Genomic DNA, 51,167 nt, shown 5'->3' with positions numbered 1-51,167 from the left:
TTTGATCTGCATGAGCTGATCAGTAATCTTTTGCTCCGATCGCCCATAGGCGACCCTCGCAAATTTGTTTGTCGCGCCAAGGCGCTCCAAACAAATTCATTGACGTTTTGCTGTTCAGTTTTCAAGGTTCAGTTTAAAATTAATTGCCGCGCTCATTGGCGACTTTATTAATATATCCTGTTTACGTTTCGAAGTCAATACTATTTCAAAATATTTTTTCGTTGCGTCTTAAGGACATGTATTAATATAAACCGTATCCCAAAAAAAATCAAGCAAAACTCTTAAAAAACATTTTCTTTATTTTTTTATAATCAATTATAAAGAATAGAAGCCCTATAATCACAATGCTTCCACCGACGATCTGGCTGATCTCCAAGTGCTCTCCGAGTATATAGAAAGCCAATATCGCCGCTCCTACAGGTTCAAATAGGATGGCTATGGAAATTACATTCGTACTCACCCACTTCAATGCCCAATTAAATAATGTGTGGCCAAATAAGTTCGGAATGAGTGCCAGAAGCAAAAACCACATCCATTCCTGAGCAGTATAAGGACCAAAAGATTCGCCCTTGATAATTATATAGAAGAATAATGTTATTGTACTCACACTATATACTACAAATGTATAAGTCATAAGAGATAAGCGTTTACGAACGTCTTGGCCGAATAGAAGATACGCCGTGATCAACGCACATGCTATCAAAGCTAAAATATCACCGAACAATGCTTGGCCACTTATTTTGAAATCACCATAAGCAATTACAATACTGCCTGTGATCGCAATTAAAGCTGAAACAACTGTTTTTAAAGATAATTTCTCTTTGAAAAAGAAATAAGTACCCGCGAATGCAAATAATGGCTGCAAGGTGACCAAGACAGTTGAACTGGCCACTGATGTATAATTTAATGATTCAAACCATAAAATAAAATGAAATGCTAAGAAAAAACCTGCTATGGCTGTAAACGTCCAGTCGCGTTTGCTTAACTTCTTCAATTCATGGGTATATTTCAGTAAGAACACCGGACTCATGATCAATATGGAAAACAGCATTCTGTAAAAAGCGGTTACACCTGAATCTGCTGTAGTCATTTTAACGAAGATTGCAGACATGGCCACAGAGATAACCCCGATTATAATTGGAATGTATGGATGGATAGCTGGTTTCTCCAAGATGGCACCTCATTTATATGTATTATGCATTACTGTTTAGTTTGCCATTTCATCTTAATAGAAGCAACCAGAAATATGGATTGGGGGAATTAGTATGGAATTCTTCAGTGCACTGCAGATTTCTTCAGTGGAAACATTCTTAAAGCTTTTGATTGCAGCGGCACTCAGTTTAGTGATCGGGTTGGAAAGGGAATTAAAACGAAAACCGGTAGGATTGAAAACAAGTGTCGTCATCTCTACATTCAGCTGCCTGCTAACAATCATTTCGATAGAGTCGGCATACATTGCACAAGGAAGCTCCTACGAAAATGTAAATATAACAATGGATCCTTTGCGTTTAGCGGCTCAAATTGTTTCCGGCATCGGTTTTCTTGGCGCCGGCGTTATTCTGAAGAGAGGCAATGATTCCATTTCGGGATTAACCACAGCTGCGATGATCTGGGGTGCTGGCGGAATCGGCATTGCTGTTGCAGCCGGCTTTTATCTTGAGGCCGCACTGGCAGTACTTATCGTTCTATTGTCCATAGAATTATTGCCGCCACTTATGACTAAGATCGGCCCTTCTCGCCTTCGCCAGGATGAAGCCGACTTGAAGATTTATATTATTGACCGGGAATCCATCAAGCCAGTGATGCTCGAGTTAAAGAAAACGGGATTCACTGTCGAAAATCTTTCCATAACACATCCAAAAAGTGAATCCAGCGATCAGGATGTATATCATGAGCTTGATATCAAAGTATCTTATCTTCAGGAAAAAGATATATTGGATCTGTATCAGGAAATCTACTCCATAAAAAATGTCGAACAGGTTGATATTAATATCACAAATTGAAAACTGCCTGAGCTGCGTGAGCTCAGGCAGTTTTATTATTTTGAAGCTTGAAGTATTTCACGGACGTCCTGCCCGTTCAGTTTATTGAAATTACCGAACTCTCCGTACACCAAAGTCTTCTCGATGATCGAATCAAAATTGGCGTCGTCAATCTTGTAATCTTCAAGACGGGACGGTGCACCCAAAGAGGTCCAGAATGCCGAAAGACGATCGATCCCTTCCAATGCAACCTCTTCGTCAGACTTGCCTTCGGAGTCGACTCCGAAAACACGGGCCGCCATCTGAGCAAAACGTGCGGGATTCACTTTCACATTATGGCGCATCCAATGCGGGAACAGGATCGCAAGACCACCGGCATGCGGAATATCATAGACCGCGGAAACAGCATGCTCGATATTATGAGTCGCCCAGTCTCCGTTGTAACCCATCTGCAGGAAGTTGTTCAGCCCCATAGTCCCTGCGAATAAAATCGTTTCCCTATGCTCATAGCTTTGCAGGTCTTCCATCAGCTTCGGTGCCGTTTCGATCACTGCGCGCAGAACACCTTCGATCATCTGATCTTGAACCGGTGTATTGGTCGCATTATGGAAATATTGTTCGAACATATGGGACATCATATCGACAATCCCGTAAACCGTTTGATCTTCCGGCACTGTCATTGTATATGTAGCATCCAAAATCGAGAACTTTGGAAATGACAATGGGCTCCCCCAACCGAATTTCTCCTGCGTCTCTTCATTCGTGATGACAGAGCCGGCATTCATTTCTGACCCGGTTGCAGCCAGCGTCAAAACAGTTCCGAACGGCAGCGCTTCTGTCGGCTGCGCTTTACGGGAAACGAAATCCCAAGCATCACCATCATACTTAGCACCGGATGCAATGAGTTTAGTACAGTCAATTACAGATCCTCCGCCAACTGCCAGCAAAACATCGATATTTTCTTTTTTGCAGATTTCAATCCCTTTTTTAGCTGTGGATAAGCGCGGGTTGGGTTCTACACCTGCAAGTTCGAATACTTCAAGTCCCGCTTGTGACAATGTCTCCATCACTTCATCGTAAAGGCCATTTCTCTTAATGCTTCCCCCACCGTATACAACAAGAACCTTTTTACCGTATTTAGGAAGTTCTGTTTTAATGGCTTCTATTTGGCCCTTTCCGAAAATCAATTTAACCGGATTGTAAAATGCGAATTTATTCATTAATAGATCAGCCTCCTCTTCTTCAACTATTATGGAGTTTTCTTTTTTTAATTGCAAAAATTTGAATCAGAAAAACCGCCCGGAAATTGGAATCCGGACGGTTTAAAGGTTGAATTATACCCAACCGCGGAAGCGAGCGGCTTCAGCAGTTCTGCGGGCACCTACCATATAAGCGGCAAGGCGCATATCGATATTGCGCGTTGAGGCAACATTATAGATATTTTCAAATGCATCAACTAATTTTTTGTTAAGTTTTTCATCGACTTCTTCCTGAGTCCAGTAATAGCCCTGGTTGTTCTGTACCCATTCAAAATAGGAAACAGTAACTCCACCGGCACTGGCAAGAACATCAGGCACCAATAGGATTCCACGTTCAGTCAGAATTTTCGTAGCTTCAGCTGTAGTTGGTCCATTAGCAGCTTCGACTACGATCGAGGCCTTGATATTAGGGGCGTTTTCAGCTGTAATCTGGTTTGAGATGGCAGCTGGAACGATAATATCGCAATCCAGTTCGAAAAGCTCTTTGTTGGTGATTGTGTTGTCGAAAAGATTCGTAACTGTACCGAAACTGTCACGGCGGTCAAGAAGATAATCGATATCCAAACCGTTTGGATCGTGCAACGCTCCGTATGCATCAGAAATCCCGACTACTTTTGCGCCAGCATCATGAAGGAATTTGGCAAGGAAACTTCCGGCATTACCGAATCCTTGAATGACAACACGGGCACCCTGCATATCAAGTCCGCGTTTTTTGGCTGCTTCATTGATAACGATTGTTACACCCTGGGCAGTCGCTTTATCGCGGCCTTGTGAACCTCCGAGCACAATCGGTTTCCCTGTAATGAAACCAGGTGAATTGAACTCATCGATTTTGCTGTATTCATCGAACATCCAGGCCATGATCTGAGAATTCGTAAAGACGTCCGGAGCTGGAATATCTTTGTTCGGTCCAACTATCTGACTGATGGCACGGACATAGCCGCGGCTCAACTTTTCAATTTCGTGCATCGACATTTCACGCGGGTCACAGATGATCCCGCCTTTACCGCCACCATATGGAAGATCGACAATCCCGCATTTCAGCGTCATCCACATTGAAAGTGCAATAACTTCATCGCGGTTGACATCCGGGTGGAAACGGACGCCACCCTTAGTCGGTCCTACGGCGTCGTTATGCTGTGCACGAAATCCAGTAAACACCTTTGTAACCCCATCATCCATACGAACCGGAATACGGACTTCCATCATTCGCATAGGTTCTTTCAGTAGTTCGTACATCGATTCTTCGTATCCAAGTTTCTCCAAAGCAGTTTTAATAACTTCCTGCGTTGACGTCAACAAGTTCAAGTTTTCAGCCATTTTATCAGTTCGCCTCTTTGTATTTTAGTAATTACTCCGCATACAGTGTAACACAATTCCGAGTTGCTTTGCCAGACAGATATTATTTAGCGAATACTTTCCGGATCCGCTCCAGAGCCCAGTCAAGATCCTCTTTGGCAATAATAAGCGGAGGGGCAAAACGAATGACTGTATCATGCGTCTCTTTGCACAATAAACCAAGTTCCTTCAATTCTTCACAATACGGTCGGGCAGCTTCAGTCAATTCCATTCCGATGAATAGTCCGCGACCGCGAACTTCTTTAATGGAAGGATGTGAGATTCCTCTCAGACGGGACATGAAATACTCTCCCAGTTCCTGAGAACGGTCTGCCAATTTCTCCTCCTGCAGGACTTTCATCGAAGCAAGGGATACGGCACACGCAAGCGGATTTCCGCCGAATGTCGAACCATGTGATCCTGGATTGAAAACGCCAAGAACTTCACTGTCTGCCACCACACACGAAATCGGGAATACCCCGCCTCCAAGCGCTTTTCCAAGAATATACATGTCCGGATCGACATCTTCCCATTCACATGCAAACATTTTACCTGTACGGCCAAGACCGGCCTGAATTTCGTCTGCAATAAACAGGACGTTATTTTCACGGCAAAGTTCTCTTGCCGCTTTCAGGAACCCTTCAGGTGGAATGATGATCCCTGCTTCACCTTGGATCGGTTCAATGAGAAATGCGGCTGTATTAGGTGTAATCGCATTTTTCAATGCTTCCAAATCACCGAAAGGAACAATGTTGATGCCCGGGAGCATCGGTCCGAAACCTTTGCGGTAATCCGGATCTGATGACAATGAAACAGCTGTCATCGTACGGCCATGGAAGTTCCCTTCACAGGCGATGATTTCCGCTTTATTTTCTTCAACGCCTTTTACATCATATGCCCAGCGGCGTGCGGCTTTAATGGCTGTTTCGACCGCTTCTGCTCCGGTGTTCATCGGCAGAGCCATCTCTTTACCTGAAATTTCACAGATCATTTCATACCACGGGGCAAGCTGATCATTATGGAATGCACGTGATGTAAGTGTCACCCGGTCCGCCTGGTCTTTCAGCGCCTGGATGATCTTCGGATGTCTGTGGCCCTGGTTGACAGCTGAATACGCTGACAGCATATCCATGAATTTATTGCCTTCCGGATCTTTTACCCAAACACCTTCCGCTTCAGAGATGACAATCGGCAGCGGATGATAGTTCGGTGCACCGTATTTTTCCGTTTGCTGGATGATTTCCTGAGTTTTTGTCATTTGACTTCCTCCTTTTAAAAAAAGGCAGACCATGCAGTCCGCCTTTTTTTGTGATATGTGGATCCTTTAATGCTGATTAAAACATTTCAGATGTTGTTTTTGCTTGCATATGAAGAGCGATGTAATCCGGTCCGCCCGCTTTTGAGTCGGTACCGGACATATTGAATCCGCCGAATGACTGATAACCTACGATTGCGCCTGTGCATCCGCGGTTGAAGTAAAGGTTTCCTACGTGGAATTCTTTACGAGCGTATTCAAGGTGCTCACGGTTGTTCGTGATGACTCCGCCAGTCAAACCGTATTCTGTATTGTTCGCAATCGCGATCGCTTCTTTGAAGTCTTTCGCTTTCATCAAGCCGACAACCGGCCCGAAGATTTCTTCCTGCATGATGCGAGCTTTCGGATCAAGGTCAGCGAATACAGTCGGGTTCACGAAGAAACCTTTCGAATCGTCGCCGTCTCCACCGGCTACCAGACGGCCTTCGCCTTTGCCGATTTCGATGTAATCCATGATTTTCTGATAAGAGTTGCCGTCGATGACCGGCCCCATGTAATTGTTCTGCTCAGTCGGGTCACCGATCGTCAATTCTTTCGTCAATTCGATTACGCGCTCAAGTACTTCGTCATAAACGTCTTCTACGATAACCGCACGGGATCCTGCAGAACATTTCTGTCCACTGAAGCCGAATGCCGATTTGACGATCGATTGTGCTGCCAGTTCAAGATCCCCTTCTTTATCAACGACCATTGTGTTCTTGCCGCCCATTTCAGCAATCAGGCGCTTCATCCAGATCTGGCCTTCATTCACTTTGGCAGAACGTTCTGCAATGCGAAGTCCGACTTCCTTAGAACCTGTGAATGAAATGAAGCGTGTATTCGGGTGATCCACGAGGTAGTCGCCCACTTCAGAACCTGGTCCTGGAATGTAATTGACTACGCCAGCCGGCATGCCCGCTTCTTCAAGCACTTCGATGAATTTATAAGCCACTACCGGAGTAGTTGAAGCCGGTTTCAACAGGACCGTGTTCCCTGCCACCATCGCAGCAACAGTCGTGCCTGCCATGATCGCGAATGCAAAGTTCCAAGGTGAAATGACCACGCCTACACCCAACGGGATGTAATCATAGCGGTTGTATTCGCCTGGACGGCTTTCCATCGGCATGCCGTCTTTCATCTTGATCATCTGGCGTCCGTAATATTCCAGGAAATCAATTGCTTCAGCTGTGTCTGCATCCGCTTCATTCCACGGCTTGCCCGCTTCTTTCGTCAGCAATGCCGAAAATTCATGCTTGCGGCGGCGAATGATCGCAGCAGCTTTGAATAATACATCTGCGCGAACTTCAGGTTTTACTTTTTTCCATGTCTTAAAAGCTTCATCAGCGCTTTGCATCGCTTTTTCAGCCAATTCTTTATTGGATTTTGAAACGCGGCCGATCAGTTCTTCTTTATTGGCCGGGTTGAATGAAACGATTTTATCTTCAGTCGTAACTCGCTCTCCGCCAATGATCAATGGGTAGTCCTCGCCAAGGTATGCCTCGACGGTTTTCAGGCCTTCCAAGTAATCGTTGCGGTTTTTGTCGATCGAGAAATCTGTAAATGGTTCATGTTTGTAGGGAATCATAGATAAATCCTCCTTGATATCTGTTATAGCGCAAAAAAAATTTGCACTTTTAAAGCGTTTCCATCTATAATAATGCAAAAGATCTCTGCATAATTCAAGTGTTTTCGTTTAAAATATCAAATAATTTTAGAGGTGACTAATGTGAAGCAGACGGAGTTGGATCTGACCCCCTTCTATAAATTCGCTTCAGAGCATGCGGCAGTAGGTCTGCACGCTGTCGATCTCAAAGGGAAAACCATTTTATACAATAAAAAAATGAAAGCTATCGAAGGCTTTGACTTCGAGGAATTGGTGGATCGTTCATTGCTTGAGATGTTCCGGTTCGGCCAGGAAGAAAGCACTTTGCTGAAAGTTTTACAGCATGGGTCTCCTGTGCTGAATGCGAAACAGACTTACTGGAACCATAAAGGCCAGGAAATCACGACAATCAATGATACTTACCCCGTTTACGAAGGCGGCCAGCTGATCGGCGCCATCGAACTGGCGCGTGATGTTACGACGCTGGAGAAAGCTGTTTACCAGCCGCTGAAAAAATACGATGAACCTATCACCTTCTCAAGCATCACTGCCGTTTCCCCGAGCATGAAGAAAGTGATTGCGACTGCTGAAAAAGCGGCATTGGCAAAGCTGCCGGTTTTGCTTGTCGGAGAGTCCGGCACCGGTAAAGAACTGATTGCAGAAGCCATTCACCGTGCGCAAAATAATGCTTCGGAAGAAATGTCCGTTCTTTTTTCACACAGCACCACGAGTGAAGCGATCACCCAATTATCGGAAGAACTGAGAGGAAAATCCGTCGGCACTGTCTATTGTGAACGGATTGATATGCTGTCGATGCCCCTGCAGTCGAAATTGCTGGAAATGGTCGAGGAACATTCGGGAAGCGATATCTATTTCATCGCAAGTGTCGGTGAAGATCCGGTGGAGCTGATTTCGGAGAATAAGCTCATGAAGGAACTCTATTACTTCTTCTCTGCCATGGCGATCCCGATTCAGCCGATCAGAAGAAGGAAAGAAGATATCAAGCCGTTTATCGAAGATTACTTTTCAAGACACCGGATGAAATTCGGCTCCATGGTAAAATGGATGGATGATGTAGTTGAAAATATGCTGCTCACTTATGACTGGCCAGGCAATCTGAAAGAGCTCGAACTGCTCCTGGATGAAATCACTTCCATGCTGACGACCGAAGAAACGATCGGCGTTGATCTTTTGCCGTATCATTTTAAGTTGAAGACAGAAAAAGCGGGCACCGTTAAGCCGGAAGATTTTATCGTTCATTCCAATAAAGGGATGCTGCCACTGGAAGAATATCTTTTCGAAGCTGAGATTTATTATCTGCAAAAAGCGATGGATCTGCATAACGGCAATGTAACGAAAGCGGCTGCTGCGCTCGGCATGAGCCGGCAGAATCTGCAGTACCGATTACGGAAAATAAAAAAAAATGAAGCACAGACGTGATGTCTGTGCTTCATTTTTTGGTTTCAGCAGCTCCAGAGCCTGATCGGCGTTGGCGCTTTTCTATTGTCCAGACTCCGGCGACCCAGCTCTTCGGGTCATAAGCCAGCCTAACTGCGCGGTCAGGACCGCTACGTTATTTTGTCTTATGCCTTTCAGAGCTTGACGGGTGCCGTCGCTTTTCTAGTGTCCAGACTCCAACTGGCCAACTCCTCGGACTTAAGCTGCCCTTCCTGCGCGGCCGAAAAGACGCCGCTTCGGAAGTTCATCTTAAGCCTGTCGGAGCTGAACGGCCGTTGTCGCTTTTCTTACTTACTGGCCTGAACGCTTGATCCACTCTTGCATTTTGTCTTTCAGTGAGTTGAATCCTTCAGAATCATTTTCATTTACATGTGACTGAAGAGATTGTTTCGGTTTTTCAGTGCGCTGAGCTGCTGGTGGCTGCTCCTGCAACGCACGGATTGAAAGGCTGATTTTTTTAGATTTTTCATCAACTTCCAAAACTTTAACGTCAACTTCCTGTCCAACTGACAAATATTCGCTGACTTCTTTCACGTAACCGTGAGTGATTTCTGAGATGTGGACCAAGCCTTGAGTCTGCTCATCAAGTGCTACGAAAGCTCCGTACGGCTGGATTCCTGTTACTTTACCTGATACTGTGTCGCCTGTTTGATATGTTTTTGTCATGTTCTACCCGCTCCTAGTCTTATCTATATTATCCTATACACCTATTGGCATCTGTATATTATAGCACAGATTAGCGGGATACGTAAAATTAATAGCCGAACATATTGCCTATCCTCCAGGTTTCCCCTACTTTTTCCATTGGCAGGTAATGGCTTTGTTCCATCGTTTCGACATTTTTGAAAATATCCACACTGCCTGTCAGCCCTAGCATAGCAAGGTTATACGTATCCGCTCTGAAGGATATCCCTTCCATCTGCGAATAAACAGGAAACTGTCCGGACATCCAATTGTTTTTAAATTCCTCATCATCTGTCGGGGCACCGTCCTCGTTGACCAGCGACCGCATCGTATGGACATCTTCTTTTTCCAGGGCCAGCAGGAAGATACCAGCTGTTTCAGCTGGAGATGCAGACTGCAATGAATCCAATTCACCTGTCTGCGTGAATTCATTGTATAGATTTTTTACGTTCTGGTCGTACTCGGCAAAATCATCTGTGCTGGTATGGAGTTCGTCGATGTTATGCTGGATTTTCCATATCTGGTCCCGTTCGGTGATCATCATGAAGGGTTGGGTGTTATAGTAATTATCCATTTCACCCAGTTTAGTGCCCATCACCATCGTCAGAACTTTTCTGCCTTGGCGCTGGAAGTTCCCTGCATAAACTTCCAATACACGATATTCCTCGGTAAGATCTGGACGTTTTTCCCAGTTCATCAGGTAATCTTCCAGGGAAGGACGCATCCGATCATCTGCAGTGAGATGCCACATCATTTCACCGTCTTCGATCCGGTTGGCATAATAATAAAGCTTTATGATATCCAGCGGCTTGATCCCTGACAGGACCGCTTCATCGTATCCTTTGGAAAATTCTTCATAAAGAGGTTGAACATCACTGTAATCATAATCTTCCACTATAAATACATCATTACTGACTTGTACGTCAGCATTCGGCAATTTTGCAGCAAGTTCCCCGTTCTTCTCCATTTCGACGGCATCCAAAATCGTAGGCAAAGCCAATTTATCGAAATGGGCGGACTCTGTCCAGCCACTTTCCTCAAACTCTTCCAAAATAGGCAGCATGACATATGTGAGCGGATTGATGTCCAGCTGCAGCATGCTTTCCCAAACCATCCGATGCTCCTGATTGACGGCACCATTGCTGTCAAAGATTTCAAAATCCGTTCCGCCTTTCACCATCGCAAAGAAAACATTTGCCAGCTCAGGTTCCACTATACTTTGCAACGCCGGATCAGCTGTTGGTTCAATCAGGAACGAAGCCATTGTCATGATGGAATAGCCCAGTTGCTCGACCGGCCAAAGCAGGCCGGTTTCATCGTAATAAGGGGCAGTCCGAAGAATTTCCAGGTAATAACTTGATTGGAAGTCGGAATTGAACGGATGAACTGCATAAAAAGGATTGATGTCCCGTATCACCCGAAAACGGTTTTCATTTGGGTGCACTGAATACTCCAGCGTCATTTCCCTGAGAGAAGCTGTCAGGTTCTCAATAGCTTCCGGTTGATTTTCCCGGCTGTACATCAGCTTCTCATAAGCTGCTGGGTCATTCATATCCGCTGCTGGCAACTCATCTTTATATTCTTCGAGCAGCGAATCAGCGATGGTCATCAACTGATCCGTTTTATCCGTATAGATCAAAAGGAATCTACCCACTTCTGCAGAAAGCAGCGTGTCTTCTCCTTTTACCGCATCAAGCATGCCTTTCGGCGTCTCGATATTCAGCATCAGGATATCGACCTGCTCCTGCATCCGTTCCGGATCGTCCCGCAATTGTTTGGTGTTCTGGCGGCTGAACGTACGCTCCTTTAGGGCATCCGCTTTTTTGACATATTCCAGCTGCTCGAAGACGTCTGAAGAAATGCCGAGCCGCTCAGGAGCCGATTCCCGGATTTCTTCATATTCCGCTTCCCAGTTTTTGACCATCCCTCTCGTCACCGTTGTCGGGTCCTCTTCTTCAGCGGCTGACTGCCGGTCATTTTCCGGCTGTTCGTTGAACAGGAACGATGTACCGACGACCGCAGCAAGAAACAGGCTTGCCCCTGCCAGGACAGTGATCGTCCGCCGTTTCACGGGCGTTTTTTCTCTCTTTTCTGTTGCAGGAGCAGGTGCAATCATTTGAACTTCTTCTATTAATAAATCATCTTCTTCCGGGACCGTGATGCGATTATAGGATTTCCCCAACAAATCCATGCGTGCCTGCACATCTGCCGGAGATGCCAAATCCAGCTCGCCACGGAGCAAGATCATTGCATCTTCAACGGCGGTTTCGATGAGTTCTTCCGGTTTATTCAGAATGACTGCGGTTTCAGCGATGGGCTTGCCATGAAACTTGTTTAGGATGACGGCAAGTTTATCCCCGAAATCCAGCTTTTGCAACGCCCTATGTGTTTCCCGGTCTTCTTCGAATTTGATGCTGCCGTCTTCAGCTTCAGCACTTGGTGCATCTTCATCATTTTGAAGAACGCGGATCGTTGCTGCCATCACTGTATTTTCAGCGTTGCTGTCATCGATCGCTTCCAGTTTGTTGCTGATCGCAAGCAGCGTCTCATGTTGGAATTTGCCGAATCGTTCTATAGGTAAGCCGGCCTGATAGGCAAGCCGGAAAATCGTCGGTTTATATTGGCGGACCCAGTCTCCCAGCGCTTGGCTGTCTCCGGATCTCGCTTTATCCAATAAATCATCGTCTCTCATTACAAAATCCCCTTTAAAATTGAAATATTCAATCTCTTCCTTTATATGTTTATTATACGCTACCAAATCAATGAAGTTTCATCTTTCTCTATTTTTTTGCAAGTTGCTCGTGTAGAATTAAAAAATCTACTTAAAACAGGAGTGAGGACAATGGAGAAACGTGAGCAATGGGCATCAAAGCTTGGCTTTATCCTGGCGGCGGCGGGAAGCGCCATCGGGTTGGGTGCAATATGGAAATTCCCTTATGAAACAGGGGCAAATGGGGGCAGTGTCTTTATTCTTTTATTCATCATCAGTACTGTTTTCATCGGTTTGCCGATCCTGCTTGCGGAATTCGTGATCGGACGCCGCGGACAGGCCGATGCGGTCACAGGCCTTAAGAGGCAGGCACCGGGGAAACCCTGGTTCCTTATCGGTTGGTCAGGATTCTTCTTTTCATTTCTGATCCTGTCATTCTATAGTGTAGTCGGCGGCTGGATTCTGTCCTATCTGGTAAGGGCGATTTTCTTCCAGCTTTCCGGCTACAGCGACACCGGATTCAATAACCTGTTCACTGATATTATCGCAAATCCGCTTGAAGTGCTGATTGCTCAGGCGGCATTTATGCTGCTGACGGTCTGGATCGTACACGGCGGCATCAAGTCAGGGATTGAACGAGCCAGCAAAATCATGATGCCCGCCTTGCTGATTTTCTTTGTCATCCTGATGGTGCGTTCACTGACTCTGGACGGTGCGATGGAAGGCGTCCGGTTCATGTTCGTGCCGGACTGGGATTTCTTCACATTCGAAACGGCACTTACTGCGCTTGGCCAGGCCTTCTTTTCCCTTAGTGTCGGTGTAGCAGGGATGATCACCTATGCATCCTATCTGCCGAAGACTGAAAACCTTGGCCGTTCTGCAGTAAGCGTCGTGTCGCTGAATATCATCATTTCCATCATGGCGGGGCTGATCATCTTCCCTGCTGTCTTCGCACTTGATTATTTGCCGAATGAAGGACCTGGGCTTGTGTTCATCATCCTGCCGGCGATTTTCAATGAGATGTTCATGGGCCAGTTCCTGATCATCCTGTTTTTCATCCTGCTGCTGTTTGCCACATTGACTTCTTCGATCTCCATGCTGGAAATTACAGTGTCGATTGCAGTGAAGGATAAATATAATCGCCGCGGCAGACTTTCCTGGCTGCTCGGCCTGGCAATTTTCATCGTCGGGATTCCAAGTGCCCTGTCTTACGGAGTCTTCTCGGATGCCATTTTCTTCGGCTATACATTCTTTGACTTCATCGACATCCTGACCAGCAAAATAGGCTTGCCGATGGGCGCCCTGTTCATCTCGCTATTTGCCGGGTACGTGTTGACGAAAAAAGATGCGCATGCCGAAATGTCGGAACAGAAATTGCTTGTGGATATCTGGCGCGTGCTGCTCCGTTATGTAGCACCGGCTGCAATCATCATCGTCTTCATCCAGGGGATCATCGAAGTATTCTAATAAATGTTCAAAAACTGACATAATTCGGATAAACGCAGCGCCATGATTTATGGTATGGTTTATTTAGAAGAAACTACCATCTATCAAAGGAGTGTTGGATATGCGGAAAGATTTACACGCCCAACTAAAGTTTCTGCGTGAAGAACGCAATCTTTCATTGGATGATCTTGCTTTAAAAACCAGAGTAGGAGCAGCCCGGTTGCACGCATATGAAACAGGAGAAGAAATCCCTTCTGTGCAGACGATCATGAAGCTTTCAAATGCACTTGAAGTTCCTGCATCCAATCTGCTGGACGGAATGGAAACAGTAGGACAATAAATACCAAAAAAGAGTTTCCGGTGAAAAAACCGGAAACTCTTTTTTTATATGATGGATTTCGCTTCAAATTTCAACGCCAATAATTTATATGAGACTTCCACACATTTTTCCAGTGGAATCCATTGCGTGAAAGAGCTTTTGTAGATTCTTTGAATCTGTTTCGCCAGGCTGCTCGGATCGTCCAGCAGCTCCAATTGTGCCAATACTCCTGTGATTTCGATCTCATAATGGCCGCTGCCTACAGAAAATGGATCCCATTCATCCATTATGTATGCAGCTTGGCGATTCATTTCACCGGTTCCCATAAGTTTTCCACCTAACATTCTCTTGTGCTAAAGGCTATAATATCATAGAAACCAAAAAAGAAAAGAGGAGATTGTGTTGAGTTTATTCAAAGAGGTTCATGAACGAAGAAAAACCCGCTCAGTCAAATGGGATCTGATGGAGATGCTCTATGAGCTGGAAGATGCATCTGATGTATTGCCGCTCTGGGTAGCGGACATGGATTTCCCTGCTCCTCCGCCTGTTACTGCAGCTTTGAAAAAGCGGCTGGAGCACCCGATACTGGGCTATACGTATATAGATGAAGACGTTAAAAAAGCGATAGCCGGCTGGCAAGCCAGACGCAATGACTGGCACATCGAAGAACAGGAAATCATTTTTCAATCCGGTGTCATACCTGCAATGGCTGCAATTTTACAGGTCTTCACCAATCCAGGTGATGCAATCGTCGTCACTCCACCGGTCTATCCGCCATTCTTTTCAATTCCCCAGAACCAGGGAAGAAAAGTCCTGTTCAGTGAATTGATCGAAAACGACGGTGATTATACGCTCGATTTTGCAGATCTGGAAGATAAATTCTCTAAAGCCACTTTCTTTATCTTCTGCCATCCCCATAACCCGGGAGGAAGAGTATGGAAAGAAGAAGAAATGAAAGAAATACTGCGGCTGGCTGAAAAGCATGATGTGCTGATCATTTCGGATGAGATCCATTCCGATCTGGTATTAAAACCGCATAAGCATATACCGCTGGCCAAACTGGCAGGCAAACAGGCACACCGTATCTTCACTTGCATCGCACCGACAAAAACCTTTAACCTGGCAGGCATCCAGGCATCCATGATGGTCGTCAGCGATCCGAAAAAACGGCTGCGCCTTGAAAACCATGCGGCTGCACACGGGACGGGCATGATGAATGCGTTTGCTCCGGTCGCTTTAAAAGCGGCATATGAAGAAGGAGATGCCTGGCTCGACGAGTTATTGGATGTCCTTTCGTCCAATATGGATTATGTCATCGACAATCTGGGTGCTGAACTGCCGGCGATCAAAGTTCATAAACCACAGTCGACTTATCTGATGTGGCTCGATTGCCGCGGGCTTGGGCTTGAAGAGAAAGAATTGATGGAGAAATTGCTGCATGACGGGAAAGTCGCTTTGGAGCCGGGAACGAAATACGGCGAATCAGGCAATGGCTTTGTGCGCATGAACGTTGCGTGCCCGCGCCCCTTCCTGGAAGATGCCGTAGCCCGGATCATCAAAGCGCTCGGATGAGAAAATCAATTAATTATATAGAAGAAAAAGGAAGATCCGCAATGGATCTTCCTTTTTAGGCTCTAGTGAACTATTATCTGCTTCAATCATTCCGTTTCAGCTGGACGCTTTTCGGGTGGCGGTGAATGGAGCCTCCTCCTGCGCTTCGCACCGTGTGGGGTCTCCATTTACCGCTGATCACCCAGAAAAGATTTGACCGCAGGGAGTNGGCGGTGAATGGAGCCTCCTCCTGCGCTTCGCACCGTGTGGGGTCTCCATTTACCGCTGATCACCCAGAAAAGATTTGACCGCAGGGAGTGAGGGCAAGTCTTTGCGACGAAGCAGCGCAGCAATGCAGGAGCACATCTTTGCCCTTCGCCAGCTGCTACTCCATTCTGATTCTATTAGAAAATAAAAAAATTGCTTTCAACGCAAACATCACTTAATTTTTTCTGTATAAAAAGCAGTACTGAGTTATGTAGCCAATAGCCGATACTCCGTGGTAAGCAGGCGAATACCGAGTGGAGCAATAAAACGAGTGATCCACTCGGCTTATTGTGGAAACCAAGGTGCATTAAAAGTTGATGGCGTCGGCTTTGCGACGAGCGAAGCGGTGGAGCACAATCCTTGTACTGTCCAAAGCGACGAAGCTAAATATGACTGTCCTTTCTTCATTTCAATTTAAATAGAAGAAAAAGGAAGATCCGCCACGGATCTTCCTTTTTCCTGTTCATTTCTATTCCTGGATAATATCGATGGATTCGATGATTACATCTTCCACCGGGCGGTCTGCCTCGCCTACTTCGACTTCAGCGATGGCATCGACGATATCCATTCCTTCGACTACATGGCCGAAAACGGTATGTTTGCCGTCAAGCCAAGGAGTCCCTCCATTTTCCGCATATTCTTCACGGACTTGTTCGGGGACCTCTTCCCCTGGCATCCCTTCAGGCGGAAGTTCAGGCAATTGGACGATGAAGAATTGGCTGCCATTTGTTCCAGGACCTGCGTTGGCCATCGATAACGCACCGCGGAAATTATAGAGGTGATCGGAGAATTCGTCTTCGAACGCTTCACCGTATATGCTTTCGCCGCCGCGGCCAGTGCCTTCAGGATCTCCTCCCTGAATCATGAAATCCCGGATTACACGGTGGAATACAACCCCGTCGTAATAGCCGTCTTTTGCATGAGTCAAGAAGTTTTCCACTGTTTTAGGCGCAAGCTCCGGGAACAATTTTATCTGGATCGTCCCCATCGATGTGTTCATATCGACCAGTGCTTCATTTTCCGCCACTTCCGTCGACAATTGCGGGAAATCGGCAGCTGTTTCAGAGCCGGTAGCCGTTTCCTGCTCTGCCGGTGTATCCTGTTCAGTTATTGAATCTTCTGTTTCCGTATCGCCGCACGCAGCCAACAAGGCTGTCGCCAATAAAATCGGCATCCATAATTTTTTCATGTCGCATTCACCCCGCTTTATTTTAGCATATTAATATTTGGAATTCATCGGTAATTTGTCTTTCTTTCTTCGTGTATCGAAATAATATATAATAGAAACAGATGCACGTTTCAGAAAGAAGGTATCGGTTATGGATGTGCAAAAAAGAAATTTCATCATCATCATGGCCACAAACTTCCTGGTAGCAGGAAGCACCACAATGATCATGCCCTTTTTATCCCTTTATATCGATTCACTCGGCAACTATACGGATGAATATGTCCAGCGCTGGGCAGGACTGGTTTTCGGCGTCACATTCGTCGCCGCCCTGTTCATGTCTCCGATTTGGGGCAGGATAGCGGATCGGTACGGCTATAAGCCCATTTTGATCATCAACGGCTTCGGCATCGCGATCAGCATCTATTTGATGGGGACTGCGGGCTCCGTCCATGAGCTCTTTATGATCCGCCTCTTCATGGGGGTCGTCACAGGCTTCATCCCCACATCACTGGCATTTGTCAGTTCACAGACACCGAAAGAAACCGCAGGAAGAACACTTGGCACCTTGCAGATGGGCAGTGTCTCCGGCACCCTGTTTGGACCAGTGATCGGCGGGTTGATGGCCGACTCATTCGGCTTCGATTATACATTCCTGATCACGGCGGTTGTTATCGGCATCGCCGCGTCACTCGTTGCGTTCGGTATTAAGGAAATGAAAAAGGTTTCCAATAAAGATGCCCATGTCTATGCGCGGAAAACGATTATTCAGGGGATTCTTCATCACCGGCTGCTGATCAACGTCATGATCATCACCTCACTGATCCAAATCGGGAACTTCAGCATCCAGCCGCTGCTGTCCCTGTATGTCGCCGAATTATCACCCGACAGTTCACAGGTTGCATTTCTTGCAGGGGTTACGTTCAGTGCAGCCGGAGTCGGCAACCTGCTGTTTGCCCGCCGGTGGGGACGGCTCGGTGATTCCATCGGCTACGAAAAAGTACTCGGCTTCCTTCTGCTCCTGTCTTTCCTCTTCGTCGTGCCCCAGGCCTTCGTAACGGAACTCTGGCAATTGATGATCCTGCGGCTGCTGTTCGGTATCGCAGTCGGCGGAATGATTCCGACCACCACAGCATTGATGCGCCGGGAAGCGCCGATTGAAATCCAAGGTGAAGTCATGGGCTATAATACGAGTTTCCGTTTCCTCGGCAACATCGTCGGGCCGGTATTCGGAGGAATTGTCAGCGGTTTTATCGGGATTTCGTCCGTTTTCATCGTCACTGGCCTGCTGTTCGTAATGGCATTCACGTTTTTAAGATTCACGCTCAAGAAGCCCGAGCAGGATTTCGAAGATGTGCTGTTGGAGCAAGAGATGAAATCGATGTAATAAATCCCTGAATCAATTCGTCATTTAACAGAGGATTCCACTTTGGAATCCTCTTTTTTCGTTTCAAGGACGTTTCCAAAGAAAAATTATATTCTTTTCAAAACAGTTTCTTCCTATCTTAATAGTCCCGGAAATATGTGGCGAATTCAGTTCAATCAACAGCCCAACAATGCAAAGTGTCTTGAATTACGTTATAATTTTTTTAGCAACCCATCATGTTTATTCACGGAAGGAGGATTCTTTTGTCACTCGTATTATTAATTTTTCTGCCCATAATCGCAGCCTTCTTTATTCCGCTGCTTTACAAAAAACTCGGTCAGATCCATACGGGCTGGTTTGTTTTGCTGCTTCCAGCAGCCCTATTCATCTATTATTCTACTTTGCTTCCCTCAATTGCAGATGGTGGCAGCCGAATCTCTGAATTGCAATGGATTCCTTCGCTCGATATCGCATTCATCGCATATATCGACGGGTTAAGTCTGTTGTTCTCCTTGCTTATCACAGGCATCGGAGCTTTGGTTGTCCTGTATTCCATCTTCTATCTGGATAAGCACCGCGAACAATTACATAATTTCTATGTTTATCTTCTAATGTTCATGACTGCGATGCTGGGAGTTGTTCAATCGGATCATTTGATCTCCCTTTACCTGTTCTGGGAATTGACCTCCATTTCATCATTCCTGCTGATCGGCTACTGGTATACACGCGACCGTTCGAGATTCGGCGCGTTGAAGTCGATGATGATCACCGTTTTTGGCGGATTGATGATGCTCGGAGGTTTTGTGCTGCTCGGAATTATGGGCGGTACTTATTCCATTCGCGAATTGATTGCACAGGCACCTGAACTTGCCGGACACGATTTCTTTGTCTGGGCGCTGATTTTGATCCTTCTTGGCGCATTTACAAAATCGGCACAATTTCCATTCTACATCTGGCTTCCGGATGCAATGGAGGCGCCGACTCCCGTCTCGGCTTATCTGCACTCTGCGACGATGGTTAAAGCAGGGCTCTATCTGGTGGCACGGTTCACTCCAATTTTTGCGGTATCCAGTACATGGGTATGGCTTGTCACCGGCATCGGATTGTTCACGATGGTCTGGGCCTCATTCTGGGCTTTAAAGCAAAAGGACCTGAAAGGGATCCTCGCTTACTCGACCGTCTCTCAACTCGGCTTGATCATGTCGCTGCTCGGGGCTTCGGCGGCGGCATTCCATGTTGAAGATGTAATCGGAACCTATTTCGTTTATGCAGGATTTGCAGCCATCTTCCATCTGATCAACCATGCTGTTTTCAAAGGCAGCCTGTTCATGGTGGCTGGCATCATTGACCACGAAACCGGGACTCGTGACATCCGGAAACTCGGCGGACTGATGAGCCTGATGCCGATCAGTTTCACCATCGCCATGATCGGGGCATTCTCAATGGCAGGGCTTCCCCCGTTCGGCGGATTCCTGAGCAAGGAAATGTTCCTGACGGCCATGGTCACCTTAACCGATTTCAATCTGTTCCAGTTCGATACATGGGGTATTCTATTCCCGGTGATTGCCTGGATCGGTTCGGTATTTACATTCATTTACAGCTTCTATTTCGTATTCCATACATTTGCCGGTAAACATAAGCCGGAAGAATTGCCGAAGAAGGCACATGAAGCGCCGATCGGTATGCTACTGTCCCCTGCTTTCCTGGCAATTCTTGTCTTGATTATTTTCATCATCCCGAATGTCGTGGGTGACTGGCTCGTCAAACCTGCTGTAGCTGCGATCCAGCCGTTCATCTACAGTTCACCGCAGGAAGTTCCGGTGAATGTAGGCTATTGGCACGGCGCCAACACGGAATTCTTCATGACGCTCGGCATTTTCGCCGTCGGGTTCCTGATGTTCTGGACGCTGCGCAAATGGCAGAAGAGCTACGACCTCTATCCGGACGGCCTCACACTGAACCGTCTGTATGATAATTTGATGTTCCTGAGCGATGCAGGAGCAAACCGCTTCTCCAGACTTTATATGACCGGATTCATGCGTTCATATCTGGTCTATATGTTCAGTTTCGTCGTAATAATCGTTTTGGGTACATTTGTATTGAACGATGCATTTGCAATCGATATGAATAACCTGGCACCAGTCGGTCTATACGAAATTGTCATCATGCTGGTGCTGGTCGGGTCGACTTTGACGATCCTGTTTTCAAAATCACGCCTGACCGCCATCATCGCACTCGGTGCGGTGGGTTATACTGTCGCCTTGTTCTTTGTTATTTTCCGTGCGCCTGACCTTGCATTGACCCAATTGGTCATCGAGACCATTTCAGTCGCCCTATTCCTGCTAGCATTCTATTACTTGCCGCAGATCAGCAGGAAGGAAGAAAGAATGCGTTTCCGTTTAGGCAACGCTGTAATCGCCCTTGGCGTCGGGGTGACAATGACGCTTGTGGCACTAGCTGCCCATTCCGGCAAAGCCATCCCTTCAATATCCGAGTTCTATAAGGAGACTGTTTATACGGAAGCAGGCGGCGGTAATATCGTCAACGTCATTCTCGTCGACTATCGCGGCTTTGATACGCTTTTTGAAATTGCTGTTCTCGGAATCGCTGGAATCGGCATCATCACATTGATCAAGCTGCGGCTGACAAAAAAGGAGGGGCAGCATGAAAACAAATGATGTAATGCTTAAAACCGCTACAAAAGTTGTGACGTTCATCATCCTGATGTTCGCTGTCCACATCTTCTTCGCGGGACATTATACGCCGGGCGGCGGATTCATCGGCGGATTGCTGACAACCAGCGCCATCGTATTATTGATGCTGGCTTTCGGAATTGATACGGTGAAGAAGATCCTGCCGATCAATTATGTTGTTTTGTCTGCGGTCGGATTGCTGATAGCCATCGCTACAGCTTCGGCATCCATCGTATTTGACGTACCCTTCTTTACACATGCTTATGATTATTTCGATTTGCCGCTGTTCGGTGAAACTTCCCTGCATTCAGCTCTGCTGTTTGATGTAGGAGTCTATTTGGTTGTTGTCGGCGTTACGATGACCATTATTCAAACGATTGGAGAGGATGAATAATGGAAATTATCATGTCGGTTGTCATCGGCTTTTTATTCATGGCAGCTGTTTATCTTATGCTTTCGAAAAGTTTGATACGCATCATCATTGGTACTGGCCTGCTCAGCCACGGCGCACATTTGCTGCTGTTGACGATGGGCGGACTTGGTGGAAGCGCGCCTCCGGTCGTTGCCGAGGGCGTGGCAGTTTCGGATTACGCAGATCCCCTGCCACAAGCTTTGATCCTGACAGCAATTGTCATTTCATTTGCTGTTACATCTTTTTTTCTCGTTGTCGCATACCGGGCATATCAGGAACTCGGCACAGACAATATGGAATTATTGAAAGGAACTGAAGACCATGAGTAACTTATTATTGTTTCCGATCTTAATTCCCCTGATAGTTGCAACGGTTCTGATGCTGTTCCCGAATAAGATAAAAATGCAACGGATGATTGCACTGATCGGAACAATTGCCACACTGGCAGCTTCGTTTTTCCTGATATATAAAGTGTTCAATGATGGCATCCAAGTGGTTACGCTCGGCAGCTGGCCGGCACCGTTCGGCATTTCGATGGTGTCCGACCTATTTTCTGCCCTGCTGGTGGCCACCACATCTTTGATCGTGCTGTTTGTCATCCTATACAGCTTCCCAACAATCGGCCTGAAGCGTGAACAATCATTCTATTATCCGGCCGTATTGTTCCTGATGACCGGTGTAAACGGTGCATTCACGACTGGCGACATATTCAACTTATTCGTTTTTGTCGAAGTTCTGCTGATGGCTTCCTATATGTTGATATCCCACGGGGGCCAGCGCCAACAGCTTCGTGAATCCATAAAATACCTGCTGGTCAATATCATTTCATCCGCTCTATTCGTAGCGTCTGTCGCACTTCTCTATTCAGTGACCGGGACGCTGAACATGGCAGATCTTGCGGTTAAAATACCGCAGATTGAAGACACGGGCCTATTGACGGTTATTGCTGTGATGTTCCTGGTCGTATTCGGTTTTAAAGCAGCGATTTTTCCTCTGTATTTCTGGCTGCCAGGTTCGTACCACGCACCTCCAATGCCTATACTGGCCTTGTTCGGTGCTTTGCTTACGAAAGTCGGAGTATATGCCATCATGCGTACATACACGCTGTTCTTTACTATGAATATCGGTTTCACCCATGAGTTATTGGCTATAATCGCGATCCTGACCATACTGGCAGGATGTGTAGGCGCCCTTGCATACTTTGACGTCAAGAAAATCATCATTTACAACATCATCATTGCCGTCGGCGTCATTCTGTTCGGGGTCTCCCAGATGAACGAAGCCGGTGTGACCGGTTCGATTTTGTATCTGATCCATGACATGATGATCAAAGCGGCATTATTCTTCCTTGTCGGAATTGTCGCCGTCATTTTCGGTACATCGAACCTCCGTCAAATGGGCGGGCTGATGAAAACATATCCGCTTCTTGGATGGACTTATCTTGTAGCGGCATTCGGCATTGCCGGCATCCCGCCGCTAAGCGGGTTCCCTGGCAAACTGCTCATTGTCCAAGGCGGATTCGAAGGCCCTCAGTTCTGGGGAAGCATCGTCATCCTTGCGACAAGCCTCATTGTGCTATTAAGCGCGGTCCGCATATTCATCTATGCTTTCTGGGGTGAACCCGTTGAAACAAAACCACTTAAAAAATCAGCATACCGGGCTATGCTGATTCCTTCGATTATTCTGGTTGCCATAACAGTAGTATTCGGAGTCGGTGCGGAACTCTTCATGCCATTCATAATGGATGCCACTGAAGTGCTGCTGAATCCATCGCTTTATATCGAAGCGGTATTGAAGGAGTAGATGACAATGTCTTCACAAATCCTATTGAATTTCTTCCTGGCATTCATCTGGATGTTCATGACCGTTTCCTTTACTCCTGCAGGATTCGCCATCGGCTTTCTCGTGGGCTTGGCCATCATCATCCTGATGCGCCGGTTTTTTTCAGGAAGATTGTATCTTACCCGGGTCTGGGCGGTTCTGTCGTTGACGGCCCTGTTCCTGAAGGAATTGGTCTTATCAAGTGTTCAGGTCCTACGGATTGTCCTTCGGCCGAGAATGGATATCAAGCCTGCAATATTTGAAATGGAAACAGAGTTGAAGCGGGATTGGGAAATCACCCTGCTTGCAAGTTTAATCACTTTGACCCCAGGCACACTCGTCGTCGGAATCTCCGATGATCAAACCAGACTTTATATCCATGCATTAGACTTCAAGGATATAGATGAGGCTGTGTCTTCGATAAAAAATACATTTGAACGTGCCATATCGGAGGTGAGCCGGCCATGATGATGTTTTATTGGATTGCGCTGGCAATAGTCAGCCTCGCATTCGCAGGCTTGCTGTTCCGGCTGATTAAAGGGCCTACCGTTGCCGATCGGGTAGTGGCACTGGATGCTATTGGCATCAGCCTTGTGTCGATAGTCGCTCTTCTTTCATTGATCAGCGAAACTGAGTTCTTCCTTGAAATCATTTTGCTGCTGAGTATCCTTTCCTTCATAGGTACAGCAGCCTTTGCTAAATTCATCGAGAGAGGAGAGATTTTCGATCGTGACGACAATCGTTAATATCCTCATTATCGTTCTAATCAGCACAGGTGTCCTTTTCAGTGCCGTTACAGCCCTTGGGCTTGTGAGGCTGCCTGATGTCTATACCCGGACGCATGCTGCTTCAAAAAGTTCTACACTGGGTGTTTTGGCCATATTATTTGGAACCTTCCTTCACTTCTGGCTGGTTGAAGGCATATTCAACACACAAATGGTCATCGCAATCGTCTTCCTGTTCATAACTGCTCCTGTCGGAGGTCATCTGATCGGCCGCGCTGCCTATATTTCAGGCATTAAAGTCGCAGATGAAACAGTTCGTGACGATTTGGGACCTGCCGTGAAGAAAAAGAAAAAAAGATTCGCATCAAAAAAACCTGCAGACGAATAAGACTGCAGGTTTTTTCTATATTCTTTCTTTATTTTTCTTCAGATAAACTTTCCACCATCATCGCCAACGTTCTGACCATGGCACCAGTACCACCTTTTGGACCAAGATCATACGGCGCAGAAGTAAACGAAGTTCCTGCAATATCCAAGTGGATCCACGGCGTGTTCTCGACGAATTCACCGACGAAACCTCCGCCGAAAATCATATGGCCGTCGCGTCCCGGTGAGTTGTTAAGGTCCGCGACATCGCTTTTGCGAAGACGTTTTTTATCATTCTCTGTCAGCGGCAGGCGCCAGACAAATTCCCCGGTCTCTGCAGATGCTTCCAGAAATTCCTCAAAAAATGCTTCATCATTTGTCAATGCCCCCGTTTTATCCATACCTAGAGCGACGATGACGCCGCCAGTCAGCGTTGCCACATCAATAATGCGCGTTGCACCAAGCTGTTTGGCATAAGTGACGGAATCCGCAAGCACCAGACGCCCCTCGGCATCCGTGTTCAAGATCTCGATTGTCTTGCCGCTGAGTGAGGTTATGACATCATCCGGTTTGAACGCGTTGCCTGAAACCATGTTATCCGTCGATGCAATCACAGCAATGACGTTTTTCGCAGGTTTCATCTCACCGATGATTTTCATCGCGCCAAGGACTGCCGCAGCTCCTCCCATATCGCCTTTCATGCCGACAATGCCGTCTTTCGGCTTCAGTGAATAACCGCCTGTATCGAAAGTGATCCCTTTTCCGACAAGTGCCAGTGGATCTTCAAATCCTTCCGTCGCTTTGTATTTCATGACAATCAGACGCGGCTCTTCAACCGATCCCTGATTGACCGCCAGAATCGCGCCCATACCAAGCTCTTCCATTTGCGCTTTGTCGAGGATGTCCATCTCAAAGCCGTATTCTTTGCCCATCTCTGCCGCATAGTCAGCCAGCGCCGTCGCCGTCAGGATATTGCCCGGCATATTGACCAATGTACGGGCTTCGTTTACAGCATCTGCGAAGATGCCTCCGATTTTAGCAGCAGCTTCAATATCACCTTCGGTTTCATCACTCAAAAGTTCAAGATGCTCTAAACGGATATCCGCTTCATTCGATGAAGTTTTATAATCGTCAAAGCTGTAGAGCCCCATGCCAATGCCTTCTGCCGCAAGATAAGCCGCATCTTCCGCACTGATTTGCTCATTCTGGAACGACTCAAGATAGATTGCAGCGTGCTTGACCTTCTTCTTCGCCAATTCCTTCCCTGCCAATCCGAAAGCTGAACGCAAATCCTCTTCGTCCGTTTTTTTGCGGTCGTCCATGCCGATGAACATGACGCGCGGAATATCGCCTGACAGGCTCGGGTATGTAATGATCGCTTTCTTATCGAAAGACAAATCGTTTTTCGTCCATTCCTGCAATTTGCCGTCAAAACGCTGAGAGAATTCTTCCCATCCTTTCGTATTTTCAGGATGGCGCGTAAGGCCGACGATCAAGATTTCTGCGTTGCTCGACTGTCCATTGCTCTGTATTGAAATATTCATAAGTCTCCTCCTCTAAATAGGTTCTTTTTCAGTTTAGCATGTAATTCAGAGACATAGTAGTTCGACAGGCGAAATTGTTTGCTCTCGAAGAAAAAAGCAAATTTATGCTATACTGAAACATAAGATTTCATCTGAGAGGTTGATAGTTGAATGGAACTTTTCTCAAATGCCCCATTAATGATTGCCCTCTTTGCAATCGTCTTTGCCCAGTTTATAAAAATACCGATCCAATATGCCGTTACGAGGGAATTGAATTGGGGACTCTTTACTTCAACCGGTGGAATGCCGAGTTCACATTCCGCAGCAGTGACGTCGCTGACAACCGCTGTCGCTTATGAACACGGTGTCGGTTCAACGATTTTCGCTGTCTCCACCATGTTTGCCGTCATCACGATGTATGACGCCACTGGTGTGAGGTTCCAGGCTGGCCAGCAGGCTTTGACCATCAATAAGCTGCGGAGCGACCTGCAGCTATTCATGAATGAAACAAGAGACTGGTCCAATAAGAAAGAAGAAGAAAAAATCGAGGAATTAAAAACGCTTCTCGGCCATAAGCCGAGCGAAGTCTTTATGGGAGCCTTGACGGGAATTGCGATTTCTGTGCTTGTATACAATTTGATTCTATAAAAAATGTAAGATATGCCGCAAAACCGTTGGGCTTGCGCGGAGCTTGGTCCCCTGCGCGCCTTCGCTGTTTTGCTCCATATTTTAGGATGTTTTCCATAAAGGAATCGATGGTTAATTTTATATAATGAAACCCAATCATATCCTTTTTTGTACTAACCTGATTGATGCGGAAGGCGGCGACTTCTGAGACCCCGCAGGGAGCAAAGCGACTGAGGAGGCTCAGGCCGCTCCCTGCGGAATGCGTCCGCCTAGAGCGAAATGATTAAAGAAGTTAGATCTTGATAGACAACAGAAAAATCCGTACGGTCTGCATAGACCGTACGGATTTTTTGTTAAAACATCTGGTAACCGCTTTTCCGGAGTAATTTCATTACAATACCTGCCGTGATTGCTCCTGCAAATCCTGATAGCAGAACAGCGATATCCGTTCCGGTAAGAGATGTAATCGTATCACCGAGCATCGAGAATGATTCACCCGGATTGGTGAAATAATCAAATACCCCTACATCATCAATAACAAGTAAAATGACAACCGGGTAAACAATCGCCATAAGCCAAGTCATGCGAAGCAGCATATTCAGCAGAAAACCGATACCGAAAAACATTACATAAAATAAAAGCATTGAAATAATCAATTGGACAATAGTGAATGAACTGTTCATAGTATTTTAACCTCCGATATTCCCTACATCAGTTTAACCGAAATACCGAAGCCTTTCAATCCGGCAGGCCATAGTTCATGACATTGACACAAGCCTGCTCTCAGTCAGCGGCTTTAGTATTAGTTGAACTGCTGTTTTTTCCCACCTTGCGGATATCGGCCAAAATTAATGCACCGATCAGCAACAAGCCCAGATAACCGACTACTGGATAAAACCAGTTGACTAAAGTCGTAAAGCCGGCAAAGCTGAGTGCAAAAGCGATGATTCCTGCAATAATGACAAAAATCCGGTACTTCTTGGTGCCGATCTCCGTGAAACGGGCAGAGAACGATAACAGCAGGCTGACCGCTGTATTATAGATCATTGCGAAAATGATGAATGCCATGATAATGCCGATTAACGGTGAAATATTATCGCCGATTGCAAGCATCGGAAGATCTGCTCCTCCGACAACATCTACTTTGGCAAATATCGCCGCATAACTGAGCAGGATAATGAAGCCGAAACCAAGTCCGCCGATCAGTCCGCCACGGGCAGCCACTTTTTCATCTTTTTCCGCGCCGCCCATAACAAGCGACATCGATGCTCCAAGCGCTATTGCAAGCGATACATAGTTGACTGCCGATAATAGCCAGTTTGGCGTTGCAGACAGCTGCTCTTTCGCCACCGGGTCGAGAGAATTGAAACTGCTCTCCATCGTCAGCACACTGTAGATGGCGATGCCTATGACCATCAAGATTAAAAATGGCGTAATACTGGATATGATCGTAATGACTTTTTTCACATTCATCATGATCGTTAAGATGACCAGCACAATCATGATTCCACGCCCAAATGCTGGTGCAAGGCCGAACTGCTGGGAAAAAATTGAGCCGGCTCCGGCAATCATGACGACCAAAATACCGAATAAGGTCAAAATCAATGTATAGTCAATCACTTTGCCAAGCCATTTTCCACTGATGCGGTAGACGACATCTTCATGGGACGTCGTTTGCATACGGCTCCCAAGACGCGTCAGAATCATCCCAATATAACCGAATAGCGCGGTCGCTACAATAACACCGCCAAGCCCCCAATAACCGAAGCTTGTAAAGTACTGCAAAATCTCTTGTCCTGAAGCGAAGCCAGCGCCGACGACAATCCCGATAAAGGCACTGGCTATTTTTAAGCTTCTTTTCATAAAACCCTCTCCTTATTAATGCTGTTCCTTCACCTCGTTGATCCTTCTAGATGCTATTTTACAGACGATTTATTTTACCCTTCCCAGGCGTATACTCAAACAAGTTTTTACTCAGTTGTCCGCTTCCCCCACCTTCAAAATGAAAAACACGGCGCTGAGAGCGCCGTGTTTTTCAGAATGATCCGTATTATTTTTTTCCTGAGCCCGAGCAGCAAGAGCACGTTTCCGATCCGCCCAAACGCAATTGGAAATATCCTTTACCTGCGCAATAAGGGCATTGGTTCGCTGATTTAACCTGTTTGACATTCTTCATCCGAAACACCTCCTCCTGCTGATTGTTATAATATTCTGATAATATATCACGGCTATCAAACTATAGCAACAGTTAAAGCAGAGTGTAAGCGCATACATTTAAAATAATTTATAAAGTTCACAATTTAGACGAAATTTTCTGTCTTTTTCGGATTCCAAAAGAAAAAGCCCCCAACTGGAGGCTTTTATATGCGATCATAGTACGTTGAATTTACCTTTTTTCAAGACTAACTTTGGTCCGCCCATCAACAATAATGCACGGTTATCAATCATTTTCTTCATGAATGAAGCACGTTTACCCGTAACTTTTTTGCCGAAAACAACGCCGATTGCGTCATCTTCACCAAGTGAACATACAGTACCTTTAAGATCAGGAACAAATTCCTGTGTCGTCTGTCCCTGGATCAACGCTTTGATATTGCCTGCCGCAGTCACTGCCTGCTGCATAGCGATCTGAGCCGTTGGCGGGTATGGACGATTTGTTTCTTCATTGATCATCAATGCACAGTCTCCGACGATGAATACATCAGAGAATCCTGGCGCACGAAGATCTTTTTCGACTTTAACGCGAGCACGCATGTTTTCGATCGGCGTAGACTCGATCAGTCTGTTGCCGCGGACGCCTGCTGCCCAAACGACTGTGCCGGCTTTGATGAATTCGAATTCATCATCGCCTTTCTTGATGTTAACGCCTTCTGGAGTAGCTTCAACAACCGGGGTGCCGATTGAGAACTCGATTCCTTTCGACTCAAGATGCCCTACTGCATAGTTCACCAATTCAGGATCGAAACCTGGCAATACCATTGGTGCTGCTTCAACGCAGACAACGCGCACTTTTTCACGCGGAACATCAAATTCTTTGCAAAGTTCAGGTACACGGTTTGCAAGTTCGCCAAGGAACTCGATTCCAGTGAATCCTGCACCGCCTACAACGATCGTCAAACGGCTGTCATCTTTGACTTCCTCAGTCGACCATGTAGCGAATTGGAATTCGATATGTTCACGGATGTAACGGGCCGCTTTTACGTTTGCAATCGACAGCGCGTATTTATCAAGCCCTTCAATACCGAAAGTTTCACCTTCGAAACCAAGGCCAATGACGATGTAATCATATGTATATTCGCCATTATCCGTAAGGACTTTTTTGCCTTCGACATCGATTTTTTCGACAGTCGCCTGTACAAATGTAACTTTACCCGGATCGATCACTTCTTTAACATCATAACGCACCTGTTCCGGAGTCATTGTTCCGGCAGCAGCTTCATGAAGCCAAGTGCTTTCGTAATGGTATTCGTTCTTGTTGATCAACGTGATGTCGACTTCGTCTGTTCCCATGATTTTTTGCAGGTTTACTACAGTGGTCAATCCACCATACCCTGCTCCTAATACTAAAATTGACGGTCTTTTCAATCTAATCGCAACCACCTTCGAGTCATTTTTTAAATCGGAAAATCAGTAAAATCATCTATAGCGCTTTCCAATTTACTCCTACACTCTATATTAGCCCTTTTGCCATGTTATTTCAACTGGATAACACCGGATATTCACTGTCCCGGAGTAAACAGATTATTCCATTTAAAACACAAAAAACCTTCTGCCGCATTCAGAGCGAACAGAAGGTTTCAGAGTACGTATCCAGCTCAGCAGCTTTCCGGAGTCCCCACTTTTTTCGCAGTGCGGAACGAAGTCCCACAGCCGCATGAAGCGATGGCATTGGGATTTTCAATTGTAAATCCGCCGATAACCTTACGCAATATCAAACGTTGATATGACGATGTTTCTATAGAATTGTAGGGCGTTCTAATCGTAATATGGACTGTAAACCTACGACATTCACGGCGGTTAATTTCGCTAACTCGATTGTACCGAAAGTATTAGCGTTATACAAGCGTTATTTATGCGAGTTCCTTCTATATAATACAATTGTTTTCTCTGCACCTGACTACCCGCTTTAATTTCGAATAATATTATGTGTGTACGGTATCCTCGGCCTTCTCTGGCGCCCTAGCTTGGGGGAGCCGGCGCTAATCCAAAAGAACAGGCGTTCGTATAAATGAACCGAAGCGCGAAGCCTCGGCGTTTAATCTTCGATAGCGTTGGTCAAGTCGTCCATGCTCGGCGCGCTGTACCAGGCGATCATATCTGCGCTTGAATGGCCACTCATTGCTTGTATAGTGGCGGTTGGTACGCCTTTATCGACGAGTCGCTTAACGAATGTATGACGCAGCTGATGCGGATTGATACCATATACATTTAACATTGCTTGCACACTTCGCACGCTTAGACGCTTGCCTAATGACGATAAGAATAGCGCTGCATGGTCGTCAGCCCGCTGTGCTAGGTAGTCGCCTATCGCCTTACGTGCCTCGCTGTGCAACGGTATGACACGGGCGCTGCCGTTCTTGCTATTGCGCACCACCACCTGCCCGCCACGCTCGTTTAAGGTTACGTCGGTTCTGTCTAGCGCTACCAGCTCACTTACCCGCAGGCCAGCGTATAGCAGTACGCTCACTAGCGCATGATCCCGTTTGTTCGGCTTGCGATCAGTGCGGCGCAGTAGGTCATTGACGGCATTGCGCTCTAGCCATTCCGGGGCCAGCTGCGTAGCTTTAGGCGGCTTGGTCATACGTAAGCAATCGACAGCGGCCTGCTTGCCGGCATAACGGCTATATGCTTTAATGGCGGCAATATGACGATTCACACCACTGGCGGCACGTTTGGCGGCTTGCATTGTCGCGATGTATTGCTGAACGTCGATACGGCCATACGTTGATAGGTCGGCGTCGCTACCGTCCAAGTAAGCGGCAAACTGCTCTAATGAATAGCGGTACGATTTGACGGTATTGGCGGCCTTTCCTTGCATTGCCTGCGCTATAAACTGTTCGATTCTCCCTGCGTTATCCATACGTTAATACCCCCTAAATAATTATACGCAGGTATTTCCCCGCGTTATGGCCGGCGATTGGCTAATGAAACCGCGTTACTGCGTTTTGCTTATAAGGTAAGTATACGCATAATACTAATTATACGCAAGTATTATACGCAACTTTAGCAAGTTTATTTGCGGGTATGATAACGGATTGCGTGCAGGATTGTAGACGTTGTACAGCGGTTGGTTAAAAAACGTAACATCGTAACATTCCGTATTTATTTATATAGTAAAATAGGACACTTTTAAACGTTGATCCATTGAACGTAGTGAAATGGCGGTCTGCTCTTTAAAGATGTTGCTTCGCCTTACGGCTTGCAAACGAATCTAACTCAAGTTCAATCGCAACCAAGTGCAGGCGAAGAATTAATAAGGTAACGCGGTTCTCTTATAACGCAAGCCCTCGCTATACTATCGCCAGTAACGCCTGACCCCCCACTTTTAAACGCCGGTCGCCCCTGCGCCTTCCAACGGACGTATTCGCGTATTTGACGCAACTTAACGCACACCCTCACGCCTGTTCTAAGCGTGTTTTAAGCGTCGTAGCCAATAGGTAACACGAAGTCGCAACGCCAGCTAACCCGCCTCACACGCGCTCAAAACGGCATAAAAAAAGGACGCATACAGGCGTTAGCCCATACACGTCGGTTACTACTTATTAGCGTCAATAATTCGCTGCAACTCGGCATCACTAACTTGCACGGGCGCCGCATATTGGTGGCTGATTTCGTGCTTCTGCGATTTGCTATATACGCCGGTCATTTCGAGGATCATTTCGAGGGCCTTTATCGAAGGTGTGCCGAAGCTGCCGTCGGCTAATTGGTGTAGGCGGGTTATCGCCATTGGTACGCTACTGCTGACCGCCAGCTGCGCGCCGTCACGTATAAAGCGGCTGAACTCCGGCAATGCCCGGTAGCGCTGTAATGTGTCGTGGCTTATGCCGAGGTCGGCCGCCAGTTGAATGTATGTCTTGCGAGTCACACCGCGCTTTTTCAGCGTCATATCGTTAATTAGTACCGCCTGCGCTGCGTTGAGTTGAATCGGCGTGAGGTCGTAGTCGCGCACGTCGGGCATAGGCGCCTGTATATAATCCGCAACGTCCATCACCTCGGCCAGTTCGTAGTTAGTTTCGTCAATATTCGACAATTCGTTTGTCATAATAAAACCTCCGTTGTATTTGTTATAGCCACGCGGGCTTTTGTTGCAGTTGGATCACGCGTTTTCTGGACGTATTGAACGCCATTTCAATCGCATCGAGTACGTCGACTACGCCGTTTGGATAGTTGCGCAGCTCATTCGTAACCTCTTTATTGGCTTCGTTAAGGATCAGCGATTTGTTGGCAAGCGGTATTTCCAGCGCTTCGATACGGCTGGCTTTCGATTTCATGCCGTGAGTCTTCAGCGTTTCAAGCCGCGTATGGTAAATAGCATTATGACGCATATGCTCGCCTAATTGATCGGCGTAAGCACGATAGGCACCGATGCCCTCGACGACAATCTTATGCGGCTTGTATTCAATTAAGCGCGTCAAGATTTGCGGCATGAACTCGGAAGGTACTTCACGGCTTGCATAAACGTCGATTACAAAGACTAGGCCGCTATCTTTGTGCCGACCAAGCGTGACATAGGCATTTAATGCGCTGCGAGCTTTGCCGGCTAGTGCCGGATCCCAGCACCCGATTTTATCCATATCGCGCAGGTAATAGTACTTGCCCGCATAAACTAGCGCCTCGGCTCGTCCATTGCCGTCAAACACACGTCGAGCATAACCGTAATCGTCCGGCGAGAAATGCTGTTCATCGCTAGCAAACGATTGGTTCATGTATTCCGACGCAAACGCCCGGCCGCCGATTGACGCTTTAACTTCCATAAGCTCGCGGTATGTCCAACGCTTAGGCCACGCTAACTCAACGCCTGCTTCCAGCTGCTCGCGGTTGGTTTCGTAAAACTCATTGATCGTTTCGTCGTCGTTATCCGAGGTATATAAATGCAGATAGTCGCTCCACAGCGTAGGATTGTCCGGCTCGCGCAAGATAGCGCCATGCAGCACGCGCTTATAGGCTCGGCGCTTCATCAAGTCGGCTATCAGCCCGGTCGCTGTAACTTTTGTGCCGACGAACACAAGCGCGGCATCACCGGCAGGCATCGGCTCAATGACGGTATTCCACCAGTTAATTAACTTCTGCCGCTGTTCTTCCGTGGCCTCGTTTTGCAGCGACGATACATCATCGGCAATGACCAGCTGCGGGCGAATGTTATTATACGTTTTGCCTCGCAAAGACTTACCGGCACTCGATGCTTCGACTAGCGCCTTTGTCGTCGTGATAAAGCTATCTTCGTTATCGCGCTCGTTCTTGTTAGCCTGGTCATGTAATAGCTCGCCGAAGTCCTGGCGCAGTTTCTCGTTGTAACGTAGTTGCGTGGCAATTGACGCGAGCAAGCGTTTCGATAGCGTGTCGGTTTCGGAAATAATAATAACGTATTGGCGTTTCTGATAAACCAACTCATGTAGCGTTAAAATGACGCTCATGACGCTAGATTTTGCATGACCGCGCGGGCTACATACGCAGTACTTTCCTTTTCGCTTTGTAGTGATTTCTCCGCATATATCGTAGAAGTCCTGGTGAATGGCGCTTAGTTCGGTGATTGTTTCGTGTGGCGTGCCGTCTTCAGCATGGCGAATAACATTGCCGGCGCCGTTTGCGGGGTTGCGTTCGTCCGAGAAATACTCATAAGCGAACTGTGCTACGTCATGCTCGCACGTTAGTAGCGTTTGAATCTGCCGAGCTTCAGCGTCCATTGAAACTAATTGCTGCTGTTCGCGGTGACTTAATGTATCGCCTTTTTTAGTTTGTGCTGCCATGGCCTTCAGTGCCAGTGTTAAACCTTTTAGGCGCTTGGCCTGTTCTTTCATGTCCACAGATATGCCCCCTTTTTTAATTAGCCTGTCCTTACCCATTAATCAATAGTTAAATGCGCTACAATTGCCGTGAGCAACACGCGCTTACTCCTGCTTTTAGCTATTAAGCAGAAATTCTTTAAATAGAAAAAACCCCGGCAAGTTATCTGCCGAGGCTCAAGTCAGGGATATTATGTCGTGTCGCTCCTGCTGTCTACGGGTTTCCAATCCATTGCAGTTCCTCCGCGAGCTATCTAGTAATTAAACGGCTTCTTCGCTATCAGCTGCCGCTATTTTATCTTCATGCTTTTGCGCCAATTCGATTGAGTTAACCGCTGCGCCAATGTCACGCCCAAACAGCTCCGTTACCGCCTCGGAAGCAACTACACCAAACAGGCGCGTATTGCGGGCGTTGCTGGCACGTTCAAACGACTTGTTCGCCTCTTTGTATTCTTCCGTTTGTGCTGCCGATTGTAGATCGTTATAGGCATCGAATAGACGGTATTTGATTTCGAATAACTTGCGTTCATCGTTCGTCGTAGTCAAGATACTAGCGGCGAAAGTACTGAAGTTCTGAGCAAGATCAGCCGCAAAGGCTGGCTCGTTAGCGTATTTGCCGATAAAGGCTTTTAACGTCGTTTCGGCGTGTTCGTCATTCGTCGCAAGCATAAGTGCTGTTTGTAGCTGCGCTTTCTCGGCTTCGAATAGTTTCGCCTTAACCGGATCGGCTGGCGTTGGCTTAGAATCGGCGAGGGCAAATTCGGCTTTCACCTGCGTTTTAACGGCCAGCTCGGTATACTCGGTATTGAGCGCCTTTGTTTTGCACAAGAACTCCGCGCCTAGCTTATCGGCTTCAGCCTTGGCTTGCTTCTGCTGGCCTGCTGGCGATAGATCGGGGTCAGTGAGTGGCTTGTGTCGTGCCTCGGCAACCTTTTCTTTATATTCAAGGACTAGCTTGTCCGTTTGTGCCTCGATTTCCTGCATACGTGCTTCGTTCGCTTTAATTGCTGTTAGGTATTCGCTCATTGTTATAATCCCCTTTGATTGTTTTTTTTGTATAAAAAAAGCGCCCAATTTGGACGCTACATCTTAGTGATATTTAATTAATATACCGAGTTAGGGTATTCTAGTGTAACGTTTAATGATAGGCATAGCTTTTGATGCTTTGGCGACGACATTATTTCAGGTAAAATTACTGGCTCCGCCTCGATTATTACGCTAGTTTCAACGTTCAATACATTTGCCATCTCAAAAGAGTGAAGTATATTCCTTACAAGGAAAGCGCTACCTCCATCTTCTTCTTTAATCAATATATATTCTCCAACTCGCGGCATATATACAGTATTCTCGGCAAGTCCAATCATATAATTTGTTTCTCCACCGCCTGGTGGTACTACACAAACTTCTACTCTCATTCTATTAACTCCTCCCCTTTATACACCAATATTCTAGAAATAAGGAAAAACCCTTTATTTATTTATAAAGTATTTTAAACAGATGGCTTCTCGGCTGTATCGGTTTCAGATGTTCCAGCGTCCAGTTGTTTTTTCAATCCAGTCGCCCAACCTCGCCCGTCGCTAGGCCGTTTTCTTATTTCGTCAATTCGTGGAGTCCGTAATTTCTTACTAGATTTGCGAGCCATTTTTTCGCCTACTTTCGTGGATTATTGGGCCGATCGAATAAAGTTCCGATAGTACGCAGCAAAAGAATCGTCAAAATCAAACTTACTCGCTAACTTACCGCGTATGCGATTTGATACACGTAAGTCACCTGACTCAATTCGACCGACGGCTCCAGCTGATATAGATAGAAAATCAGCAAATTGACTTTGGCTCATACCGAGGTAATGGCGGCACGCAATGAATTTATCGGTTTCCATCGTTTACACTCCTTTCCTTACTTAATCCCTAAAATAATGCGGAGGGAATAAATTCCCTTTCTACTTTAATATGGAATAATTAAACCTCAACTAGCCTATTTTCTTCACCTTTTCGCGATAATATTCAGCGTTATATCGGCTCTTTAAAGTCAGCTCACAAGCGGATTCTTGCGATATTTCACCGCCAAGCAGTACCCCGATTTGCTGATCGCAGACCTGCCGGCGAACATCGCGCGGATAGAACGCCCCATCGCACACAACGCAGGTTTTAATACGTTCTAACCTCAACGATTTGATACGTCGCAGCACATCCGTTTTGTCGTGGCCATATTCCTCGTCAAAGGTTATCGCATAGAATTCGGCATACATTTTAACGCGGGCCAGTTCGGCGGTCAGCTGCTTTATTGTGACGGGCGCTCGCGGCGTATACATTTGCGCAATGGCTTCAGCGTCTGTCATGGTGCCGTATGGAGTACGCTCGCCAGCTTCAGTGTCGATGTCGTCGGAAAACAGTCCGATTTCACGGTCAGCGCGATTGTCAGCGTGAGCTAATTCGCCTTCTGCGTTTTGTATCGGATATTCTTCGTTGCGTTCGGCTACCATATCGGCGCGAAGTATGAAGTCGGCCAGCACTTCCTGAACGGTTACTTGCGGTTGATCGTAGCGACTCTTGAGGTGTAGCATGGGGTGGTAGATGAAGGGTTTGTCTATTTTTATTTGCGAAGTGTCGAGCCATTCGTCGGTAAAATCCCGCGTTAATTCGAGGCGTTTTTCCAACGTAATCGGCTTCGTGAAAAAATCGAACCATAATTTATACAAGGCTTCTTTTACGCGAATTTCAGCTGTCGTCATTTGGATGATCCCCTTTATTTTCGATTTTTAGATGCTGCCTACCCTTTGAAGATGCGTGTCTTTTCCTTGCGTATATTATTAGCGGCCATAAATTCCGTAGCTTCAGGCGACGTCATGAATATATGAAGCGTATTCCTAGCGATTTCCAAACGCTTATATATTTCCGCCTGCTTAATCGAGTCGCCAGGTTGCAACTCAAGTAGCAACGCCTTAATGTTGTCAGCTGCGGTCTTTTTGCCCGTCAGTTTTTCACCCGTCTTATATTCGACAGTTTTGCAGCCCGGATAAGAGTCCGTTATATGGCCGAGCATTTCGTCGTCTTTCGTAAATACATATAAATTGACTGGCGCCGTCTTCTTATTAGCACGAAGGCGGTTCGTTTCTTGGACGAGGTTCACGGCCATATCCAGTTTTTTATACGATTCGACAATGGCGTCTTTGAATATTAAGCCCGCTTTGGTGTTGACGCTTTCCGGCGACAGGATAAGGCCCTTTGCATCGCCGATGATCGCTTGAGCCGACGCCGGATAATACAGGCCGCCCTTATTCAAGTTGCCGATATAGATAGCCGTATCAAACGAAATATAATCGTTGCTGCCCCGTCCACCGTCGAAGTGCTTCAGGCGAATTTTACCGGCAGTCAACTCGTCTTCAAGCTCGCGGGCCAAGCCGTCAACGAACTCACGGTATGTCACGATTAGCGTTTGCCCTTCGTGTTTCGCGGCAATCAGTCGACATTCATCGGCAATATTCGACAATGCCGTTACATCGTTCCGCACGGCCGTTTTCGACAGTGTGAATTGCGAGCTGACGTTAAACGTGACGTTTGAATAGTCCGGCCTTGTTGGCGGCTCAATTAAGTAAAACTCGTCCGTATGATAGTCGGGGTCGATGCGGCCCGATCCGTCGAGTACAAACGTATTGTATTGCGTCCAGTCGTAGTGCAGCTTTAGCGCGCCTTGTAAGACCGACACGCCTTTATTAACGTATGCAAGGCCCCCGAACTTGATTAAGTGTTCAATGGCGCGCAGTTGGCCGAGTTTCGACACGTCATAAAGAGCGACAAACTGCGCCAGTAACTCGCGCGGCAAAATATAAGACGGGTCAATCGCTGGCAGCCGTTCGGCGTTATGTCCTTCGATTGCCTCGAATTGATCGCGCAATTTAATGATGGCTTTTGTAATGCGGGCATACGCGCGTTTTAGCGAGGCATTTGCATAGGTGTTTGCATAGCGAAGGGCTTCAATGATTTCGTTGACGTTCCGTGAGGTGATGCCATACTGAACGATTAGCGAAGGCTTTTCGTCAATGTAAAGATTTCGGCGCGGGCGCTTGCTGGCGTTATGTTCGCGGCCTTCTCGAAACGCTGAAAACGTGTGCAGGTTGTCTTTCAAGACTTGCAGCTCGAACTGCTTTGTCGTCATAAGCACGATATTAAACTGCGACTGCTTGGTAAATTGCTTTTCGTAGTCTTCGCGCGTGATTTCGTCACTATTGCCGCGAATGTAATAAGCGTATGGCTCAATGACGGTCAGCGGCTCGCCCGGCGTTTCTTCGTTGATGAATTTCGCCAGTTCAATCAAGTCGGCCACGCGTTCTTTAATTACGATGGCCCCGAACTTCGGATCAGCGCGCACCATACTGCGCAGGAACGTCGCCAGCATTGTCGATTTACCGAAGCCAGGCGGCGCGGCTACGATAGCTGGGCGGTCAAGTACGGCGGGATTAAGCCATGTGCCAAACGTTTGCTGCGTAAACATAATATCTTCGTAGGATAGGGACGCAGAACCACGTTGTAGCATTTCGTGTTCCCAGTCGGCGGTAAGTAAGTTTGCCTGCGTAATCGTTACACCGTGATTCTGCTGCGTGTAGATAGTTTTTGCCGGAATGATATTCGTCATTTTTAGTTCCTCCTCGGTTTTGCGTGGATGATGTTAGGTGTTTTATAATCGGTTACTGCGTAAAGATGGGCGATAATTACAATAGCGAAGCCGACCGCCTTTACTTGTATATTCTTCGCCTGCATTTGGTTGCGATTGAACTTGAGTTATACTCGTTTGCAAGCCGTAAGGCGAAGCAACATCTTTAAGAGCAGACCGCCATTTCACTACGTTCAATGGATCAACGTTAAAAGTGTCCTAATTTGCTATATAAATAAATACGGTATGTTACGATGTTACGTTTTTTAAACAACCGCCATAACAACGTCTATACTCCTCCACGCATTAATGTCGATGCTAGGCGCTCAAGTTCCGGCGAAGCAACGAAGTCCCAGACGATATAGCCGTTATCTTCGCAGGTATCTATCGCCGGATAACCTCGCGCCATCAGCTCACGTGCTACCCGCATAGATCGTATTCGCTTTTTGCGCATCATTTACAACGCCCCTTTCTCGTTTAATCTGCGATGAGCTGCGACAATATCGCTGATTTGTTCGTCAGTGACGGGATATGACCGTCTATTCTTTCTGATACAAAAAATCGAGAAGTATACGGTACTTTTAAATCGCAAAAGTTCGTATCTTCTTTAAGACCAACAATTCGGCACTTTTACCACCCCTTTATTATCTTTAAAACGATAAAATAGAAATACATTCCTTTAACAATTAATAAATTATGCTATAATTTAAATTGTAAGAATTTAATAGCAATAAATTTTTATTTGATGCCTGAAAAGGCTTAATAGGGAATCCGTTGAAATCCGGAGCTGTACCCGCAACTGTAAGTGTTGACGAACTATGTATGTATTCCACTGTCCAATGGACGGGAAGGACATAGTGTAGGATGACGCATGAGCCAGGAGACCTGTCAAATACTCATTTTAAGTTTGAGTATTTTTTAGGAAGGGGGATTTTTATGGCTGCGGGCGAACTATTTTTCCGAATTCTTGAACCGGTTTTTGTCATTCTAGCTGCTAATGTAGTTTGGCATATTACTACTAATTACAAGATTGTTAAAAAATAGCATGATTAACCTCGCTGATTATTTAGCGGGGTTTTATTATTGATTAAATAAAAAGCGCCAATCTATCTTAAAGAATGGCGCCGATACTAACGGTTGCCGCCGCAGTATGCAGTTGTATTGTATGTGCTGGACGCCCTTGTAAACTTTTGATGCCCGTTTGTGTTAAGACTTCCGACCGTTGCCGCGGTCATTTGGTTAACAACTCGAAGTATATGCTCACGCAATCGAATAACTGGGAAAATTGACAAAACAAACTTTTTGACGATTTCGTCAATTGCTAGTGATAGTGCATATTATTGTGGTACTAAATCACGCGTCAAACGTTTGATTGGACTACTCGGAGTATATATCGGATAAACTTCAAATCTTGAAAAAGTGACAAAATTCTTTTTTTACGAAAAGTTCACTTTATAATTCTTCAACGTTAGCCGCTAGGGTCGCCAACGCCGTCAAGGCCGCAGGATCGCGCAATAATGCCTCGGTCGCTTCGTTCCACGCCACCGAAATAACTTCCTTGCCGCCATTTTGGAACGCCAGGATTTGCGCGTCGTCGTACAATGCAACGGTAAAGTCGTCGCCTAAGTGAATTTGCGCATAAGTAGCAGACTCCCCGTCACCCATGTCGTGAGATAGCGATGACACGCGGCCAACATCCTTAAATTCGCTGCGGAAAGCGTTAAATACGTCCTGTTCCGTGATTACCTCAAGGTTGTAAATTGAATTTTTCTTCATGATTGATTGCCCCTTTTCGTTTTATAGGTTAAATAAAGTTACTGCTGCGATGATACCTGTTGCTGCCAGTGTTCCGAAGAAGTAAAGCCGATCAGTTACCGTGCCTTCGTCGGGTTCACCGATAAAGTAGGAATCAATCCGTCGAATCAGTTGCATTTGCGTTCGCTCCTTTACGTCTGTCGTAATACTTCTAAAATTATAGTATAACGACTGAAGTAATACGTCAAGCATTTTTACAAAATATTTTAAAATAAAAGTATTACGACTGCCGTTTACGTTGTATACTTGGATTAACGTTGATGTAAGGGGGAAATAGCAATGCCATTTGCGCACAATTTACCGCAGGTACTCGGCGAAATAAACGCGACACGTAACGAAATTGCCGTCGAATCGAAAACGCGACCGGCAACGCTGTTGGATATGCACAACGGCACTACGAAGCGCCTAGAACTCGGCACGATGGAACGCATACTCGACGCGATCAACGCCAAGGCAGCTAAAGAAGGCGTCAATAAGACGTACACGCTAAACGATTTATTTACGTATCAACTGAACGACAAGTAAACGACAAAGAACGCCCCTCGCTACGAAGATAGGGACGTTCTTTTTGTATCTAAAAGTATATTAGAACAGGTTTCAGAATTTTTTTACAAAATAAGATATAATATAGACTAATCATAGAAAGAAGGCGATTTAACTATGGCACGCAGTCAGCTATTAAAAGATATAGTGAGCGGAAAAGAACAATTAGAAAATATTCTAATGAGATTAAAAGTGATTTTATCAGATTTAGATAATGAGATTATAATGAATTGGGTTGACGGAGAGTTGCGAGGATATAAAGATCCCAAAGACATCCCTCCTTACAGAAAACTTAGAGGAATTCCATATGGCACATTCTTGGTAAACTTCCAAACAACGTATACAGAAGCACAGGTTCCGTTAGAGGTATTATTAGATAAAGAAACTATTACTAATTTATGTGTTTTAGAATTTAAAGACGGAATTAAGGCAATCGAAAACATGCTTAATGGTGATAATCGCAATAACATAGCAAAACCAATTTCTACAGCTTTCTGTCACAAAATTTCAGTAGACGAGTTACAAATTGCATCAATGAAAGTAAAGTTTTCGTCAAATCAAGTTGATGGCCTTGTTTCTAATGTGAAATCAAAACTTATTGAAGTGATTATGGAATTGGAAAAACAATTCGATAATATAGAAGACCTAGACATTAAAGAACAAATTGACGATGATAGCACTAAAAAAAGTTCTGTAATCTACAATATCGAAAATATAATTTATGAAGGTTCAATCGATATGGGAGACAAGAATAAGATTAAAGGCTCTCGTATCGGAAACTTGTTATCAAGAGGCGATAAAAATTGAGTATTAAACTAGGTGATAAAAATAAAATTAAGAATTCAAATATTGGACATCAGGTTAATTCGAATAATTATAGCCAATCAAGTCAAAAGAATTCTTTTGCCGCTAATCACCCTATACTCATTTCTGTAGCTGTCACATTCTTATTTGGATTTCTATTTCTTTTTAGCTTTTGGCAAGATATCGTTACTTGGATTGAAAGTATGTTCTGAAAATTAGATGTAGTAACTCTTTATTTCATCGAAGTATAATTTATCGAGCATCCGGTCGAGCGTGCCGTTATAGAACCCGGCTAGGTTGCGTATATCCTTACGCTTAGTCGCCTGCAATGTCACACGCAACGCAGCAATGCCCGTATGTAGCAGCATATCCGCATCGTAGACGTGCTTAATCTTCGACGTATGGGCTAACCACACGCCATACATACGGTTTATGAGTTTACGGCTGCCCGCACCTAATAACGCCTCTGCGGTGGTCAGAAACGTCTTAAACGGCTTGCTATACGTATTAGTACTTAATAATTCTTTTGAGCTTAAAAGAGTTATGGTTTCGTTTTCGATTTCCGGCTGCTCAACGCTTGCTGTCGTAGGCTCCACTGCTTGCTCACGCCCAACCACTGGCGGGCAACCATTAGTAGATTCCGGCGGCAGAATAACGATAATATTAGCGCCATTTCCCCCGCTAACTTTACGCATGAACGCGATCCGTTTTACGATGCCAAGACGCTCAAGCAACGCCAGTATGCGGCGAGTCGTTGTCGCAGATTTGCCGATTAGTCGCGCCAGGGAGTCGATTTTCAGCCAACTAGCGCCGGCGTACTTCACCGCGTGCCGACAGACAACTTCAAATACCTTGATAGCCGTCGCATTTAATTTATACTGATGTTCGCGCAGGTGTAGGCGGATCGCTTCGTTTAAGTCGGCGATTGAATCAAACGTTTTATAATTATCGAGTGTAAGCGTCATTGGATTAGCCCCTTTTCGGCGGCCCATATGTTAGAAGAAAAACGCATACTCAAATAAGCGTTGCAATTGGACGCTTTTTTCGATATACTATCGGTATTGTGAATGATCCGATAAACCGGTTGGCGCCGGTCGGAGTATGCGAGTGCTTCCCTTTATGGGCGGCGCTCTTTTTTATTTTCTATTTAATAGCGATGTAGCTGGCGAATGTAAATCGTGACTCTTGCGCATATCGGCCGTGTCCATTTGGATATAGCGGCGCATCGTGCGTATATCAGACCAGCCGCCAATCTTTTGCAAGGTGAACGGATCGCAACCGTTTAGAATCATGACGCGCGCCCAAGTATGGCGATATACGTGCGCCGTTACCTTCGCAGCTTCAACTCCGCCTTTGTCTGCGTAATACTTAAGACGCTTTGTAAACTGGCGGTCGCCTAAGTTAGCGCCGTAGCACGACAAGAAGATGCGATCAGTTTTGAAATGGCGGTTGTTTTCTTCGATTAATTGCAGTATCAAGCGTATTACATGGCTACTTACGGGCACCAGGCGCATTGTGCGGTTCTTACTGTTTCCGGCAGCTATCGTTATAAAGCGCGTCTTAAAATCAATGTCCGTTATGCGCAACGACAATAACTCGCCTATTCGCAGGCCTGTATCTAGCAGTACGTTCATTCCTACGTAATCGCGAAAGCCTACATAGTCGCGCAGGTTCGGCTGTTTAAATAATATCTTCACCTCGGCGTCCGTAAAACAGTTCGTCAAGTCTACGTCTTGCTTAATTAGCTTTAGCTTGGCAACGGGATTAACGAGCAAGTAATCTTCGCGGTCTAAGTAATTCAGCAACGCTTTCAAACAGCGCAGGTTTATATTCACGGTAGTGTCCGATAAGCCTACGCGCTGCTTCGTCGTGATATACGGGTGATTCCCATAGCGTTCTTTGTCGAAGCGCATATAATTAATGTAGTTACGGAATACGTCCACCGTTAAATCGTTAACGTAAGTAATATCTTCGTAGTTCTCCGCAAGCCAATCCGTGAAGTAGCGCCACATATTCGAATAATCTTCTAGCGTTCGCTCGCGCACCCCTTCGTTTCGCTTTCCCGATATAACGATGTCAACGGCCTGCTGCAACGTTAGTTTCGGCTTACTCAACGCCTCTTGCTCGACTGACATCGCCCGACGTTTCTTTATCCGCATAAAAATAGACCTCCTCAGCGGTTAGATTCCGCCAAGAAGGTCGTAGTTTACTGCCCATATTTGATTAAATCACGGTTCCTAATCTACAGAAACGATACCGCTAACCCGCAATATATGCGCGTGATTAACAGTCCTTGTGTCAATGTCAACGTTTGATATGCCGACTGTAAAACGTCAGCAGCTTTCCGGAGTCCCCACTTTTTTCGCAGTGCGGAACGAAGTCCCACAGCCGCATGAAGCGATGGCATTGGGATTTTCAATTGTAAATCCGCCGCCCATCAAAGACTGTTTATAGTCGACTACTGTGCCTTGTAAAATTGGTGCATCTTCTTTTGCAATCAAAATCGGAATCCCGAATTGCTCATAACGGTCATCTTCTGCAGCCTGTTCTTTTTCAAAGCCCATGCCGTATGTCAATCCGCTGCAGCCACCGCCGTTGACAGCTACCCGCAGAAATGAATCTTCCTCTTCATTGTGCCGCATCATCTCTTTGATCTGAAAAGAAGCGGCTTCTGTAATTTGGACTACTTGTTCCATTCCCCATCACCCTTTCCTTCCATTCTATAATAGCAATAAATTCTGGAACGGTCCAAATATGCGGACTTTCCAAAAAGTGTTTTAAGGACAGAAAAAGGGACCTTCGACAGGTCCCTTGGCTTTAAAATACTTGTTCTACTTCAACGATGCCAGGAACTTCCTCCGTTAATGCACGTTCAATTCCAGCTTTCAATGTAATTGTCGAACTTGGGCAGCTTCCGCATGCACCGAGCAGACGAAGTTTTACGATTCCGTCTTCGATATCGACAAGTTCACAGTCCCCTCCGTCACGTAAAAGGAATGGACGCAATTTATCTAAGACTTCCATTACTTGCTCTTCAACCATAGCTTCAGTCATTTATATCGACTCCTTTCATTATAATCATTATAATGTGATTAGAGACAAAAAGCCACTAATGAATTCACAGGAGGTTATTTTTTATGACAAAGAATATTGCCATTGAAGTATACGGAGCAAATATAATCTGCGCCAGCTGTGTAAATGCCCCATCATCGATCGATACGTACGAGTGGCTGCAGGCTGCCATCCCGCGAAAATATAAAGATCAGCCATTTTCAATTACTTATATAGATATTGAGAAAGAGACGGCCGATGAGCGTCAGAAAGAATATATCAAACGAATACAAGATGATGAATTCTTTTATCCGCTGGTGCTTGTGGAAGATGAAGTTGCTGCGGAAGGCTATGTCCAGTTGAAGCCGATTTATAAGGAACTGGAGAAACATGGTTTTAAGGCGGAGTAAAAAAGCTGATACAAAAAAGCGCTCATAGCTGAGCGCTTTTTTTCGGATCATCTTCTCACCCGTTATGCCATTTGTAAGGGCGCTGTTTTATGCCCCATCGAACTCCTGCAAAAACGTCAATGATTTTCAGGTTTCTTCTATATTATAGGGATATTGCTTTCGAACATAATCCAACTCAGTCCAACTTATAGCGTGCGAGAATTTGTGCGACTTGTAAATAATCAATAAAAACCCTCCACCAATCAAGGCAGCGGGTTCACACCAACACTTTTCGAAAAGTACACGCTGATCAATTTCTCTGTCCGGTCCCGCATTTCCTCGTGCTGATACGCGAGGCGTTCTTCTGTACCACGAAAGGCGCACTGATAAGTTGTGTTCGTCTTGTTCTGTTCGTACTTAACTAACTTGTAATACCGTTTCGAGTTGTAAATCTTGCTGAACCTGTAGTCGGATTCAACCGCCTTTATCGCGTTGTCAATAATCTCTTGGTAGGGCCTGGCAAATTTGAATGACATCTCGACGAAATGCTCACGGTCTTGTTTTAACACAGCGAGGACCATCGGCAGGTAGATCAAGTTTTCATAGTGCATTAATTCTTCTTGCGTCATGGGCATATTGCCGTCTCCTTTCAGGAACATTTGTTCTTATTTTAACTGAAAGTAGTAAGGCATACAAGATTATCGACAAAAATAAGCATGTACCACTGACGGTACATGCTCATTTTTATTTATTCTTCAATTTTTCGATCAAATCACTGACCTGTTTTTTTCGATCAGTCGTTTCTTCTTTTAACACTTCGATTGTGTATCCTTCTTGCTCTTTATCGATTGAAACAATATCTCCTTCGGTTAAAGGAGTGGTGATTTCATATTCGGGAATCAGCAATTGATTTTCTTCGTTGCCTTTTTCCAAAAATACATATATTCCTTCATCCAAGCGGTCAAGCGTATAGCGAGTTTTTTCCATTAAGATTCACACGCCCAGTTGTCTTTATCACGATCGTGTTTGGAAGCGTAGGCTGGATGGCCTTTCTTCACACCTAACGGATAGTAAGCTTTTAATGCAGTACAGTTCTGGAAGCTTGTTGGTGCTCCAGGAATAACATACAATCCTGATCCGAAGTCAGGTTTTGGTGCTGGTGCTGGCGGTTTTGGTGCTGGCGGTTTCGGTGTCGGCGTTGGGTCTGGTTTAGGAGTCACTGGCGCTGCCCACGGTTTTGCAGATACAGCGTGCGTTGCTCCATTTGTCACAACGGTGATATCTCCTGAGTTGACTGTAGAATAGATGTTTGAATTAACCGCTTTTAGATTTGCTACCACTTCCGAATGCGGATGACCATACGAATTATCTTTTCCGTAAGAAAGGATTGTTCCTGCTGGCTTCACTTCATTCAAAAATGCTTTAGAGCTGCTCGTATTTGATCCGTGGTGTCCTGCTTTCAGATAAGTACTTTTCACGTTGTAATTATTCACAAGTTTTTGTTCGATACCCGCATCCGCGTCTCCAGTTAATAGGAAACTAACGGAGCCGTATACAGCATGCAAGACAATTGATGCGTCATTGTTGTCACTTGCAGAAGAATCTGCATGAAGCACTGTTGTCGATAGCAGAGAACCAAGCGTGATTTTATCTCCTGTTGCCGCAACTTTGAATGGAATATTTTTTGTATCAATTAGTTGAAGCAATTCGAGATAGGTGTCTGTCGTATGCGCTTTACCGCTATCAATGAATTGATTGACTTTAAAGTTTTGCAATACGGGAACTAATCCACCAATGTGATCGGCATCAGGATGAGTAGCCACTACAACATCCAGAGTAGTAACTCCTTTTGATTTCAAGAAGCTGACTACTTTTGCTCCGCTACCTTTAGTGCCGGCATCAACTAACATGTTTTTGCCTTCTGGAGATTGAATCAAGATCGAATCGCCTTGTCCCACATCGATAAAGTGGACTTCCATTTGAGGATTCGATTTTGTCCTAAATTTTTCGTCAAGTAATCGCGCCATAAATGCAGCGAAGTGCTGACGTTGCAATTTGTCATTCGGCCTGAACGTGCCATCTAAAAAACCCGTCGTAATGTTTTCGGTTGCCAAGGTACTAATGTAATCCTTAGCCCCGTGACTATCCGATACGTCAAAAAAGGTATAGTCCTTCGTTTTCTTCAGTCCATAACCTTCTGCAAGTATTTTTGCCATCTGTGCACGTGTCAGTGTGCCATTCGGGTCAAAATATTTAGTACCATTAGCAGCTGTTTTCCCTGAGATAAACCCAAGCTGAACAGCTTTGGCCACTTCTTTATAGCCGTGAGTTCCAGGTTTCATATCCGTCAAACCGGGATTGGGGGCTGTAAAATCAGTAATTCCTTTTTCCCGCAGAATCATCTGGACCGCATTCAGCCGTTTCAGATCGGCTGTTGGCTTAAATGTGCCATCGGGATAGCCGGTGATAATTTTTTTATCGACTAAGTAGCCGATTTCTGCTTTGTATGACGAGACATCTTTAAATGTAGCTGCACTGGCTGGTGACACAATCGACAGCAATAACAGAACTGTAAACAATATGCCTACTACTTTCTTCATAATTTTCCCCCTTAGTGTAATTGGTAACATTACAAATTTACCACCTTCTTACTAAGGCTGCAATATAATTACAAAATCTTTATCAAATAGAAAAAAGCCCACTAACTGTTTCCGCAGTCGGTGGGCTTTGCTTTGTATAAATACTATGGTTTGCCCTTATTCAAACCAGTATTATTTTTGATCCAGTGCCCGCATAATCATTAACGTACCTTGCCTGCGTGTCAACGGTTCATTCATTCGCTCGCCATTGACTATGCCTTTTTCAATAGCCTTTTTTATATGCTGCTCGTCCTTCTGTTGCTGTTGCTTCGCTTTTTCATTTGCCAATTTCTCCGCCTCCTTCTTTGCTTGTGCTGCGGGATCTTTATAAGCAGGGTTTCTAACAAACCGCACATACGCAGGTCCAGCTGATACCCATTGATTGCCGCCGAGATTATACAAACCGTTCTTTATCTCATAGGCACGGTACGTTTCGCCGCGCTTAATAGTGTCTTCCACTTTCGCGGTAAAGCTTGCACCATTCCGCACGTTTAGTGAATCGACCAGGACTTCCACAGTTCCCAGGACGTTCGTCGGTAGTGGCGTGGTTGGTTTGGATACTTGCTCGACATCTGTGCTGCTGGAAAGTGGTGGAATCGTCGGACGTTTACCCGCTGCCAGTTGAGCGAGTGATAGCCTTTTTTGCATATCCAGGTGCGGATAATCCACAAAGGATTTCCAGTCACCGCCCCACTGAAAGCCCATGGACTTAGCAATGGCCGCCACGCGCCTCCACTTCGCGTTGACTGTCCACAAAGCCGTATTGCCATCGTCTGACACCAGGAAGTAATCGATCGCGAGACCGTAGTTGTGGATGGATTGACCGGGTTTCGCATTGGTGACGATGTTCCCTGGTGATGTGCGCCCCTGATTGTATAAACGCTGCTGTTCCGCATGGGAACGATAGCCGGAACTGATCTGGACATAGATCCCTTCTTTATAGGCTCGTCTGATCAGTTCGACTGCATATTCTTTCACGCGCGGATGGATGCCGGTACCCATGTTCTTAACACTGCGATCGATTAAGGTTTGTAAGGCTACTACCATCTACCATCCACATCTTTCTTCGGCTCGCTGTATTTCAGCGCTTGCTGCGAGTCGGAAATGCCATCCGTTGTATCATCAATAGGCGCTGATAATGTCAGCAAAGCAATTGCCACCCCGTTCAACCACCGCAATACCTCATTAGTCATAGCATCCGTGATTTCGTAACCAATAGGATAGAATACGTTGATGATGGCAAGTAACGCCTGAACTGCGAATAAAACAAACGGCAAAAATTTACCTACAATAAATATTGGGTTTTTGAAACGTGCTTTCCAGTTGATTTTCATTTGATTTCCTCCTTCTAATTAAATAAATAAGATGCCGCTTGAAAGATCATCGTAATGCCGACGCCGAACAAACCGATAATCGCTACCCAAATCTTCGCGTTATTGGCTTTATCTTCTGCTCGGTACTGTAATTTAATGCCGACTTCTGAGAACTGACCTTCAATGCTTTTGAAAGTGATATCATGTTCTCCGAGTTTCTGATAGAATTTACCGTTCGTTTGTCGCTGTGCCTCTGTAAAACGTTCCATCGACTCTGCTATTTTCCTGGTGTTTTCCGCTGTCTGTTCGGAAGATTGAACCATCGGTAATACGATGTCTCGCAAGTTGTCGACTTTATCATCGACCGCCCCGATTTTCTTATTCAAATCCGATCGCAATTGATTGTGCGACCTTTCCAATTCTAGCGGCGTGACATACTCTTTTTTATCCTCCAAACTTCGATTCCCCCTAACACAGCAATAAGTAAGTTAAAACAAGCCATCACGGCATAGCGCACAGGCACCAAATATGTGGTCGCCCCTTCTGCTGATGCCATTGCGTAAAGTGTGACCATGACTGCCCCGAGCACGCCTCCAGCGATCATAGAAGAATAACGCATCGTTCCGAGCTGGAAAGCTGCTGCACTCAAGAACAAGCCTGCAATCGCCATTACAACACCCCAGGCTTCTAGCGGCATCAAGCCTGTCATTAATTCGTAGGTCGGTGCCGCTGATTTATATCCGTCCGCGATAAAATAATAGCCGCTGATCACCAGGAATAACCCGTTACTCAGCAGCATCATATTGGCCAGAAACTTTTCCTCTGTTTGCCATTTAAAAATTCTCATAGACACACTTCCTTCAATTGTCGATACACAGTAAACATTCTCTCTTTTGTGACATAGAAAAAAGAGCGCCAGTCTGGATGCTCTTTAGATTTCTTATTCGATTGCTATCCAATATATTGTTTCCGCATAGGAATATGGACTCTGTGTAATGACCAAGGCTAGCTCTTCAAACCTCAAGGCATCAATATTCCCTACTCCATTTTTGCCAATAAGATAACCATCTCTTGCAAATTTGCTAAATACCATAGACGAGCCACTGTAGGAGATTAATACAAGACTTGGGTTAAAATCTAACGGAACCGTAACAGGAGGAACCGGAGAAGCGTGTGTGCCTGTGAAACTCCCCTTCACCACTTTAACACCCGTACTGATACTACCAATCTTCCCAGCCAACACCCCAAACGCATCATCGCCACTAGCTACCACTCCCTTGCCAGTAATGGCGTTAGCAAGTAACGTCTTCCCATCACTGGCTGATTGAAAAGCCGCCTGCGCTCGGTCGTA

Annotated in this window: 54 protein-coding genes, 1 pseudogene and 1 riboswitch (1 of these 56 running past the window's edge); of the genes and pseudogenes, 18 read left to right on the top strand and 37 right to left on the bottom strand. The window is 45.8% G+C overall.

Features of this window, described 5'->3' with window-relative positions:
• Positions 1-268: 268 nt before the first annotated feature.
• Positions 269-1,171, bottom strand: coding sequence for a DMT family transporter (locus tag IQ294_RS12675; RefSeq protein ID WP_203334420.1), 903 nt, complete (start codon positions 1,169-1,171; stop codon positions 269-271).
• Between the two features lie 94 nt (positions 1,172-1,265).
• On the opposite strand from IQ294_RS12675, the gene IQ294_RS12670 reads away from it, so the two are divergent.
• Positions 1,266-2,003: an MgtC/SapB family protein gene (locus IQ294_RS12670; protein WP_203334419.1), complete on the top strand. Its 738-nt coding sequence runs from the start codon at positions 1,266-1,268 to the stop codon at positions 2,001-2,003.
• A gap of 35 nt (positions 2,004-2,038) precedes the next feature.
• On the opposite strand, the gene IQ294_RS12665 is transcribed toward IQ294_RS12670, so the two are convergent.
• The 4 genes from IQ294_RS12665 to pruA all read right to left on the bottom strand — a co-directional run bounded on the left by IQ294_RS12665 (position 2,039) and on the right by pruA (position 7,458).
• Entirely contained in the window at positions 2,039-3,202 is a 1,164-nt protein-coding gene (locus IQ294_RS12665; RefSeq protein ID WP_203334418.1) for an iron-containing alcohol dehydrogenase, read from the bottom strand.
• Between the two features lie 114 nt (positions 3,203-3,316).
• Positions 3,317-4,561: a Glu/Leu/Phe/Val family dehydrogenase gene (locus IQ294_RS12660; RefSeq protein ID WP_203334417.1), complete on the bottom strand. Its 1,245-nt coding sequence runs from the start codon at positions 4,559-4,561 to the stop codon at positions 3,317-3,319.
• An 82-nt stretch (positions 4,562-4,643) separates the two neighbouring features.
• Complete coding sequence (locus tag IQ294_RS12655) at positions 4,644-5,837, bottom strand: ornithine--oxo-acid transaminase (RefSeq protein WP_203334416.1); 1,194 nt, start codon at positions 5,835-5,837, stop codon at positions 4,644-4,646.
• A 76-nt stretch (positions 5,838-5,913) separates the two neighbouring features.
• Positions 5,914-7,458 carry an L-glutamate gamma-semialdehyde dehydrogenase gene (pruA, locus tag IQ294_RS12650; protein ID WP_203334415.1) on the bottom strand — a complete coding sequence of 515 codons (1,545 nt, stop codon included), beginning with the start codon at positions 7,456-7,458 and terminating at the stop codon, positions 5,914-5,916.
• Positions 7,459-7,599: 141 nt separating this feature from the next.
• On the opposite strand from pruA, the gene IQ294_RS12645 reads away from it, so the two are divergent.
• Positions 7,600-8,916 (top strand): sigma 54-interacting transcriptional regulator, encoded by a 1,317-nt coding sequence (locus tag IQ294_RS12645; RefSeq protein ID WP_203334414.1) that lies wholly within the window; start codon positions 7,600-7,602, stop codon positions 8,914-8,916.
• A gap of 309 nt (positions 8,917-9,225) precedes the next feature.
• Here the strand turns inward: IQ294_RS12645 and yugI are convergent, their stop codons facing one another.
• On the bottom strand, positions 9,226-9,600 hold the full coding sequence (yugI, locus tag IQ294_RS12640; RefSeq protein WP_112224402.1) for a S1 domain-containing post-transcriptional regulator GSP13: 375 nt from the start codon (positions 9,598-9,600) through the stop codon (positions 9,226-9,228).
• A gap of 88 nt (positions 9,601-9,688) precedes the next feature.
• Positions 9,689-12,310 (bottom strand): RNA polymerase sigma factor, encoded by a 2,622-nt coding sequence (locus tag IQ294_RS12635; RefSeq protein ID WP_203334413.1) that lies wholly within the window; start codon positions 12,308-12,310, stop codon positions 9,689-9,691.
• 150 nt (positions 12,311-12,460) lie between these two features.
• Here IQ294_RS12635 and IQ294_RS12630 point away from each other — a divergent pair, with 150 nt between their 5' ends.
• Both IQ294_RS12630 and IQ294_RS12625 read left to right on the top strand, forming a co-directional pair.
• Complete coding sequence (locus tag IQ294_RS12630) at positions 12,461-13,795, top strand: sodium-dependent transporter (RefSeq protein WP_203334412.1); 1,335 nt, start codon at positions 12,461-12,463, stop codon at positions 13,793-13,795.
• Positions 13,796-13,895: 100 nt separating this feature from the next.
• Complete coding sequence (locus tag IQ294_RS12625) at positions 13,896-14,114, top strand: helix-turn-helix domain-containing protein (RefSeq protein WP_203334411.1); 219 nt, start codon at positions 13,896-13,898, stop codon at positions 14,112-14,114.
• Between the two features lie 44 nt (positions 14,115-14,158).
• On the opposite strand, the gene IQ294_RS12620 is transcribed toward IQ294_RS12625, so the two are convergent.
• The gene (locus IQ294_RS12620) at positions 14,159-14,419 is read right to left on the bottom strand and encodes a DUF1871 family protein (RefSeq protein WP_203334410.1); all 261 of its coding nucleotides are present in this window, start codon (positions 14,417-14,419) and stop codon (positions 14,159-14,161) included.
• Positions 14,420-14,495: 76 nt separating this feature from the next.
• Here IQ294_RS12620 and IQ294_RS12615 point away from each other — a divergent pair, with 76 nt between their 5' ends.
• The gene (locus IQ294_RS12615; RefSeq protein WP_203334409.1) at positions 14,496-15,665 is read left to right on the top strand and encodes a MalY/PatB family protein; all 1,170 of its coding nucleotides are present in this window, start codon (positions 14,496-14,498) and stop codon (positions 15,663-15,665) included.
• 715 nt (positions 15,666-16,380) lie between these two features.
• On the opposite strand, the gene IQ294_RS12610 is transcribed toward IQ294_RS12615, so the two are convergent.
• Entirely contained in the window at positions 16,381-16,911 is a 531-nt protein-coding gene (locus tag IQ294_RS12610) for a peptidylprolyl isomerase (protein WP_238942826.1), read from the bottom strand.
• Positions 16,912-17,230: 319 nt separating this feature from the next.
• On the opposite strand from IQ294_RS12610, the gene IQ294_RS12605 reads away from it, so the two are divergent.
• The 8 genes from IQ294_RS12605 to mnhG all read left to right on the top strand — a co-directional run bounded on the left by IQ294_RS12605 (position 17,231) and on the right by mnhG (position 24,481).
• Positions 17,231-18,463, top strand: a complete 1,233-nt coding sequence (locus tag IQ294_RS12605; protein WP_203334407.1) for an MFS transporter — start codon at positions 17,231-17,233, stop codon at positions 18,461-18,463.
• Between the two features lie 242 nt (positions 18,464-18,705).
• Positions 18,706-21,120 (top strand): Na+/H+ antiporter subunit A, encoded by a 2,415-nt coding sequence (locus IQ294_RS12600; protein WP_203334406.1) that lies wholly within the window; start codon positions 18,706-18,708, stop codon positions 21,118-21,120.
• Positions 21,107-21,529, top strand: a complete 423-nt coding sequence (locus IQ294_RS12595) for a Na(+)/H(+) antiporter subunit B (protein WP_203334405.1) — start codon at positions 21,107-21,109, stop codon at positions 21,527-21,529. Before IQ294_RS12600 ends, IQ294_RS12595 begins: the two co-directional genes overlap by 14 nt.
• Positions 21,529-21,876 carry a Na(+)/H(+) antiporter subunit C gene (locus IQ294_RS12590; RefSeq protein ID WP_203334404.1) on the top strand — a complete coding sequence of 116 codons (348 nt, stop codon included), beginning with the start codon at positions 21,529-21,531 and terminating at the stop codon, positions 21,874-21,876. The genes IQ294_RS12595 and IQ294_RS12590 overlap by 1 nt, the downstream gene beginning before the upstream one ends.
• Positions 21,869-23,350, top strand: coding sequence for a Na+/H+ antiporter subunit D (locus IQ294_RS12585; protein ID WP_203334403.1), 1,482 nt, complete (start codon positions 21,869-21,871; stop codon positions 23,348-23,350). The genes IQ294_RS12590 and IQ294_RS12585 overlap by 8 nt, the downstream gene beginning before the upstream one ends.
• Before the next feature lie 6 nt (positions 23,351-23,356).
• Positions 23,357-23,836 carry a Na+/H+ antiporter subunit E gene (locus IQ294_RS12580; RefSeq protein WP_203334402.1) on the top strand — a complete coding sequence of 160 codons (480 nt, stop codon included), beginning with the start codon at positions 23,357-23,359 and terminating at the stop codon, positions 23,834-23,836.
• Positions 23,833-24,114 (top strand): Na(+)/H(+) antiporter subunit F1, encoded by a 282-nt coding sequence (locus IQ294_RS12575; RefSeq protein WP_203334401.1) that lies wholly within the window; start codon positions 23,833-23,835, stop codon positions 24,112-24,114. Before IQ294_RS12580 ends, IQ294_RS12575 begins: the two co-directional genes overlap by 4 nt.
• A complete protein-coding gene (gene mnhG, locus IQ294_RS12570) occupies positions 24,098-24,481 on the top strand; it encodes a monovalent cation/H(+) antiporter subunit G (RefSeq protein WP_203334400.1) in 384 nt (127 codons plus the stop codon). Before IQ294_RS12575 ends, mnhG begins: the two co-directional genes overlap by 17 nt.
• Positions 24,482-24,509: 28 nt before the next feature.
• Here the strand turns inward: mnhG and IQ294_RS12565 are convergent, their stop codons facing one another.
• Complete coding sequence (locus tag IQ294_RS12565; protein ID WP_203334399.1) at positions 24,510-26,003, bottom strand: leucyl aminopeptidase; 1,494 nt, start codon at positions 26,001-26,003, stop codon at positions 24,510-24,512.
• 150 nt (positions 26,004-26,153) lie between these two features.
• On the opposite strand from IQ294_RS12565, the gene IQ294_RS12560 reads away from it, so the two are divergent.
• On the top strand, positions 26,154-26,630 hold the full coding sequence (locus IQ294_RS12560) for a divergent PAP2 family protein (RefSeq protein ID WP_203334398.1): 477 nt from the start codon (positions 26,154-26,156) through the stop codon (positions 26,628-26,630).
• Between the two features lie 332 nt (positions 26,631-26,962).
• Here IQ294_RS12560 and IQ294_RS12555 read toward each other — a convergent pair whose 3' ends face one another.
• From IQ294_RS12555 to IQ294_RS16425, 15 genes and pseudogenes are all read right to left on the bottom strand, one after another.
• The gene (locus tag IQ294_RS12555; protein ID WP_203334397.1) at positions 26,963-27,292 is read right to left on the bottom strand and encodes a YuiB family protein; all 330 of its coding nucleotides are present in this window, start codon (positions 27,290-27,292) and stop codon (positions 26,963-26,965) included.
• A gap of 100 nt (positions 27,293-27,392) precedes the next feature.
• Positions 27,393-28,472: a YkvI family membrane protein gene (locus tag IQ294_RS12550; RefSeq protein ID WP_203334396.1), complete on the bottom strand. Its 1,080-nt coding sequence runs from the start codon at positions 28,470-28,472 to the stop codon at positions 27,393-27,395.
• Positions 28,473-28,659: 187 nt separating this feature from the next.
• Positions 28,660-28,785, bottom strand: a complete 126-nt coding sequence (locus IQ294_RS12545; RefSeq protein ID WP_203334395.1) for a YuiA family protein — start codon at positions 28,783-28,785, stop codon at positions 28,660-28,662.
• A 194-nt stretch (positions 28,786-28,979) separates the two neighbouring features.
• Positions 28,980-30,194 carry an NAD(P)/FAD-dependent oxidoreductase gene (locus tag IQ294_RS12540; RefSeq protein WP_203334394.1) on the bottom strand — a complete coding sequence of 405 codons (1,215 nt, stop codon included), beginning with the start codon at positions 30,192-30,194 and terminating at the stop codon, positions 28,980-28,982.
• 230 nt (positions 30,195-30,424) lie between these two features.
• Positions 30,425-30,523, bottom strand: a pseudogene (locus IQ294_RS16520) (iron-sulfur cluster assembly accessory protein); the annotation flags it as partial.
• A 341-nt stretch (positions 30,524-30,864) separates the two neighbouring features.
• The gene (locus IQ294_RS12535; protein WP_203334393.1) at positions 30,865-31,689 is read right to left on the bottom strand and encodes a tyrosine-type recombinase/integrase; all 825 of its coding nucleotides are present in this window, start codon (positions 31,687-31,689) and stop codon (positions 30,865-30,867) included.
• Positions 31,690-32,364: 675 nt separating this feature from the next.
• The gene (locus IQ294_RS12530) at positions 32,365-32,871 is read right to left on the bottom strand and encodes a phBC6A51 family helix-turn-helix protein (protein WP_203334392.1); all 507 of its coding nucleotides are present in this window, start codon (positions 32,869-32,871) and stop codon (positions 32,365-32,367) included.
• 22 nt (positions 32,872-32,893) lie between these two features.
• Positions 32,894-34,633: a hypothetical protein gene (locus IQ294_RS12525; protein WP_203334391.1), complete on the bottom strand. Its 1,740-nt coding sequence runs from the start codon at positions 34,631-34,633 to the stop codon at positions 32,894-32,896.
• Positions 34,634-34,873: 240 nt separating this feature from the next.
• Positions 34,874-35,638 carry a hypothetical protein gene (locus IQ294_RS12520; RefSeq protein WP_203334390.1) on the bottom strand — a complete coding sequence of 255 codons (765 nt, stop codon included), beginning with the start codon at positions 35,636-35,638 and terminating at the stop codon, positions 34,874-34,876.
• Between the two features lie 77 nt (positions 35,639-35,715).
• The gene (locus IQ294_RS12515) at positions 35,716-36,027 is read right to left on the bottom strand and encodes a hypothetical protein (protein ID WP_203334389.1); all 312 of its coding nucleotides are present in this window, start codon (positions 36,025-36,027) and stop codon (positions 35,716-35,718) included.
• A gap of 248 nt (positions 36,028-36,275) precedes the next feature.
• Complete coding sequence (locus tag IQ294_RS12510; protein WP_203334388.1) at positions 36,276-36,491, bottom strand: helix-turn-helix domain-containing protein; 216 nt, start codon at positions 36,489-36,491, stop codon at positions 36,276-36,278.
• A gap of 90 nt (positions 36,492-36,581) precedes the next feature.
• A complete protein-coding gene (locus tag IQ294_RS12505; RefSeq protein ID WP_203334387.1) occupies positions 36,582-37,343 on the bottom strand; it encodes a hypothetical protein in 762 nt (253 codons plus the stop codon).
• A 38-nt stretch (positions 37,344-37,381) separates the two neighbouring features.
• Entirely contained in the window at positions 37,382-39,244 is a 1,863-nt protein-coding gene (locus IQ294_RS12500; protein ID WP_203334386.1) for a DEAD/DEAH box helicase family protein, read from the bottom strand.
• Between the two features lie 744 nt (positions 39,245-39,988).
• Positions 39,989-40,169, top strand: a riboswitch (cobalamin riboswitch).
• 545 nt (positions 40,170-40,714) lie between these two features.
• Positions 40,715-41,038: a hypothetical protein gene (locus IQ294_RS12495; RefSeq protein WP_203334385.1), complete on the bottom strand. Its 324-nt coding sequence runs from the start codon at positions 41,036-41,038 to the stop codon at positions 40,715-40,717.
• Between the two features lie 21 nt (positions 41,039-41,059).
• Positions 41,060-41,194 (bottom strand): hypothetical protein, encoded by a 135-nt coding sequence (locus IQ294_RS16425; RefSeq protein ID WP_255536294.1) that lies wholly within the window; start codon positions 41,192-41,194, stop codon positions 41,060-41,062.
• A 162-nt stretch (positions 41,195-41,356) separates the two neighbouring features.
• On the opposite strand from IQ294_RS16425, the gene IQ294_RS12490 reads away from it, so the two are divergent.
• From IQ294_RS12490 to IQ294_RS16345, 3 genes are all read left to right on the top strand, one after another.
• Positions 41,357-41,602: an XRE family transcriptional regulator gene (locus IQ294_RS12490; RefSeq protein ID WP_203334384.1), complete on the top strand. Its 246-nt coding sequence runs from the start codon at positions 41,357-41,359 to the stop codon at positions 41,600-41,602.
• Between the two features lie 135 nt (positions 41,603-41,737).
• Positions 41,738-42,427: an AbiTii domain-containing protein gene (locus IQ294_RS12485; protein WP_203334383.1), complete on the top strand. Its 690-nt coding sequence runs from the start codon at positions 41,738-41,740 to the stop codon at positions 42,425-42,427.
• On the top strand, positions 42,424-42,636 hold the full coding sequence (locus IQ294_RS16345) for a hypothetical protein (RefSeq protein WP_238942821.1): 213 nt from the start codon (positions 42,424-42,426) through the stop codon (positions 42,634-42,636). Before IQ294_RS12485 ends, IQ294_RS16345 begins: the two co-directional genes overlap by 4 nt.
• A 3-nt stretch (positions 42,637-42,639) precedes the next feature.
• On the opposite strand, the gene IQ294_RS12480 is transcribed toward IQ294_RS16345, so the two are convergent.
• The 4 genes from IQ294_RS12480 to IQ294_RS12465 all read right to left on the bottom strand — a co-directional run bounded on the left by IQ294_RS12480 (position 42,640) and on the right by IQ294_RS12465 (position 45,478).
• Complete coding sequence (locus tag IQ294_RS12480; protein ID WP_203334382.1) at positions 42,640-43,389, bottom strand: helix-turn-helix domain-containing protein; 750 nt, start codon at positions 43,387-43,389, stop codon at positions 42,640-42,642.
• A gap of 171 nt (positions 43,390-43,560) precedes the next feature.
• Positions 43,561-44,583: a tyrosine-type recombinase/integrase gene (locus IQ294_RS12475; RefSeq protein ID WP_203334381.1), complete on the bottom strand. Its 1,023-nt coding sequence runs from the start codon at positions 44,581-44,583 to the stop codon at positions 43,561-43,563.
• Positions 44,584-44,757: 174 nt separating this feature from the next.
• Entirely contained in the window at positions 44,758-45,120 is a 363-nt protein-coding gene (locus IQ294_RS12470) for a HesB/IscA family protein (protein WP_203334380.1), read from the bottom strand.
• A gap of 121 nt (positions 45,121-45,241) precedes the next feature.
• On the bottom strand, positions 45,242-45,478 hold the full coding sequence (locus IQ294_RS12465; protein ID WP_203334379.1) for a NifU family protein: 237 nt from the start codon (positions 45,476-45,478) through the stop codon (positions 45,242-45,244).
• A gap of 83 nt (positions 45,479-45,561) precedes the next feature.
• Between IQ294_RS12465 and IQ294_RS12460 the strand changes: the two genes are divergently transcribed.
• Entirely contained in the window at positions 45,562-45,885 is a 324-nt protein-coding gene (locus tag IQ294_RS12460) for a YuzD family protein (RefSeq protein ID WP_203334378.1), read from the top strand.
• Between the two features lie 242 nt (positions 45,886-46,127).
• On the opposite strand, the gene IQ294_RS12455 is transcribed toward IQ294_RS12460, so the two are convergent.
• From IQ294_RS12455 to IQ294_RS16335, 8 genes are all read right to left on the bottom strand, one after another.
• A complete protein-coding gene (locus tag IQ294_RS12455) occupies positions 46,128-46,499 on the bottom strand; it encodes a YhjD family protein (RefSeq protein WP_203334377.1) in 372 nt (123 codons plus the stop codon).
• A gap of 109 nt (positions 46,500-46,608) precedes the next feature.
• Complete coding sequence (locus tag IQ294_RS12450) at positions 46,609-46,851, bottom strand: DUF3006 family protein (protein WP_203334376.1); 243 nt, start codon at positions 46,849-46,851, stop codon at positions 46,609-46,611.
• On the bottom strand, positions 46,851-48,464 hold the full coding sequence (locus IQ294_RS12445) for an S-layer homology domain-containing protein (protein WP_203334375.1): 1,614 nt from the start codon (positions 48,462-48,464) through the stop codon (positions 46,851-46,853). Before IQ294_RS12445 ends, IQ294_RS12450 begins: the two co-directional genes overlap by 1 nt.
• A gap of 171 nt (positions 48,465-48,635) precedes the next feature.
• Positions 48,636-49,550 (bottom strand): M15 family metallopeptidase, encoded by a 915-nt coding sequence (locus IQ294_RS12440; RefSeq protein WP_203334374.1) that lies wholly within the window; start codon positions 49,548-49,550, stop codon positions 48,636-48,638.
• The gene (locus tag IQ294_RS12435) at positions 49,544-49,837 is read right to left on the bottom strand and encodes a phage holin (RefSeq protein ID WP_203334373.1); all 294 of its coding nucleotides are present in this window, start codon (positions 49,835-49,837) and stop codon (positions 49,544-49,546) included. Before IQ294_RS12435 ends, IQ294_RS12440 begins: the two co-directional genes overlap by 7 nt.
• Positions 49,838-49,851: 14 nt before the next feature.
• Positions 49,852-50,271: a hypothetical protein gene (locus IQ294_RS12430; protein ID WP_203334372.1), complete on the bottom strand. Its 420-nt coding sequence runs from the start codon at positions 50,269-50,271 to the stop codon at positions 49,852-49,854.
• On the bottom strand, positions 50,238-50,663 hold the full coding sequence (locus IQ294_RS12425; protein WP_203334371.1) for a hypothetical protein: 426 nt from the start codon (positions 50,661-50,663) through the stop codon (positions 50,238-50,240). Before IQ294_RS12425 ends, IQ294_RS12430 begins: the two co-directional genes overlap by 34 nt.
• A gap of 93 nt (positions 50,664-50,756) precedes the next feature.
• Positions 50,757-51,167, bottom strand: the end of a protein-coding gene (locus IQ294_RS16335; protein ID WP_238942820.1) for a tail fiber protein. Its footprint extends 540 nt past the window's final position; the window shows 411 of its 951 coding nt (coding positions 541-951); its start codon lies off the right edge, out of view; it ends in the stop codon at positions 50,757-50,759.

The sequence above is a fragment of the Planococcus beigongshangi genome (genome assembly GCF_016820495.1).
In the GTDB taxonomy this organism is placed as follows: domain Bacteria; phylum Bacillota; class Bacilli; order Bacillales_A; family Planococcaceae; genus Planococcus; species Planococcus beigongshangi.
The sequence above is the reverse complement of the archived record's forward strand: the minus strand, read 5'-3'. Positions and strand labels throughout refer to the sequence as shown.

Coding starts and splice junctions, on each gene's coding strand:
- IQ294_RS12670 (WP_203334419.1), top strand. CDS start 1,266: ATGGAATTCTTCAGTGCACTGCAGATTTCTTCAGTGGAAACATTCTTA.
- IQ294_RS12665 (WP_203334418.1), bottom strand. CDS start 3,202: ATGAATAAATTCGCATTTTACAATCCGGTTAAATTGATTTTCGGAAAG.
- IQ294_RS12660 (WP_203334417.1), bottom strand. CDS start 4,561: ATGGCTGAAAACTTGAACTTGTTGACGTCAACGCAGGAAGTTATTAAA.
- IQ294_RS12655 (WP_203334416.1), bottom strand. CDS start 5,837: ATGACAAAAACTCAGGAAATCATCCAGCAAACGGAAAAATACGGTGCA.
- pruA (WP_203334415.1), bottom strand. CDS start 7,458: ATGATTCCCTACAAACATGAACCATTTACAGATTTCTCGATCGACAAA.
- yugI (WP_112224402.1), bottom strand. CDS start 9,600: ATGACAAAAACATATCAAACAGGCGACACAGTATCAGGTAAAGTAACA.
- IQ294_RS12635 (WP_203334413.1), bottom strand. CDS start 12,310: ATGAGAGACGATGATTTATTGGATAAAGCGAGATCCGGAGACAGCCAA.
- IQ294_RS12630 (WP_203334412.1), top strand. CDS start 12,461: ATGGAGAAACGTGAGCAATGGGCATCAAAGCTTGGCTTTATCCTGGCG.
- IQ294_RS12625 (WP_203334411.1), top strand. CDS start 13,896: ATGCGGAAAGATTTACACGCCCAACTAAAGTTTCTGCGTGAAGAACGC.
- IQ294_RS12620 (WP_203334410.1), bottom strand. CDS start 14,419: ATGGGAACCGGTGAAATGAATCGCCAAGCTGCATACATAATGGATGAA.
- IQ294_RS12610 (WP_238942826.1), bottom strand. CDS start 16,911: ATGAACACATCGATGGGGACGATCCAGATAAAATTGTTCCCGGAGCTT.
- IQ294_RS12605 (WP_203334407.1), top strand. CDS start 17,231: ATGGATGTGCAAAAAAGAAATTTCATCATCATCATGGCCACAAACTTC.
- IQ294_RS12595 (WP_203334405.1), top strand. CDS start 21,107: ATGAAAACAAATGATGTAATGCTTAAAACCGCTACAAAAGTTGTGACG.
- IQ294_RS12590 (WP_203334404.1), top strand. CDS start 21,529: ATGGAAATTATCATGTCGGTTGTCATCGGCTTTTTATTCATGGCAGCT.
- IQ294_RS12585 (WP_203334403.1), top strand. CDS start 21,869: ATGAGTAACTTATTATTGTTTCCGATCTTAATTCCCCTGATAGTTGCA.
- IQ294_RS12580 (WP_203334402.1), top strand. CDS start 23,357: ATGTCTTCACAAATCCTATTGAATTTCTTCCTGGCATTCATCTGGATG.
- IQ294_RS12575 (WP_203334401.1), top strand. CDS start 23,833: ATGATGATGTTTTATTGGATTGCGCTGGCAATAGTCAGCCTCGCATTC.
- IQ294_RS12565 (WP_203334399.1), bottom strand. CDS start 26,003: ATGAATATTTCAATACAGAGCAATGGACAGTCGAGCAACGCAGAAATC.
- IQ294_RS12560 (WP_203334398.1), top strand. CDS start 26,154: ATGGAACTTTTCTCAAATGCCCCATTAATGATTGCCCTCTTTGCAATC.
- IQ294_RS12555 (WP_203334397.1), bottom strand. CDS start 27,292: ATGAACAGTTCATTCACTATTGTCCAATTGATTATTTCAATGCTTTTA.
- IQ294_RS12550 (WP_203334396.1), bottom strand. CDS start 28,472: ATGAAAAGAAGCTTAAAAATAGCCAGTGCCTTTATCGGGATTGTCGTC.
- IQ294_RS12545 (WP_203334395.1), bottom strand. CDS start 28,785: ATGAAGAATGTCAAACAGGTTAAATCAGCGAACCAATGCCCTTATTGC.
- IQ294_RS12535 (WP_203334393.1), bottom strand. CDS start 31,689: ATGGATAACGCAGGGAGAATCGAACAGTTTATAGCGCAGGCAATGCAA.
- IQ294_RS12530 (WP_203334392.1), bottom strand. CDS start 32,871: ATGACAAACGAATTGTCGAATATTGACGAAACTAACTACGAACTGGCC.
- IQ294_RS12520 (WP_203334390.1), bottom strand. CDS start 35,638: ATGAGCGAATACCTAACAGCAATTAAAGCGAACGAAGCACGTATGCAG.
- IQ294_RS12515 (WP_203334389.1), bottom strand. CDS start 36,027: ATGAGAGTAGAAGTTTGTGTAGTACCACCAGGCGGTGGAGAAACAAAT.
- IQ294_RS12510 (WP_203334388.1), bottom strand. CDS start 36,491: ATGGAAACCGATAAATTCATTGCGTGCCGCCATTACCTCGGTATGAGC.
- IQ294_RS12505 (WP_203334387.1), bottom strand. CDS start 37,343: ATGACGACAGCTGAAATTCGCGTAAAAGAAGCCTTGTATAAATTATGG.
- IQ294_RS12500 (WP_203334386.1), bottom strand. CDS start 39,244: ATGACGAATATCATTCCGGCAAAAACTATCTACACGCAGCAGAATCAC.
- IQ294_RS12495 (WP_203334385.1), bottom strand. CDS start 41,038: ATGAAGAAAAATTCAATTTACAACCTTGAGGTAATCACGGAACAGGAC.
- IQ294_RS16425 (WP_255536294.1), bottom strand. CDS start 41,194: ATGCAACTGATTCGACGGATTGATTCCTACTTTATCGGTGAACCCGAC.
- IQ294_RS12490 (WP_203334384.1), top strand. CDS start 41,357: ATGCCATTTGCGCACAATTTACCGCAGGTACTCGGCGAAATAAACGCG.
- IQ294_RS12485 (WP_203334383.1), top strand. CDS start 41,738: ATGGCACGCAGTCAGCTATTAAAAGATATAGTGAGCGGAAAAGAACAA.
- IQ294_RS12480 (WP_203334382.1), bottom strand. CDS start 43,389: ATGACGCTTACACTCGATAATTATAAAACGTTTGATTCAATCGCCGAC.
- IQ294_RS12475 (WP_203334381.1), bottom strand. CDS start 44,583: ATGCGGATAAAGAAACGTCGGGCGATGTCAGTCGAGCAAGAGGCGTTG.
- IQ294_RS12470 (WP_203334380.1), bottom strand. CDS start 45,120: ATGGAACAAGTAGTCCAAATTACAGAAGCCGCTTCTTTTCAGATCAAA.
- IQ294_RS12465 (WP_203334379.1), bottom strand. CDS start 45,478: ATGACTGAAGCTATGGTTGAAGAGCAAGTAATGGAAGTCTTAGATAAA.
- IQ294_RS12460 (WP_203334378.1), top strand. CDS start 45,562: ATGACAAAGAATATTGCCATTGAAGTATACGGAGCAAATATAATCTGC.
- IQ294_RS12455 (WP_203334377.1), bottom strand. CDS start 46,499: ATGCCCATGACGCAAGAAGAATTAATGCACTATGAAAACTTGATCTAC.
- IQ294_RS12450 (WP_203334376.1), bottom strand. CDS start 46,851: ATGGAAAAAACTCGCTATACGCTTGACCGCTTGGATGAAGGAATATAT.
- IQ294_RS12445 (WP_203334375.1), bottom strand. CDS start 48,464: ATGAAGAAAGTAGTAGGCATATTGTTTACAGTTCTGTTATTGCTGTCG.
- IQ294_RS12440 (WP_203334374.1), bottom strand. CDS start 49,550: ATGGTAGTAGCCTTACAAACCTTAATCGATCGCAGTGTTAAGAACATG.
- IQ294_RS12435 (WP_203334373.1), bottom strand. CDS start 49,837: ATGAAAATCAACTGGAAAGCACGTTTCAAAAACCCAATATTTATTGTA.
- IQ294_RS12425 (WP_203334371.1), bottom strand. CDS start 50,663: ATGAGAATTTTTAAATGGCAAACAGAGGAAAAGTTTCTGGCCAATATG.